Below are 57,122 nucleotides of genomic sequence, written 5' to 3'. Positions count from 1 at the left end.
CGCCGCCCGATCTTCGGCCGAGGCGAGCGGCCCGAGCAGCACCCGCTCGGCCTGGCCCGGCACGAGCCGCACCGAGAGGAACACGACCACGGCGATGCCGAGGAGCGTGACCAGCCCGGTGAGGACTCGGCGAAGTGCCCAGCGTGCCATATTGCGGCCTAGCCCTGCGTCAGTCGAAACTCGGGCAGGCCGCGCAGGAAGTCGCCGTAGCCCTCGCCGGCAAGGATGCTCGCCTGCACCTGGTCGCCACGGAAGCCGATGACGGTGGGTCGCGTCGCGAGCGGGATCATCTCGGCGTAGCCATCGGCGAGGCCGCAGACGTCAGCAAGGGCGGCGGTCCGCTCGTCGCCGTCGGGCAGCTGCTGCGCGGTCGCGATCGCCTCGTTGAGGTCGTCGTGCGACTGCGTAAAGCCGGCGTTGAAGAAGGCGGTGTCGGGGTTCCACCACGACGTCACCATCGACGCGTCGCCATAGCCGGCGAACCAGCCGAGGGCCATCTCAAAGTCGCCCGGTTGGGTCGCGTAGACCCGCTCGGAGTAGGTGCCGTAGTCGAGGGTTTCGAGGTTCACCGTGGCGCCGAGCTGCTCAAGCTGCTGCTGCACGACCTGTCCGACCGCCGAGAGCGACGGGTCGCCGCTGTAGATGAGCAGGGTGAATTCCTGCCCCTCGAAGGCGGTCGCGTCGGCCTCGACGCTGGTGGAAGGCAGCGAATCGACCGAGCACGCGCCAGGCAGATTCGACGGCGTGACCGCGGTGGGCGAGCCCGCGCCGGCGAGGGCGATGTCGGCGATCTGCTGGCGATCAAGCGCCGCGTTCACCTGGTTGCGGAGCTCGTCGTCGACGAACGGCGAATCGGGGTTCACCGAGTTGAGCATGAGGTAGAAGTAGTCGCTCTGTTCCTGGCTCACCGCGGTGACGCTGCCGGTCTGCGAGAGCAGGTTGAGCGCATCCGGGTTCGCGAAGGTGGCGAACTGCGTCGACCCGTCGCGGAGCGCGGCGAGCCGGGTCTGGTCGTCGCTCGAGATGCCGATCTCGACGGTGTCGACACCGAGGTTCTCGGCGTTCCACCACTCGGGGTTGGCCTCGAACGTCCACGACTCATCCTGCCGGTGCTCGGCCATCGTGAAGGGCCCGCTGCCGAGCATCTCGGTCGCCGGGTCGAACTCGCCCGCCTCGAGCTCCTGCATCGGCAGCACGGCGGCGGGGGTGTTCGCGAGGGCCGCGAGCAGCGGGGTGTAGGGCGTCGCGAGCGTGATCGTGACCTCCTGCGCGTCCCCCGACGAGGTGTTCTCGATCGAGTCGATTGGGCCGAGCTGGCTCGACCACACGGCGCCGAGTTCGATGAGGCGGTCGAGCGAGCCGACCACGTCGTCGGCGGTGACGTCGCGGCCGTTCGAGAACGTTGCGCCCTCACGCAGCGTGAACACGTATGTCGTGTCATCGGTCTGCTCCCACGACTCGGCGAGCTCGGGCTGAATCTCGAAGCTCGGCCCCATGGTCACGAGCGATTCGTAGACGAGCCCCTCGATGCTCCAGGAGCGGGCGATCTCGGCCGTCGCCGGGTCGAGGCCGCCCGTTTCGGCGGTGTCGTAGTCGAGCTGGAGGTTGAGCGTGCCGCCGGTGGGCTCGAGGCCGTCGTCGACCTGGGCGACGTAGCCGTCGGCGTCAGCACCAGTGGCATCGCTCGTCGGCGAGGCACCCGAACACGAGGTGATCAGGAGCGACGTCGCGGCGATGCCCGCAATCGCAAAGGGGAGGGTTCGAATTCGCACGGTGGGACCTTTCGTGTCACTTTGGCTGGCCCGGTCGATGCATCCTTGGTCGACCTGGCGTTGCCGGATCGATCCGGCATGCTCCGAATTTAGGCCATCCCTGCGCGCTCGTCAAACATCCGTCCCGCAGCGAAACGATTCGGCAGTGTTGCGGGTCGATGTGTTAAACAACTCTCATGACCAAGCGGGCAGTGACGATCCAAGACGTGGCGCGATACGCGGGGGTGTCGCGCACAACGGTGTCGGATGCGCTCAACGGCACTGGCCGCGTGTCGGAGGCGACCCGCCTCGCGATCACCGATGCTGCCGCCACGCTTGGCTACCGGCCGAATGTCGCCGCGAAGTCGCTGCGCACGTCGACGACCGGCACCATCGGCATCCACCTGCCCGAGGCCATGACGCGCATCGACTACTACCTGCAGATCATCTTCGGCGCGCTCGAGGCCGCGGCGCTCGCCGACGTCGACGTCACGCTCATCACCTCGCGCCGCCTCGGCGAGAATACGCGCCCGCGAGTCGATGGCGTGGTCGTGATCGACCCGCTCAGCGACGACGCGATTGCCCAGCAGCTGCTCGCGCTCGATGTTCCGATCGTCACGCTCGAGCACGCGGCGGGGCACCGCGCCGACGGCGTCGTCGAGGCCGACCACGAGGGCGCTCTTGTCGAGCTGCTCGACCACCTTCGCGAGCGCGGCGTCACGGCGCCCGCGCTGCTTGCCTCCCCCGCGGTCACCGACTGGGGTGTACGGGTGCAGCGGCGATTCCGCGAATGGTGCGCCGACCACGGCGTGCCCGCGCTCGTGACCGAGCGGCCGTTCGGCTCGCCCTCCTCGGTCTATGCCGAGGCCCTGCGCGACCTGTTCGCGCTGCGGCCCGAGGTCGACGGCGTGATCTGCGGCCCGTCGGCCTCATCGCTCGTCGCCCTCGACGTGCTCGAAGACCTCGGCCGCACCGCCGGCGACGACGTACTCCTCGCCGCGCTCGTCGACAGCCCCTCGCTCGTCTACACCGACCCGCCGATCACGGCGATCAACCTCGAGCCCCGGGCGGCCGGGTCGGAGTGCGTCAACCTGCTCGTCGAACTGTTAAGGGGACGCCGGCCCCGCGATGGCGCCAGCGTCCCCCTGCCCATTTCCGTTGAGTATCGAGCCTCAACCCTCGGGTCGTAACCCTCGGGCTACGAGTTGTCGATCGTCGACGTGACGGTCGTCGTGTCGAAGGTGGCCGGGTCGGCGCCGCCGCGGGCGCCGGTGTCGAGCGCGTTGATCGCCTCGACCTCGGCCGGGGTGAGCTCAAAGTCGAAGACGTTGAAGTTCTCGGCGATGCGGCTCGTCGTAACCGACTTCGGAATCGCAGCGTTGCCGACCTGCAGGTGCCAGCGCAGCACGACCTGGGCCGCGGTCTTGCCGTGGGCCTCGGCCGCGGCGGTGACGGCGGGGTCAGTGAAGATGTCGCGACCGGTCGAGTTCTTCTCGCCGTAGCGGTCGGCGCCGCCGAGCGGCGACCAGGCCTGCGTGACGATGCCGTGCTGTGAGTCGTACTGGCGCACCTCGGGCTGCGCGAAGTACGGGTGCAGCTCGACCTGGTTCAGCGCGGGCGTCAACTCCGACTGCTCGCCGAGGCGGTCGAGCAGCTCGCCGTTGAAGTTGCAGACACCGATGGCGCGGGCGCGACCCGACTCGAGGATGCCCTCGAGGGTCTTCCAGGCCTTGATGGCGCGGTCGAACTCGTCGGGACCGGGCCAGTGCAGCAGGTAGAGGTCGACGTAGTCGGTGCCGAGGCGGCGCAGGCTCGCGTCGAAGCCGGTCTGCGCATCCTCGTAGTCGCTGATCCACAGCTTCGTCGTGACGAAGACGTGGTCGCGGGGCAGGCCCGCGGCCGCGAGACCGGCGCCGACCTCGCGCTCGTTGCCGTAGATCGCCGCGGTGTCGAGCAGGCGGTAGCCGGTGCGCAGCGCCGTCTCGACGGCCTCCTGCGTCTCCTCCGGCTTCGAGCGGAACACGCCGAAGCCGAGGGCGGGCATCTCGATGCCGTTGTTCAGGGTGATGGTGGGTTGCGAAGTCATATCGCTCCTTCCGAGTAGGTCACTAACGGCGCATGACGCGGCGGGCGAGCCAGTTGCCGAGCATCTGGACAATCTGCACGACAATCACGATGACGATCACCGCGGCCCACGTCACGAGCGGGTTGAACTGACGATAGCCGTACTGCAGTGCGAAGTTACCGAGTCCGCTGCCGCCGACGACGCCGGCCATGGCCGACATATCGATGACGGCGACGAAGGCGAAGGTGTAGCCGAGAATCAGCGGGCCGAGGCCCTCGGGAATCACGACAGTGAGCAGCGTGCGCATGCGGCTCGCACCGGAGGCGCGCGCCGCCTCGACGACACCCGGCGGCACCGTCACGAGGCTCTGCTCGACGAGGCGGGCGATGCCGAAGGTCGCGGCGAAGCCCATCGCAAACATCGCCATCGGCTCGCCGATACCGACGCCGATCGTCAGGCGCGCGAGGGGCTGCAGCGCCGCGAGCAAGATGATGAACGGGATGGGCCGGAAGAAGTTCACGAGCAGGTTCAGCACGTTGAACACACCCCGCTGCGCGAGGATGTTGCCCGGTCGCGTCGCGTAGAGGAACACGCCGATGACGAGGCCGAAGATGCCACCGACGAGCATCGCGACGGCGACGAGCATGAGGGTGAGCGCGAGTTGCTCGGGCAGCTGCGGCAGCAGCTCAATGAGGCGATCGAAGTCGGCTTCCTGATGCAGCATGACTACTCACCCGCCCGTTCGTTCGAGGCCGCGGCGTCGGGAATCTCCGTCACCTCGGCGAGTTCGCGCACGCCCGCGATCGCCTCGGCGATCTGCGCATCCGTGCCGTGCAGGGCGAAGGTGAGGTGACCGAACAGGCGGCCCGTGATCTCGTGCATCCCGCCGAACACCAGCTCGGCTTCGACGCCCGCGCGCACGAGCCGACCGAGCACCTCGTGCTGCGATGCGCGTTCGTCGGTCACCGAAATGGTGATGAGCTTGCCCTGGTGGCGGGCCCGAATCGCGTCGAGCTCCTTGCCCTCGGGCACTTGAGGCACGACCGACGACACGAAGTTCTTCGTGGCGGCGTGCTCGGGATTCGAAAACACCCGGTAGAGCTCGCCGTGCTCGACGACCTTGCCGTGCTCCATCACCGCGACGTGGGTGGCGAGGCGCTTGATGACGTCCATCTCGTGCGTGATCACGACGATGGTGATGCCGAGCTCGCGGTTCACGCGCTCGAGCAGGTCGAGCACGTCGGAGGTCGTCTGCGGGTCGAGCGCACTCGTCGACTCGTCGGCGAGCAGGATCTTCGGCGAGGTCGACAGCGCGCGGGCGATGCCGACGCGCTGCTTCTGCCCGCCCGAAAGCTGGTCGGGGTACGCCTTCGCGCGGGCGCCGAGGCCGACGAAGTCGAGCAGCTCGGCGACGCGCTTGTCGCGCGCCTCCTTCTCGATGCCCGCGATCTTCATCGGGAACGCGACGTTGCCCGCCACGTTGCGCGAGTTAAAGAGGTTGAACTGCTGAAAGATCATGCCGATCTCGGTGCGCACCTTCTGCAGCTTGGCCTCAGACAGACCGACGATCTCGTCGCCATCGATCTCGATCGAGCCCGAGCTCGTGGGCTCGAGGGCGTTGATCAGTCGCACGAGCGTCGATTTGCCCGCGCCCGAGTAGCCGATGACGCCGTAGATACTGCCGCGCTCGATATCGAGACTGACGCCGTCGACGGCGCGAACCGGCGCATCCTTTCGCGAGGCCGCGGGATATTCCTTGACGACGTCACGCAAGCGAATCATCGACATGCTTCGTCCTTTCCGTGGCCGACAGGCCGAAACGCGCGTGAGCGCGCACCCCTGAAATTTAGAGGTACGCGCTCACGGTCGCAAGCCTGTGGCTAGCCTTCGGCCTGGATGTCTTCCTCGACCTGGTCGAGCTGCGCCTGCAGGTCTTCCTTCGAGGTGGTGAGCATCTCGGCGGTGCCGCCCGAGTTGTCGAGCACGCCCTGCTGCACGTCTTCGTTGGTCTGGTAGATCTCCACGAGCTTGTTCAGCGTGGGGTTGTCGACATCGTCGGCGCGCGACGCGAAGATGTTCGCGTATGCGAGGGCGGCGGGGTCGCTCGGGTCGTCCTGCGCGATCGCGTCGTCGGCGTCGAGGCCGGCGTCGGCGATGAAGTCGTTGTTGATGATCGCGGCGTCGAAGTCCTGCAGCGAGTTCGCGAGCAGGTCGGCGTTGAGCTCCTCAACCGACACCTTCGAGTTCTCGGTGACGATGTCGTCGAGGGTCGAGAAGGCGTTGCCGCCGTCCTTGAGCTCGATCAGGCCGGCCGACTGCAGCACGAGCAGCGCGCGGGCGCGGTTCGTCTCGTCGTTCGGCACGCCAACGGTGCCACCCTCGGGAATCGCGTCGACCGAGTCGTACTTGTCGGAGTAGAGACCGAGCGGGTAGATCGCGGTCGCGCCGATGACGGCGAGGTCATCGCCCGCCTCGACGTTGTAGTTCGCGAGGTAGAGGATGTGCTGGAACTGGTTGAGGTCAACCTCGCCCGCCGAGAGGGCGGGGTTCGGCTGGTTGTAGTCGGTGAAGTCGACGAGCTCAACCTCGATGCCCTCGGCCGAGGCGGCATCGACGTAGGTCTGCCAGTACTCGTCGGAGGCGCCGACGACGCCGATCTTGACGGTCTGGCCGGCATAGGGGTCGTCGCCCGATGCGGCGGGGCTGTCGCTGCCACCCGCGCAAGCGCTGAGGCTAGCGGCGAGTGCGAGCGCACCGGCGGCGGCAAGCCAGTTACGAAGTCGTGCCATGAGGAGAAGTCCTTTCGGGAGGTCTGCGCAAGAGCCTACTGGCTGGATGTTCGCTGAATGAAGCCCCGTTCACGCGCCGTAATATTTGCGCGCACGAAGTTAGGCTTGCCTAATTTCAAAGTGGGCGGAAGTGCCCTGAGGGAGGAAGCCATGAGCAACATTCAGGTCCTGCACGCCGAATCTGGCCTCGTGCACGCCGAGGTCGCCCGCAGCGAGCGCGTGACTCCGAACATGGTGCGCGTCACCCTCACCGGCGACGACCTGCGTCGCTTCGAGTACCGCGGCTTCGATCAGTGGTTCCGTCTCGCCTTGCCCGTGCACGACGGCGACCGCTTCGACAACCTGCCGAGCAAGTTCGGCATCGGCGGCTACCTCAAGTACCTCACGCTGCGGAAGGGTACGCGCCCGGTTATTCGCAACTACACGGTGCGCGCCTACCGAGAGAGCCCGGTCGAGCTCGACGTCGACTTCGTCGTGCACGAGGGCGCGACCGCCGGCGTCGCCTCCGAGTGGGCCCTCGGCGTGAAGCCGGGCGACCCGATCGCGTTCATCGACCAGGGCTGCGGCTTCAAGGTGAAGGAGAGCGACTGGGTGCTGCTCATCGGCGACGAGAGCGCGCTCCCCGCCATCGCCGGCGTGCTGCGTGATCTGCCGCGTGACACTGTCCGCCACGCCTTCATCGAGCTGTTCGACGACCGCGATCGGCAAGACGTCAGCGCCCCGAGCGGCGTCGAGGTGCACTGGGTAATTCGCGGGGCGAAGGATGCGCCTGGCACGCGCGCGCTGCCCGCGCTGCGCGAGCTCAGGTTCCCCGACGGTCGCGTCAACGCCTTCGCCGTGGGCGAGTCGGCGATCGCGACCGGAGCGCGCCGCCATCTCGTGAACGAGCGCGGGGTCCCGAAGACCGACGTCACCTTCAGTGGCTACTGGAAGGTCGGCCGCGCCGCCGGCTAGCGGAGCTCGTTGAGCGCGAGCCTGCCGGTGACGGACTGCCCCGGGCGCTGCGGCGCTGCGGCGCTGCATCCCAAGCATGCGCAACCGCGGGTGTCGCGCATCTCAGGGTGTGGCGAGCGGCACGGCCTCGGCGTAGCGCGCCGCGGCCGCCGCATCCGTCGCTTCGGTCGTCGCGAGGTCGTAGGCCGCCGCGGCGTCGCGATAGGCGACGAGCTCCTGCGCCGTCTGCTCGGGTGACCAGCCGAGCTCGACCGCGACGATCTCGGCGACCTCTTCCGCGGCGCGACCGGCATGGTCGAAGAACTCGTAGCTCATGCGGGTGCGGCGTTCGAGGAAGTCGTCGAGGTGCAGCGCGCCCTCGTAGCGGGCCGCAAAGATGATCTCGGCGCGGAGGTAGGCCGGGGCCGCCGCCACCGGCACGGCCGCGTCGGCGTTCTCGTCGCAGATCGCTGCGATCGTGTTGATCTCGGCGCCGTAGCGGTGCACGAGGTGCTTCGCGACCGACGGCGCGAGGCCGTGCTTGCGCGCGAGCGCCCGCGCCGTTTCGATCGCGACGCGGCTGCCGACCGCGCCGACAAGCGGCGTCGTGGCCGTGACGCTCGGCGTCGACTTCGCGGCCGCGCCGAGGGCGAAGTCAACCGCATCCTCGGCCATGACCCGGTAGGTCGTGAGCTTGCCGCCCGCGATCGACACGAGCCCCGGCGTCGGCGAGGCGACGGTGTGCTCGCGCGACACCTTGGCCGAGGCCGTGCCGGCCTTCGTGCCCGGCTGCAGGAGTGGCCGCAGGCCCGCCCACGTGCCCACCACATCCGCGCGGCTGATCGGGTGCTCGAGCACCTTGTTCACCTCGGCGAGGACGTAGCCGATGTCGGTGCTGGTCGGCACTGGCAGGGCGCGGTCTTCGTCCCAGGGCGTGTCGGTCGTGCCGATCACCCAGTAGCGCGACCACGGAATCACGAACAGCACGCTCCTGTCGGTTTGCAGAATGAGCCCCGACTTGCCGCTGAGGCGATCGCGCGGAATGACGATGTGGATGCCCTTGGAGGCGAGCACGCGCAGGCCGCCCGCACCGGCGAGTTTCTGGGTTTCTTCGGTCCAGACACCGGTCGCGCTGATGACTTTTTTCGCGCGCGCCGTGAAGTGGCGACCCGTTTCGACGTCGACGAGCTCGGCGCCGACGACCGCGCCCGCGTCGTTTTGCACGAGCTCGGTGACCTGAACGCGCGATGCGGCGTGCGCGCCATGTCCGACGGCGGTGCGCATGAGCGTCGTGACCAGGCGCGCGTCGTCAACCGACGCATCCCAGTACTGAATCGCGCCCACCGCCGCATCCCGACGGAACGAGGGGAAGCGTTTGCGCAGGCCCTTCTTCGTGAAGTGTCGGTGCCACGGCAAGCGTCGGCGGCCCGGGCCGAGCATCGCGAGCAGGTCGTAGAGCATGATGCCGGCGCCGACGTAGGCGCGTTCGATCACGGGCGTCTTCAGGGGGTAGAAGAAAGGAATGGGGCGCACGAGGTGCGGGGCGAGCTTGGTGAGCAGGAGATCGCGTTCGGTGAGCGCTTCGTGCACCAGCTTGAAGTCGAGCATCTGCAGGTAGCGCAGGCCGCCGTGGAGCAGCTTGCTCGAGCGGCTCGAGGTGCCTGACGCCCAGTCTTGCTCCTCGACAATGCCCGTTGTGAGGCCGCGGCTCGCGGCGTCGAGGGCGATGCCGGCGCCGGTCACTCCCCCGCCGATGACGAGAATGTCGAGCTCGTCGCCGCTCGCACCGGAGGTGCTCAGCGCCTCGATAGCATCGCGTCGCGAGGCCGGGTTCATCCGGTAACCGGTCATCAACGAATCTCCTTCGCCGTCGTCTATTGATCAAACGACGGATGTGGGCCTCGGCGCAAGCCAAGCTGTTCCCAGCCGCGCGTTGCAAACTCTGGCTGAACCCCTCGAGAGAAAGCACGATCATGCCCGATATCTCCGCGATCCTCAATGAACTTCCCGTCAACGACCTCGCCCAGAAAGTCGGTGCATCGCCCGATGACGTGCAGCGTGCACTCGGCGATCTGCTGCCCACACTTGTCGGCGGCATGCAGGCGAACGCACATGCGCCGTCGGGTGCTGCCTCACTCGCCTCGGCCCTCGAGCAGCACGTCAACGGCGCCCAGTCGGTCGACGACGTCGACGAGGCCGACGGCGAGAAGATCGCCGCGCACGTCTTCGGCGGCGAGCAGGATGCGGTGGTGGCGAAGGTCGCCCAGCACTCCGGCAACGATAAAGGCCTCATTCAGAAGCTGCTGCCGCTCGTCGCGCCCCTCGTGATGGCGTGGCTCGCGAGCCGCTTCACGAAGAGCAACGACGCGAAGAAGGAGGCCTCGACCGAGCCTTCCGGCGGTGGCCTCGGCGACATCCTCGGCCAAGTGCTCGGTGGCGACTCGGCTTCGTCGAGTGGTGGGCTTGGCGGCATCCTCGACTCGCTCGGCGGGCTGCTTGGGGGCGGACGGAAGTAGGCGCGCGTCGTAGGTCACCGCCACGATTGGGTGGTGTTCTCGACCCTGAATCGCCGACAGCTTCTCCCGCTCAAAGCGTACAAACAAGTACCTCGGCGCCCCCTGCTGCTCGTCCCACCAGTTCTCATGCGAGCGGATGCGGGGAGCGAGTTGATCACGCTGCTTGTGGCAGCCTGAATCGAGCGTCGCAGGCGCAAGGTTCGTCTGCGCCGTGTTGGTGAACTCGCGGTGCCGACCTTCGTTGCCGATTCCACCTCGATGAGACGGCCGGTGGTGACGTCGTAGATATAGTCATCCGCTCGTGTACCCGGGCCAGTGCCGACATCGTAGAAACCCTCTCCGCCCAGCGAGGAGTTGGAACACTTCTTCCGCACCTAAGGCCGTTGCGCGTGCGCGGAAATACGGGGGGCGAGCTTCGCGTCACAGCCCGTCACAGTGGCTCGGATGGAGACACGTGCCGCGAACGGGCTGACGGCGGGGGCGCGACGCCGATGATGCATCCAACGCACATGACGATGCCGGTTGGAAGCATCGCCACACCGTAAGGACTGAGCGAAGTGAACAGCGGGACGACAAAAAGAGCCGTGGCCCGCTTGATCGCGAGCCACGGCTCAGATGTCGAGGTGACGTGGAGCCTAGGAGATTCGAACTCCTGACATCCTGCTTGCAAAGCAGGCGCTCTACCAACTGAGCTAAGGCCCCGGATGTGTTGGGATGATCAACAACACCGGTGGGGCTACAAGGACTTGAACCTTGGACCTCTTCGTTATCAGCGAAGCGCTCTAACCGCCTGAGCTATAGCCCCGTTTGCTCGTGAAACCCTCAACGAGTTCTCGGCACGAACAACGACATTACCACAAACCTAGTTGTTCGTGAAACCCATCACGATGCCACCCGTGAGGCGGCACGCGAGGTTGAACAGCAGGGTGCTGACGGACGCGAGAGCGGTCAATACGACCACCTGAAGCACCGCAATAATCACCGAGAACCCGAGCACGCCACCGAAGTTGACGAAGGTCTCGACGGTGACCTGCTCGCTGCCGGTTACGTCATTGAGCAGGTTGTTGATCGACTCCATCACGCCGGTGTTCGCAAGCACGGTCCACGCGAGCACGGCGGCGACGATGGTGACAATGCCGAGGCAGAGGGTCAGCAGGAAGGTGAGCTTCACGACCGACCAAACGTCGACCTGCATGAGGCGCAGGCGGACCTGCTTCTTCGAGGTGCGGCGTTCGGACTTCTTGGCCAGCTTGTCTGCGACTGAGGTCATGATGTCCGATCCTACTGCTCGTCGGATTCAGGCGCCGCATTGGTGTCTGAATCATCCGCGGCAGCCACGGCATCCGACTCAGCCACAACATCCGTCTGCGCCTCGTCGGTCTCGCCGTCAGCATCCTCAGCGTCCGGGTCGAGCCCGAGGTCCCGCTCGGTGTTGCGCGCCATGCCGAGGATGTGGTCACCGGCACCGTGGCGAGCGAACACAACGCCCATGGTGTCGCGGCCCTTCGCGGGAACTTCCGACACATTCGAGCGCACGACCTTGCCCGAGTTGAGGATGACGAGCACCTCATCATTCTCGTGCACGAGCATCGCGCCCGCGAGGTGACCGCGGTCATCCGACTGCTTCATCACCTTGATGCCGAGGCCGCCACGGCCCTGAATGCGGTAGTCGTTCACCGCCGTGCGCTTCGCATAGCCACCCTCGGTGATCGTGAACACGAAGAGCTCTTCGTCGGTGCCGACCGCCGCATTGATGAGGTAGTCGCTGCCACGGAACGACATGCCCTTCACACCCGAAGTATCACGACCCATCGGGCGCAGCTGCTCGTCATCGGCGATGAAGTGCAGCGACTGGCCCTCGTGCGAGAACAGGAAGATGTGGTCGCCGTGCTTGATCGTCATGGCCGAGACGAGCTCGTCACCATCGCGGAGCTTGATCGCGATGATGCCCGCCTGGCGGTTCGTGTCGTAGAGCGAGAGATCGCTCTTCTTGATGAGACCGTTGCGCGTCGCGAGCACGAGGTAGTCGTCTTCCTCGTAGTTGCTCAGGTCAAGAATCTGCGCGACCTGCTCGTCAGGCTGCAGCGGCAACAGGTTCGCGATGTGCTGGCCCTTCGAGTCGCGGCCGGCCTCGAGCAACTCATAGCACTTCGTGCGGTACACGCGACCGAAGGTCGTAAAGAACAGCAGCCAGTGGTGCGTCGTGGTGACGAAGAAGTGCTCCACCACGTCATCTGCCTTGAGCTGCGCGCCGCGCACACCCTTGCCGCCACGGCGCTGCGAGCGATAGTTATCGCTGCGCGTGCGCTTGATGTAGCCGTCGCGAGTGACGGTGACGACCATTTCCTCGACCGGGATGAGGTCTTCGTCGGTCACATCGCCGTTGAATCCACGGATGATCTCGGTGCGGCGGTCATCGCCGTAACGGCGCACGATCTCACCGAGCTCGTCGGAGATGATCTGGCGCTGCTGCTCGGGCGAAGCCAGGATGCCCTTGTACTCGAGAATCATCTTCTCGAGGCGCTCGGCCTCGTCAGTGATCTTCTGGCGCTCGAGTGCGGCGAGACGACGCAGCTGGAGGTTGAGGATCGCCGACGCCTGAATCTCGTCGACGTCGAGCAGCTCCATCAGGCCAGTGCGCGCGACCTCGACGGTCGCCGAGCGGCGGATGAGCGCGATGACCTCGTCGAGCGCGTCGAGCGCCTTGAGGTAACCACGCAACACGTGTACTTCTTCTTCGGCCTTACGCAGGCGGTACTCGGTGCGGCGCACGATGACCTCGACCTGGTGCGCCACCCAGTGGTGGATGAACCCGTCGAGCGAGAGCGTGCGGGGCGCACCATCGACGATCGCGAGCATGTTCGCGCCGAAGGTGTCCTGCAGCTGCGTGTGCTTGTAGAGGTTGTTGAGCACGACCTTGGCCACGGCGTCGCGCTTGAGCACGATAACGAGGCGCTGCCCGGTGTGGCCCGAAGTCTCGTCGCGAATGTCGGCGATGCCCTGCAGCTTGCCCTCGCGCACCATCTCGGCCATGCGGTTGGCGAGGTTGTCGGGGTTCACCTGGTACGGCAGCTCGGTGACGACGAGGCAGGTGCGGTTGCCGATCTCCTCGACACTGACGACCGCGCGCATCGTGATCGAGCCGCGACCGGTGCGGTACGCCTCCTGGATGCCCTTGGTGCCGAGAATCTGGGCGCCGGTCGGGAAGTCGGGGCCGGGGATGCGCTCCATGAGGGCCTCGAGCAACTCCTCGCGCGTGGCATCGGGATGCTCGAGCGCCCAGAGTGCGCCGTCAGCGACCTCGCGCAGGTTGTGCGGCGGAATCTTCGTCGCCATACCGACGGCGATACCCTCGGAGCCGTTGACGAGGAGGTTCGGGAAGCGCGCGGGGAGCACGGTCGGCTCCTGCGTCTGCCCGTCGTAGTTGTCCATGAAGTCGACGGTGTCTTCTTCAATGTCACGCACCATCTCGAGCGCGAGCGGCGCCATCTTCGTCTCGGTGTAACGGGGCGCCGCGGCACCGTCGTTACCGGCCGAGCCGAAGTTGCCCTGACCCTGCGCGAGCGGGTAGCGCAGCGACCACGGCTGCACGAGACGCACGAGGGTGTCGTAAATCGCCGAGTCACCGTGCGGGTGGTACTGACCCATCACATCGCCGACGACGCGGGCGCACTTCGAGAACGACTTGTCGGGGCGGTAGCCGCCGTCGTACATGCCGTAAATCACGCGGCGGTGCACCGGCTTCAGGCCGTCGCGCACCTCGGGCAGCGCGCGGCCCACGATCACGCTCATCGCGTAGTCGAGGTACGAGCGCTGCATCTCGAGCTGGAGGTCGACCTTCTCGACGTTGCCGCCGGCGATCGGAGACTCGTTAGTGGTATTGGTTTCGTCAGCCATTCGTTCTTACTTCGCTGCCTAGATCTGTGATGTGCGCCAGGCGCTTAGATGTCGAGGAAGCGCACGTCGTGCGCGTTGCGCTGGATGAACGTGCGTCGCGACTCGACGTCCTCGCCCATGAGCGTCGAGAACACCTCGTCGGCGGCCTCCGCGTCGGCCATCGTGACCTGGCGCAGGGTGCGCGTCTCGGGGTTCATCGTCGTGTCCCAGAGCTCGTTGTAGTTCATCTCGCCGAGACCCTTGTAGCGCTGAATCGCGTTGTCCTTCGGCAGGCGGCGGCCACCGGCGCGACCCTGCTCGATCAGCGCATCCCGCTCTTCGTCGGAGTACGCGTACTCGTGTGCCGCGTTCGTCCACTTGAGGCGGTAGAGCGGCGGCGAGGCGAGGTAGACGAAGCCGGCGTCGATCAGCGGCTGCATGAAGCGGAACAGCACCGTGAGCAGCAGCGTGGTGATGTGCTGGCCGTCGACATCAGCGTCGGCCATGAGAATCACCTTGTGATACCGCGCTTTGTCGACGTCGAAGTCGTCGCCAATACCGGTACCGAACGCCGTGATCATCGACTGAATCTCGGTGTTCTGCAGCGCGCGGTCGAGGCGCGCCTTCTCGACGTTGAGCACCTTGCCGCGCAGCGGCAGGATCGCCTGCGTGCGCGGGTTGCGGCCCTGGACCGCCGAGCCACCGGCCGAGTCACCCTCGACCATGAAGATCTCGGACTCGTCGGGGTTGCGCGAGGTGCAGTCGCGCAGCTTGCCGGGCATGCCGCTCGACTCGAGCAAGCCCTTGCGGCGGGTCTGCTCGCGCGCGCGACGTGCGGCGAGGCGGGCAGCGGATGCCTGGGTCGCCTTGCGAATGACCTCGCGGGCCTGCTGCGGGTTGCGATCGAGCCACTCCTGCAGCCCCTGGTTCATGACACGCTGCACGTACGACTTCGCCTCGGTGTTGCCGAGCTTCATCTTCGTCTGGCCCTCAAACTGCGGTTCGCCGAGCTTCACCGAAATGATCGCCGCGAGGCCCTCGCGCACATCCTCACCGGAGAGGTTTTCGTCCTTCTCTTTGAGGAGGCCCTTGTCGCGGGCATAGCGGTTCATCGCCGTGGTGAGCGCAGCGCGGAAGCCCTCGAGGTGCGTGCCGCCCTCGCGGGTGTTGATCGTGTTCGCGAACGAGTGCACCGACTCGCTGTACGCCTCGGTCCACTGCATCGCGATCTCAACCGAGATAGTCGCCTCGGTGTCTTCCTCGACCATGTCGATGATCTCGGGGTGCACCGCTTCGACCTTTTTGCGCTTCACGAGGTGTTCGACGTAGTCGACGAGGCCGCGGTCGTACTTGAAGACCTGCTTGCGCTGCTTGTGCTCGCTCTCGACCGGCGTGGTCTCGGCCTCGGGCTCGCCCACCTGCTCGTCGGGGGCCTGCACGACCGCTTCTTCAGCACGGTCAGCGTCGCTCGGCTCGAGCACTTCGTGCACCTGGGTCATGCCCTCGTTCAACGTCGCCGGGTCGCGCTCATCAGTGAGCGTGATGCGCAGGCCGCGGTTGAGGAACGCCATCTGCTGGAAACGCGTACGCAGCGTCTCCCAGTCAAACTCGGTCGTCTCGAAAATCTCGCCGTTCGGGTAGAACGTGATGCGGGTGCCGGTGACGTCGGTCTCGGCGCCCTGCTGAATAGCACCCTGCGGCACGCCGTTCGCAAATTCCATGTGCCACTCGTGGCCGTCGCGCGACACGTCGGCGATGAAGCGCGTCGAGAGCGCGTTCACGACCGACGAGCCCACACCGTGCAGACCGCCCGAGACGGCGTAGCCGCCGCCACCGAATTTGCCGCCGGCGTGCAGCTTCGTGAGCACAACCTCGAGCGTCGAAACGCCCTCGACGGGGTGCGTCTCGACCGGAATACCGCGGCCGTTGTCGATGACCGTGACGCCGCCGTCGGCGCGAAGCGTCACCTGAATGTCGTCGCAGTAGCCCGCGAGCGACTCATCAACCGAGTTGTCGACGATCTCGTACACCAGGTGGTGCAGGCCGTCGGGGCCCGTGGAGCCGATGTACATACCCGGACGCTTCCGCACCGCCTCGAGACCTTCGAGAACCTGGATCTGACCAGCTCCATAGTCGTGTTCGACGCGGCCGGTCGTGGATCCGTGCTGGTTTGCCCCAGTATCCGTCATTCGGACTCCTCAGTTTTTACTTCGCAGACGTTCCATTCTAGCAAGGGATTGCCAGATTCGCCGTTATTTGGCGATCTGCGGGCTTTTCCCCCCACGCTCGTGGTTCCCTACCCATAGGTGTCTCGAGGCCCTCGACCCGGCACAGAACGATTTCCGTGTCGCCAGGACGGTGCCCCGGGGTTCAAAAACTTGATGTCGGTGAGCTCGACCTCGGGCACGGCGGCTCGGATGCGCCCAAGCAGTTCGCCGCGGATCGACCGCAGTTGCGTGGCCCAGGCTGTCGAGTCGCACTGCACGAGCAGAACTCCCTCGTCGACGAAGAGCGGTTTAGTGTGCGCGGCGGTGCGCTGACCTGCGAAAGTCTCCCACTCGTCGATGAGCCGAGCCTGGGCGAGCGGCGTCTGCCAGTCGAATTGCGCGAACAGCTGGCTCAGCACCGCGCCGGTCGACTGCGGGTCGCGCTTCGGGCCGAAGGGAAGCTGCTCGGCCTGCGCATCCTTCGACTCGGACGTCGACGATCCCCGGCCACGCAGCAGGCGACGGGGAATCTTGTGGCCGCCAAAGACTTCCTTGCAGCGCAGCCAGACGAGCGTCGATTCACTGAACTCAGGCATCGACGCCACCGCTCACGATCGTGCCGGCTTCGATGCGAATCGTGTCGTGCCGCAGCGCCTCGGGCAGATCGGTGACGACGGCACAGGTAATGAGCACCTGCTCGAAGTCGTGCACCGCGTTCGCGAGGCGCGAGCGACGCGCACCGTCGAGTTCGGCAAACACGTCGTCAAGAATCAGCACGGGGTCGCCGGTCTTCGATTCCTCACGGATGAGCTGGGCCGCCGCGAGCTTGAGCGCGAGCGCAAACGACCACGATTCACCGTGGCTCGCGGTGATGCGCGCCGGCAACCCGTTAAGCCAAAACGTTGCATCGTCGCGATGCGGGCCCACGAGCGTGACCCCGCGGTCGAGCTCGCGCGGGCGCGCATCCGTCAGCCGCGTGCGAAAGCGCTCGGCAATGTCGTCGACCGTGAGCACCGCACCGATCTCTTCGCCCTCGCCGTCGCCATCCATGGGGCGGCCGGTGTCGGCAAGCGCACTGACCCGCATCGAAATGCTCGCGCCGTGGTCGGCGTCGACAAGGGTCGCGTAGGCCCTGGCGAGGTGGGGGCGCAGCCGGTCAACGAGCGCGAGCCGCTGGGCGACAATTCTCGTGCCGAGGTCGACAAGCTGGTCGTCCCAAATGTCAAGCGTCGTGAGCTGCTCGGCGCCGAGGCGCTGCTGCCGTGCGGTCTTGAGCAGCGAATTGCGTTGCCGCAGCACACGTTCGTACTTCGAAATCGTCTCGCCGAAGCGGGGCGAGTGGGTGATGAGCAGCTGGTCAAGCAGTTCGCGGCGCTGGCTCGGGTCGCCGCGCACGAGTGACAAATCTTCGGGCGCGAACACGACGGTGGTGAAGAACCGAGCGAGCTCGCGGGTCTTCACCGCGTGCCCGCGCACGCGGGGCTTGTTGCTGCCCGACTTCGCGATCTCGACGTCGATGCTGAGCTCGCGTTCGCCGTGGCGCAGCTCGGCCCGCACGATGCCGCCCTCTTCGCCAAAGCGCACGAGCGCCGCATCCGACGACACCCGGTGCGACTTCAGCGTGCCGAGGTAGGCAATCGCCTCGACCAGATTCGTCTTGCCCTGGCCGTTCGCGCCCTCGAACACCTGGATGCCCGGGTGCAGATCGAGTTCGGCGGAGCGGTAATTGCGAAAATTCCGCAGGCTCAGGTGGGTGACGTGCACGACGCGCCGTTAGCGCATGAGCAGGTTCGGCTGCAGCAGGTAGCGGAAGGTGTCGGTTGCGGCAGCCTCGTCAAGCGAAGTCTGGCCGGTGAGCAGCACGGGGCCGGGCTTGTTCGGGTTGTCGTTGTTGGTGAAGGCAATCTTCACAAACGCCGAGTGGATGGCGCCGACACCCTCGAGCAGGAACTGCGGCTTGAGCGAAACGACAATGTCGTCGCCCTGCAGGTTGATGCTGAGTTCCTCGGCGCCGGCGGCCTGCTCGGCGCCAACCGCGTCGAGCTTGAGCCCCTCGTCCGAGAAGCTGAAGCGCAGTGCCTGCTCGCGTTCGAGTACGAGCTGCATACGACGAACCGCGTCGATGACATCGCTGCCCTGCAGCACTGCGAAGTGTGGGGTTTCGGCCGGGAAGAGTCGCGACACGGCGGGGAAGTTGCCTTTGATGAGCAGCGACGTGACGGTGCGACCATCGGCGGTGAACGCGATGAGCTGGCGGTCGCCCTCGCTCACGAGCGTGATGACAACTTCGTCGGCGTGGGCAAACGACTTGCCGACCTCGCCGAGCGTGCGGGAGGGAACAAGTGCCTGGTCACCCTCGGAAAAGTTGCTCTGCCATTCGATTTCCCGCACCGCGACGCGGTAGCGGTCGGTGGCGACGAGCTGCAGCTGCGTCGGCGAGAACGTGAGGTGCACACCGGTGATGACCGGGGCGACATCTTCGCGGGATGCGGCGACAACGACCTGGCTGATGGCCTCCGAGAAGTCCGTGCCCGAGACGACGCCCGAAGTGCCTTCGATGGTCGGCAGTGCCGGGAATTCCTCAATCGGCATCGTTGGCAGCGTGAAGTTCGTGCGACCACAGGTGATCGTGATGCCGCGGTCGTCGCGCTCGACCTGCACCGGCGCATCCGGCAGGCGGCTGGCGATATCGGCGAGGAGGCGACCCTGCACGAGGACGGCGCCGGACTCGTCGACCGTCGCATCAATCGCCGTGCGGCTTGAAACTTCGTAGTCGAAGGTCGAGAGCTGCAGGGTGCTGCCGCTGGTCTCGAGCACGACACCGCTGAGGATCGGCAAAGTGGGTCGCTGCGGGAGGAGCTTGACGACAAACGACACGGCGTCGCTGAACATGTCGCGATTGACTTCAAACTTCACTGGCGATTCCTCCATGGCTCGGCGGGGATTCAATGCTAGCGGGTTGGTCTTGCTTCTCGCTGCTCAGGGCATCCTCGCTGCCGCACGGCCCGAACAACAAAATGTCACGAGCGGATTTTTCTAGGTAGAGAGATCTGTCTTCTCACTCTTAACAGCTGTGGAGAATGTGGATAACTCTGTGGTCAACTGATTTCCGTAGGGAACTACATCGCTGAAAGTTGTGATTCTCGAGTGGATGAAAAGTGGAAGGCATCCCCAGATTTTTGCGTCCTGATGCGGAACTCCACAGGCTCGTCCGCCGCGTGCACAGTTTGTCCACTGTCTTCGCCGCTGATTCCACAAGTTATCCACAGATCGTGGAAATTGCATTCTCCACTGCTTATCCACCCACTATTCACGGGCTTGTCCACAGAGTTATCCACAGGCTATGGAAACGACGATGCGCTCGATCTGCGGTGACCGCGATCGAGCGCATGGGCGATGAAGCTAGCGGGTGCTGGGCTGGCGAATCCTTGACGTGAGTTCGGTGACCTGGTTGAAGATCGAACGGTCTTCGGTCATGAGTTTCGTGATCTTGCGGTGCGCATACATCACGGTGGTGTGGTCGCGGCCGCCGAAGAGCTGACCGATCTTCGGCAGCGAGAGGTTCGTCATCTCGCGGCAGAGGTACATGGCGATCTGCCGGCTCGTGGCGATCGCCTGCGAGCGGCTCGAGCCGTAGAGGTCCTCCACGGTGAGGTGGAAGTAGTCGGCCGTCTCGCGAATGATGTCCTGCGGCGAGATGACGTTCGGCTCTTGGTTCGTGATGAGGTCCTTGAGCACCGTCGTCACGAGGTTGAGGTCGATCGCCTGCTGGTTCAAGTTCGCGAAGGCGGTGACGCGAATCAGCGTGCCCTCAAGTTCGCGGATCGAGCTCGTCACGTGCACCGCGATGAACTCGAGCACCTCGTTCGACAGCTCGAGCTGGTCGGCCTCGGCCTTCTTCCGCAGAATCGCGATGCGCGTTTCGAGGTCGGGCGACTGCACATCGGTGATCAGGCCCCACTCGAAGCGCGAGCGCATCCGATCTTCAAAGCCAGTCAGCTGCTTCGGCGGCACGTCCGAGGTGATGACCACCTGCTTGTTGTGCTCGTGCAGCGTGTTGAACGTATGGAAGAAGGTCTCCATCGTCGAGTCCTTGCCCTGCAAGAACTGGATGTCGTCGATGAGCAGGATGTCGTTGTTGCGGTAGCGCTGGTGAAACTCCGCCGAGCGGTTCATCGAGATCGAGTTGATGAAGTCGTTCGTGAATTCCTCACTCGACACGTACCGCACCTTGATGCCTGGATACATGTCCTGCGCATAGTGGCCGATGGCGTGGAGGAGGTGAGTCTTGCCGAGACCCGAGTCACCGTAGATAAAGAGGGGGTTGTACGCACGGGCCGGAGTCTCGGCGACTGCCACGGCGGCGGCGTGGGCGAAGCGGTTCGACCCGCCAATGATGAAGTTCTCGAAGATGTACTTCGGATTGAGGCGCGAGTCGCCGTCTGGCTGGGTCGCGTTGGGGTCGTGATACGGCGCCGCGGCCTCGATCCCGTGGGTCAGCGCAGGCGTCGGCTCGGCCTGTGGATAACCGGTGGAAAAACTCGAGAAGCGGTCCTCGTAGGTGGCCGTTCGCTGCATCGCGGTGGCCTGTTCCATCGGCGCCTCGGCAGGGAGCGGGGTTTCGTAGACCGTGGTGTCGGCCGGCGGAGTCGGCTCCGAGTTCGGATTGACGACGATCGCGAAGTTGCGGACACCCTGGGCTGCCGGCGTCGCGGCGATCGCCTCGAGTAGGTACGCGCGCCCACGTTGTTCGATCTGCGAGCGGGTGAGGTCGTTCGGCACCTCGAGATAAATTGTGCCGTCCATCACGCCTTTTGCTTGCACCAGGCCGAAGTAGCCGCGCATTGACTGCGGCATGTCGAGGTTGCCTCGAAGCGTCGTGAAGAGGTCTGTCCAGACTTCCGTCACAGCTTGCGTCACGTGCGACTTCCTTCCGGTATTCGATCTCGACAACTTCATGGCTCACAGAACAGCGGGCATGCTCGCGCACGACCGCCCTTCTGTGCGCACCGTGCCACCCTGCACATCGATCGTCCCGCACGGGGATCCCATTTGCAAAGTTATCCACAGCCTGTGTGGAAAACTGTGAGTTATGAGGCCCGTGCGCAATCGTGCGCGACAGATACGCCACTCTAGACCACGATTGGCCACCGATGCGAGCCGGGACTGCCAGGATATTGCCATCTCCGGCGAGTCGGCCCAGTCAAACCTGGTCAGCGTGGTAGCTCGCCTACAGACGCGCTCATGTGAACCTTGACCTGAGGCTTGAATGTGGCGTAATCTGATCCAGTTATGCCCGCATCCGGGCCTTGTTTCGCTGCCCAACAGCCTAGGGCCTCGATCAGGAGATTTTTTTATGTCGAAGCGTACTTTCCAGCCCAACAACCGCCGTCGTGCCAAGAAGCACGGCTTCCGTGCGCGCATGCGCACCCGCGCCGGCCGTGCCATCGTCGCGGCACGTCGCTCGAAGGGCCGCAAGGTCCTCTCGGCGTAGTTCCCGGTGCTCGCTCGGCAGAATAAAGTCACCAGCGGAGCCGACTACCGTCGTATCTCCCGCCGTGGCCGTCGAGCTGGCGCATCCGGACTTATCGCGATTGGCGAAGCCAACCGCGACGCTGCCTCACCCACCCGCTTTGGTTTCATCATCACCAAGCGGGTGGGTGTTGCCGTTGTACGCAACCACACGCGACGTCGGCTCAAGGGCATCGCGCGCGAACTGCTCGTCTTGGTTCCCACCGGAGCATCGTTTGTGATTCGCGTTTTTCCGGAGGCTGCGAGCTTCAGCTACGAACAACTGCGCGCCGAAACGCGACGCGCCGTGTTGGATGCGACCGAGAAGCTCGGTCTAGTTGCGGCTGACGTCACTGAGGACGCCGAATTCTGCAGTTGCGCTGACAGCGCCGACTGATCGGCGGTCATCAATGCGACGAGTCCTGCACAACATTGCACTCATCCCTCGCAACCTTGGGATCGTGCTGCTCCTGCTCTACCGGCGCTTCATCTCGCCCATCTACGGCGATGTCTGCCGGTACTACCCAACGTGTTCCGCGTATGGTTTAGAAGCAGTGCAGGTGTATGGCCTGGTGCGAGGAAGCTGGATGGCGGCTCGTCGGATCATGCGATGCCACCCGTGGGCCAAGCCGGACTTTGATTACGTCCCAGAGCCCAAACGACCCTTCCCGATTCGACGCACCAAGTTTGGGTTCGTCGTGTCTGATTTGCAAATGAAAGGCGAAGACGCTCGATGAACATCTTCGACATTATTATCTGGCCGTTGCGGTGGGTGATTGAGCTCATCCTCGTCGGTGCGCACACCGCGTGGACAGCTCTCGGCCTGCCGAACGACAGCGGCTGGACTTGGGTGCTGTCGATCCTGATCATCGTGCTCGTCGTTCGCTCGGCGATGATCCCGCTCATGGTGCGGCAGATCAAGTCGATGCGCGGCATGATGGAGCTGCAGCCTGAACTCAAGAAGATTCAGGACAAGTACAAGGGCAAGCGCGACCAGTTCTCGCAGCAGGCGATGCAGCAAGAGACTATGGCGCTCTACAAGAAGCACGGGTCGAGCCCGCTGTCGAGCTGCTGGCCGATGCTCATCCAGATGCCAATCTTTTTCTCGCTGTACCGCGTGCTCAACACGGCGAACCACAGTGAGGCCGGCGTTGGCCTCATGAGCCAAGATCACGCCGTGCTGCTCGCGAACTCTGAGCTCTTCGGGGCGCCGTTGAGCTCGATCCTGTCGCAGGCCGACGGCAACATGAACGTCATCGTTGTCGCCATCGTGCTCATCGTGCTCATGGTGAGCACCCAGTTCTTCACCCAGCGCCAGATCACATCGCAGAACATCTCGGAGGCCGCGAAGGCGTCGCCGATGTTCCGCCAGCAGCAGATGCTCATGTACCTGTTGCCGCTCGTCATGGCGGTTTCGGGCATCATGTTCCCCATCGGTCTCATGGTCTACTGGTTCCTCTCGAACATCTGGACCACCGGCCAGCAGTGGTGGACCATCCGGAACATGCCGACCCCCGGCTCGGATGCGTACAAGAAGCGCGTCGAGCGGCTCAAGGAAAAGGGCAAGTGGGAAAACCACCCCGACAACCCTGCGAACCGCATCGTGCGCGACGGCAAGACGCAGCGTCAACTCGAGCTTGAGGCGCAGGAGAATGGCGGCCAGCGACAGCAGCCGGTGTCGAAGAACCGCAAGAAGAAAAAGAAGAAGTAGGCAGTAGCTATACGGTGCACGGGTATCGAGCCGCGAGGTTCGGTGCCCGTTTGCACATGTACGGGCGGACGTACGTTTACCGGTAATCTGGGGTGCTGAGAGAAGGAATGCAATGAGCGCCAATGACATGACTGACCACGAAGTCGTTGAAGACGAGCGTGTCGAAGCCGTCACGGTTGACGAAGACGTGACCGACGAAGACGCCACCGACGAGCATGCCGTCGATGAGGATGCGAGCGACGAGGGCGATCGCGACGAGGGCGACATCGCCGCGGACTTCATCGAAGAGCTGCTCGACATCGCCGACATCGATGGCGACCTCGACATCGACGTGTCCGGGGGTCGCACCTACATCTCGGTGAACGCCGACGGCGAGAGCAACCTCGACCGTATTGCTTCGCCGGAGGTGGTGGATGCGCTGCAGCAAGTAACCCGCCTCGCGGTGCAGGCCGAGACCGGTGAGTTCTCACGATTGATTCTGGATGTGGGTGGCTCGCGGGATGCGCGCCGCAACGAACTGCAGAGCCTGGTCGATCGCGCGATTGCACGAATCGAAGACGGTGCAGCTTCTGCTGCCCTTCCGCCGATGTCGTCCTACGAACGCAAGATCGTGCACGACATCGCATCGGAGCGCGGTTACAACTCCGAGAGTGAAGGCGAGGGTCGCAAGCGCCACACGGTGTTGCGGGCGAGCTAAGGTCCTCAGGTTTTCGAGACGCGGGTCGTCGACGCTGGTCGGCGGCCCGCGTTCTTGTGTTCCGAGTGATTTTTCTGCTGTATTGATTGCTATCGATATTGATTCCCCGCGTCGCCCAGGAGCGTTCGTTCGGTGCAGTGGATGCGGAGGATGTCGCTCGTGCGAACTCCGCGACCTGCCCGGGATCCCCTTGTTGGCGCGGAAGTCGAGGTACGGTGTCGTTGTGATCTGTGGAGACCGAGAACCAAAGACGGGGCGACATCCATGTAATTACGCTGGTGCCATTCTGGCGACCTCGGTTTTGGGTCGATGTTGCCCCGTTTTGTTCGTCAGATGCGCCGGTCTAGATCGGATGCGCGGGCTCGGTTGTTTCACGTGAAACCAGCATTCGTGCCGCACCACAGACACCGCTTCGAGGGTGTACGCGGAACGCGTTCGGGCGGCGCATTGATGAACGAGTTGAGAACAGCAGAAGGTGTTCATGATTTCGTGGGCCTTCCTTCCTGCCGGCGGGGCACACCCGCTTGCGCGGCAATGGCCTACACGCATGGGTCTCCTGAAAGGTGGAGTCCTTGTGGAGTCCGCTTCAAGAGGCAGTCGGTTTCGCGTGGAACGGGGATCGTTCAGCTCGGCTGACCCACTCTCCTGCGGGTGGCCTCAGCGACGCAGCTGGGGTGCGCGCCCTGCGCGAGGTGTACCCCTTGCCCATCGTGTCCGGGCAGATGCTGAGGGGGTGTGAAGCCAGGCCGCCGCTCGTTTGAAACACGCGTTGTTCCACGTGAAACGAGGGTCGACCGTACTGCGGATCAGCTCCACTGTGAGTGATGAGGCATTCCACTCTGGGCCCCTCTTCTGCCAGGGCAAGCCTCGCCTGACGCAGCAGGTTGTCAACTACGGTGTCGGGGCGATTGACTGCCCTCCGAGTGAGGAAGCGGCCTGGTCTCATGGGATTGGACTGGTGTACCGCGCCGACGAGCGACATCCCGACGGGTCAACTAGCTTCGCACTCGTGGTCGCAGCCTCAAGGTAGGGACGGACTCTGACTGCTGCAGCGGGCCACAAGCTGCTGTGGCGGGTCACGGGTTTACTCTCCCTTCTGAGTTCTGGCTTGGTTTCACATGGAACAGAGGCATATCCAGGCCGTAGGTCGATGCACAAGCGCAACAGTGACCGGCAGAAATGCTGATCTAACTCACGCGAGGGCCGAGATTCTTGCTCATGAGGGCGGCCGCAAGTGGTTATGGGTGTCAAATGCCTGCTCTGCGCTCGGCCTGCTGGTTTGCCGGCACGTAGATGCCGGTACATCCGCGGTGCCGATTGACAGTGTGGTGCGTGCGGACGTGGGAACACTGTGCTTCTGGCTTCGTGTGACAGGCGAATTTCGGCTGATGCAGCCAGGTCCTAGCGGCGGTGGTGGCTCACCCGGCGGCTCTCGATGCGAAGCACACGCTTGGTTTCACGTGGAACGGGTATCTGTCGGCTCTGGTGGTCGACGCTGAGTGAGTGCGGAGGCCGCGCTTTCTCGTGTTTCCTGTTTTGAGTGAAGGCAATTTGTGTCCGATTGGGCAGGCTTTGAGTCATGGTGCCGGTCGCGTGTCTGCTCTGCGTTCGAAGCACTGGCTTGGTTTCACGTGGAACGGGTACCTGTCGGCTCTGCTGGTCGACTCCGAGTGAGTGCGGAGCCCGCGCGTTCTTGTGTTCCGTGTTCTGGTGAAGGCAACTTGTGTCTGATGGGGCAAGTTTCGAGTCGTGGTGGTTGTCACATGGCTCATCTTGGTCGGAAGCAGTGGCTTGGTTTCACGTGGAACGGGTGTCCGTCAACACCGCTGGTCGACGTTGAGTGAGTGCGGAGCCCGCGCGTTTTGTGTTCCGTGTCATGGTGAGGACACCTTATGTTTGATGCGGCAGACTTCGAGTCATGGTGACGGTTACAGGGCTCCTCTGGGCTCGAAGCACTCGCTTGGTTTCACGTGAAACGCGCCTCGTTCTGTGTGGCAATTGACTCTGGTGTGCGCGGGGAAGCGGGCAAATGTGCTCCCCGCTTCATGCGAGAGGCAATCTATGAGTGATGCGGCCGGTGAGAAGCTGCGGTGCCGGGCCACTCGACTGGTCTCGGTTCGGAGGACTGCTTAGTTTCACGTGGAATAGGACTGTCGCATCGACAATGTGGACCATCGCGCTTCCGAAGGGCAAGTGGTGTTGGCGGTGATCATTGGGCGACTCATGGAACCCTCCACGTCTAGCTCATATGGTCCTGGGGTTTGCGGTTGACGCATGCGGGCGCGCTTCCCTCTGCTGTTGCTGTTGCTGTTGCTGTCTGTGATGGCGGTTTGGGGTGTCCCGTTTCACGTGAAACAGCGAGTTCTGCGCGCGATTCAACGGCAGGTCGGCGGACTTGGTCCACCCCCCGCGAGGAACTCGGCGCTTCTGCAGACTTAGATTGCATCGGCTGGGAGCTCCTGCACAGTCAGAAGCCAGTAGATTCTGAGAGATCGTCGTTCGGGTGATGCACTCCTTTCCGGCGGTAAGGACGGTTTCACGTGAAACATGGTTCGTAGCCGCAGTGGCGGCATCGATACTCAAAGCGAGAGAAGGCTTTGCTGGCTGGCCTAGGCAATTGCCGTTCCGGAGGAAGGCTCGTGTATCGGCGATTACACGGGGTCTCGGATACTCAGCGGCATGGGCTTACGCAGCGAGAGCGGGGGTTTGGTTTCACGTGAAACATGAGACCACTGCCCTGGGATCGAACTGGGGCGTGGCGATAGCAATGCCGTGTGGCGGAAGACTGCGCTAAGGATGGCTACGTGAGCAATCCTGCGGGTCTGGAAGCCTGCGGAAGTTGGCTTCCTCAACTCCCGATACACCCTTCTGTCTTCATGCGAATCCACGCCGACTGCGTAAATGCGAGCTTTGGTATGTGCGCGCAGAGTTGCGTTTGGTTCCACGTGAAACATGCAGTTGGCCTCTGAGTGACCGATTGTCTCTGCGACCGATGGACATTTATGGGCGAGCACATCAATCAAGCGAGACTTCCGAGTGTCAGCTCCTCTCCTTATCAGCGCCGGAACACAGAGGCAGCTGGTAGGGCCGCGATGTGGGCAGTGGACTTTGCTCGAGAACCCATTTGGGTGCCCCGCTACTGTTCCCGTGTCGACAAGGACGTCTCAACTACTCCGGTTGCACGATGGAATATCGGGCCGCGCGATTGGTTTCACGTGAAACACCGCAATGCACATTTGTAGTTGGCTGAAGTGCGAAGAGATGTGAGCCACCTCGAGGTCTGCGGCCAGCTCGCTCACCATCTTTGTTCATTTGCAGCTCACCCCGACAGCCGGTCTCGAGATGGCGCTTGTCTACTCCTCGACAAGCGATCCACCATTTGCAGCTGCAGCCCGCGCCAACGTTGCAGCTGCGGCTGAGCTGCACGACTGATGTGAGTCCGCGAGCATGTCAGTCGTTGTTGGAGGTTCGTTCCGAGGCTCCTGTTTCCCGTGAAGAGCAGGTGGCCTGATGGGTTGGTCCCTGCGCTGTTGTTGGGCTGGTCCGCGGGCGGTCTCTCTATTTCCATGGAAGAGGCGCGCGTTGTTTCAGGTCGCAGCTGATGCACTTTCGAGAGCGAAGGATGTCCTATCGGTTTGGCAGGGTGAGGAATTGCGCGTGCTGAGGTCCCACGGTTTCACGTGAAACGAAGCTCGCAGTGTGTGCGCCAGGCGAGGTGGGGTTTGCACGCGGTCGGAGCCCCGTGCTCGCGACGAGACCGAGTCGTCCCCCTACAGGAGGGTGACAGCAGATGGGAGCGCGAGACGTGCCCTAGTTCGTCAGTGGTCCTGTGACGCAGTGGAAGCTAATACGCGAGGCGAGCCCGGGTGTACTCATTTAGGCCGTCGCCTCCCGCTCCTCTCGTTTCACGTGAAACCAGCGGTGGCCATTCACCGCATCTCACTACGGGCTCGTGGACGACGCGCTGAGCAGCTCGGCGTCGTTGTTGAGCGCGCGGCAACGGTGTTGAGCGAGTGCGGGCTATTGCAGTGCGTGCGGTTGAGGCGCAGGCTCAGAGTTCCGCATGAAGTCAGTCAGGAGAGTACGACACCAGAGCGTCCCCAGACAAGGGTGAACGCATTCAGGTGAGACTTCCTATGGCAGTGTCCATCGGGTTGCCGGCAATTCAGTTTGGACGCCGATGCTGCCGTTTCACGTGCAACGAGGTGTGCGGCTTCGGTGCAGTCGAAAAGAGCTCGTTTCGCGTGAGAACACCGGTACCGATGGCCGTGGGTGCGGCGCCTCTGGCTGACACGTGGCTAACCGCCCTGGACTGGCTGTCAGGTGTGTCGCTGTCCGGTTTCACGTGAAACGCGACCTCCGTGTTCGTCGGCATGCACTACGCGGAGGCCCTGGCGCACGGAGCTGCACGTGTGGCGGTAGCAGCGGATGCGAACAGGAGTGAGAGTGAGAGCACGCGCAGCAGTAGCGGCGCGATAGGTTCGGGCGCCCTGAGCGGAATCCACCCTCGAATCCTCGCGAAGCGACGCAGTTTCACGTGAAACGGACGCAGACCACCGTAGAGCGACGTCGACAGGCACGAAACGCCCTGAAGGTCACCGCAGATCGGAGCAAGTTTCTGGGCATTGATCAGGGAAAAGAGCTGATAAGGACGCGAAAACACCAGGTCAAGGCACGATTACCCACCTCCCCGCGCTAGCGGCCGGGATCTACGTTTCACGTGAAACAATTGAGGTTCGACGAAAGGACTCCCCATGAGCGATGCGGCGGCAATTCCCGAGCCCGTGACCCAGGTACAGCTTGGCGACGAGACGGTCGAGGTCGAACCCCGCCCCGCTGTCGCGGCGGAGATCTTCGGAGACCGACTCCACCTCGCGCAGGCCTACGCGAACGCCCTCGCTAACGACGGCGAGACCCTGGGCCTCCTCGGCCCGCTCGAGTACCCGCGCCTCTGGACGCGTCACATCGTGAACTCGGCGCTCATTGCCCCGCTCCTCTCGGGCAGCGTCGGCGACGTGGGCTCGGGAGCCGGCCTTCCGGGCATCCCGCTCGCCATTGCTCGACCTGACGTGCAGTTCACCCTCATCGAGCCCATGGAGCGCCGGCACACCTGGCTGCTCGAACAAGTCGAGGCGCTCGGCCTCGACAACGTCACGCCGTTGCGCGCCCGCGCGGAAGAAGTCGCCGACACGCACACCTTCGACCAGGTCACCGCCCGCGCGGTCGCGGCGCTGAGCAAGCTCATTCCGATCACCGCACCCCTCGTGCGCTACGAGGGCGAGCTCGTGCTGCTCAAGGGACGCTCGGCCGAGGCGGAGATCCAGAAGGCGGCGAAGCAGATCCGTCGCTTCCAGCTCGAGGACATCCGCGTCGAAGAGGTCGGCACTGACCTCGACACCGAATCGACACGCGTCGTGCGTGCAACTGTCGCGTAGCAAAGTTCTCCACAGGGGACGAGTTCTCCACAACTCCGAGAGCGCTCCCCGCCGATGCAGCTTCGGTGGGCGACAATGGAGCGTCCGAGACCGCGACTTCCGGTCGATTCAAGGCGAAGGGACCACACCTCTATGAGCGACGCGTTCGAGTCACCGATTGCGCGGCAGATTGCGGTGCTCACCGCGAAGAAGCGAGCACTCAAGACGGTCAAGACCCCTCGTCCGGCAACAACCCGCATCTTCACGGTCTCGAATCAGAAGGGCGGCGTCGGCAAGACGACCACCACCGTGAACATCGCCGCGGCACTCGCGCAGGCCGGCCTCAAGGTGCTCGTTATCGACATCGACCCGCAGGGCAACGCATCGACGGCGCTCAATGTAGATCGCCAGGGTGACGTAGCGGGCACGTACGAGGTGCTCATCGACGCCGTTCCGCTTGCTGACGTGGTGCAGACCTCGCCCGACATCGCCGGGCTCGAATGCTGCCCCGCGACCCTGAATCTCGCGGGTGCCGAGATCGAACTCGTCGACGTCGAGCAGCGCGAGACACGCCTCCGCGAGGCCCTCACGACGTACCTCGGCGAGCGGGAAGCCGCATCCGACCCCCTCGACTACGTGTTCATCGACTGCCCGCCCTCGCTCGGCCTGCTCACTATGAACGCGTTCGCGGCGGCGAAGGAAGTCCTCATCCCGATCCAGGGCGAGTACTACGCCCTCGAGGGGCTCAGCCAGCTGCTCAACTCAATCAACCGCCTGCGCGAGTACCTCAACCCGAACCTGCAGGTCAGCGCGATCCTCATGACGATGTTCGACCGCCGCACGAACCTCTCCCGCGAGGTCGCCGACGAGGTGCGCCAGCACTTCCCCGAGCAGACCCTCTCGACGGTCATCCCGCGCTCGGTGCGAATCTCCGAGGCCCCCAGCTACAGCCAAACCATCATCACCTACGACCCCGAAGGCACCGGCGCGGTTGCATACCGTGAGGCCGCCAACGAGCTCGCGAACCAAGGAGCACACCGCTAATGGCATCCAAGAAGCGCACCGGCCTTGGCCGCGGCCTGAGCGCGCTCATCCCGAGCGGCTCGTCCACCGAAGATCGAGACATCGACGTCTTCTTCGACGGTTCGGCACCCTCGGGACGCCGCCAGGCAACCGCCACGCTCGAAGCCGAACCACAGGCCGCCGAGGAAGCTCCCGCCAAGGCACCGGCAAAGACTCCAGCCAAAACACCCGCGAAGACGGCCACGAAGACCCCGAGCAAGGCCAAGAGCACCGCTGCAGCAGAAAGCGCATCGAAGACCGCCGATGCTGCGAACAATGCATCGAAGACTATCGATGCAGAGCCCGAGGCCACGACTGAGGATGTGGCGCCCGAGGAGCAGCTCGCCGTCGCCACAGAGATTGCCGACGCCGCAGACGCCGCCGCGGCCGAGGAGAACGCAGCCACCGTATCCGCCGACGCCGACGACGCGCCAGGCGACGACGCAACCGAGCCCGAGCTCATCCCGGTGCCCGGCGCGACCCTGCGCACGCTCGACCCGATGCGCATCGTGCCGAACCTGCGCCAGCCGCGCCACGAGTTCGACCAGGATGCGCTCGACGAGCTGATCATCTCGGTACGCGAGTTCGGCGTGCTCCAGCCCATCGTGGTGCGCCCGCTGCCCGCAGACGACCCCCGCGCGGCCGACGGCGACTACGAGCTCATCATGGGTGAGCGTCGTCTGCGCGCGACCAAGGCGTCGGGCCGCACCGAGGTGCCCGCCATCGTGCGCGACACCGACGACGAAGACATGCTGCGCGACGCGCTGCTCGAGAACCTGCACCGCGCCGAGCTCAACCCGCTTGAAGAGGCCTCGGCCTACCGCCAGCTGCTCGACGACTTCGGCTGCACGCAGGACGAGCTCGCCGAGCGCATCGGCCGCTCGCGCCCGCGCATCTCGAACACGCTGCGTCTGCTCAACCTGCCCGTCGACGTGCAGCGTCGCGTCGCCGCCGGCGTGCTGAGCGCCGGCCACGCCCGCGCCGTGCTGTCGGTGGGGGAGCCCGCCGCCATGACGCAGCTCGCCGACCGCATCGTCAACGAGCAGCTCTCGGTGCGCGAGTCCGAGACCGCGGCCGCGACGCTCGCGACCCGCGCCGGCCGCAGCAACCGATCGACCACGAAGCAGGATGCACCGGGCAGCGACTCGCTCAGCGCCCATCTCGAAGAGGTGAGCGAGCGCCTCGGCGACCGCTTCAACACCCGCGTGAAGGTCGTGCTGCGCAAGACCAAGGGCACGATCACCATCGACTTCGCGTCGATGGCCGACCTCAACCGCATCCTCGAAGACCTCGACGAGGCCGACGAGAGCTAACGGCGAGAGCGGCGAGCCGGGCCGACGAGACCTACGCCTCGGCGCCTTCGGTCTCGTCAGCGTCGGCCTCGGCACCAGCGTCGGCCGCAGCATCCGCCGCGTCAGGTTCAGCAACAACCGACTTGTTCGAGGTGCGCGCCCCGCGCCGGGCCGCGTGCTCGGCGAGCTTCGCGTATACCTCGGGCGCGGCCAGCTCGGCCGCCTCGAGCGCGAGCGGCACGAGCGAGGTCTCGGTCATGCCGGGAATCGGGTCGGCCTCGAGGAACCAGGGCGTACCCTCCTCATCGACGATGAAGTCGACGCGCGCGAGGTCGGCAAGGCCGATCGTGTCGTACGCGAGCAGGGCCTGCTCAGCGACCCGCTTGGCGACGTCGTCGGTGAGCCGGGCCGGCGCGAAATAGGTCGTCTCACCGGCGTTGTAGCGCGCCGCGTAGTCGTAGACGCCGCTCGCGGGCACGACCTCGACGGCGGGCACAGTGAAGGGGCCGTCGCCGTAGTCGAGCACGCCCACGGTCACCTCGACGCCGCGCACGCGCTTCTCAATGAGCACCGAGTCGCCGTAGGTGAACGCGGTCACGAGGGCCCGGCCGAACTCCGAGATGTTCTCGACGAATGAGACGCCCTGCGCCGAGCCGCCCTCGGTGGGCTTCACGACGGCGGGGAAGTCGATGCCGCGCGCGATCGCCTGAATCACGCTTGTGGCGCCGAGCTCGCGGAAGGTGTCGTTCGGCAGCACGATCGACTGCGGCGTCGCCATGCCGGCGCGCTTCACGAGCGCCTTCGCGGTCGCCTTGTTCCATGCGAGCTTCGCCGCGGTGGGGCGCGAGCCAACGTACGGCAGGCCGGTCGCGCGCAGCAGCGAGTAGAGCGCGCCGTTCTCGCCCGAGGCGCCGTGCAGCACGGGCCACACCACATCGACGTCGTCGCGGTGCTCGAGCAGCCACGGCAGCAGCTGCTGGTCGGGCTCGCGAACGGTCACCTTCGCGCCGGCGCGAGTGAGCGCATCCGCCACCCGCCGCCCGGAGCGCAGCGAAACGTCACGCTCGTGCGAGATTCCGCCCGAGAGGATCACAACGTGTTGTCCCTTGATGGTCATCCGGATGCTCCTTGCCGGTTCGGAGGTCTGGGCTGGCTACTGGAGGTTCGGCGGGGCCGACGAGAAGCGCGTTTCGATCTCGCCTGCGCCGGTCACGTCGCCGAACGTCTCGAGCAGCTCGAGTTCGTTGTTGATGACGTTCGCGAGGCGGCGCACGCCGAGGCGGATGCGCTCGGGCTCGGGCAGACAGAACGAGAGGCGCATCTTGTCGTGGCCGCGCCCGTCCGCGTAGAAGCCCGAGCCGGGTGTGTACGCGACGAGCTCGGTCGTGGCGCGCGGCAGCATCTGCTTCGAGTCGAGCCCCGGGGGCAGCTGCACCCAGGTGAAGAAGCCGCCCGCGGGCACGGTCCAGCTCAGCTGCGGCAGGTACTCCTCGAGCGCGCGCAGCATGGCATCGCGCCGCTCGCGGTAGATGCCGCGGTACGTGTCGATCTGCCCGCGCCAGTCGGCGGTCTCGAGGTACTCGGTGACGAGCCACTGGTTGAACGTCGAGGGCGAGAGAATCGACGACTCGACGGCGAGGATGAGCTTCTCGCGAATACCGTGCGGCGCGAGGACGTAGCCGACGCGCACACCGGGCGAGAGGATCTTCGAGAACGAGCCCATGTAGAGCACGTGCTCGGCATCGAGCGAGCGCAGCGCGTTCGGCGCGGGCTCCTCGAAGTAGAGCAGGCCGTAGGGGTTGTCCTCGAGAATCAGCACATCTTCGCGGATGCACAGGTCGAGAATCTCGCGACGTCGCGACATCGGCATGGTCACGCCGGTCGGGTTGTTGTAGTTCGGCACCGTGTAGAGGAACTTGACCTGCTTGCCCTCGGCGCGCGCCGCGTGAATCGCCTCGGTGAGCGCGGCGGGGTCGAGCCCATCCGCATCCATCTCGACGTGGCGCACATCGGCCTCGTACGACTTGAACGTGCCGAGCGCGCCGACGTAGGTCGGCGACTCGACGAGAATCACGTCGCCCGGATCAATGAACAGCTTCGTGATGAGGTCGATCGCGTGCTGCGAGCCGGTGGTGGTGACGACGTCGTCGGCGCTTGCGTCGGTGATGCCCTCGATCGCCATGAGGTCGAGGATGCGCTCGCGCAGCTGGGGGATGCCCTGGCCGCCGCCGTACTGCAGCGCCTCGGGGCCGTGCTCCCGCAGCATCCGGTCAAAGGCCGAGCGGATGAGGTCTTCGGGCAGGCCCGCGACGTAGGGCGAGCCGCCGGCGAGCGATACCACCTCGGGCCGCGACGCCACGGCGAACAGGGCGCGCACCTCGCTCACGGTGAGCCCGGCCGTGCGGCGGGCATAGTTCGAGTACCAGGGGTCGAGATTTCGGCCGCTCGAGGGTGTGGGCTGCTGTTCTGACACGTCGATCCTTCTGCGATAGGTCGAAAGGCCATCCTACGCCCGAGCGAACTTCGCCCCCACGCAGCCGAGCCGCGTGGGGGCGAAGGAACTCAATGAGCCACGAACTAGTCGAGCAGACCCTCAAACTTCTTCTCGAGGGCGCCACGCGGCTGCGCGCCGAGCGTCTCGGCCTTGACCTCGCCGCCCTGGAACACCTTGATCGCGGGGATCGAGGTGACCTGGTACTTCATTGCGAGGTCCATCTCGGCGTCGATGTCGACCTTGACGAGCTTGACGTTCGGGTGTGCTTCGGCCAGCTGGTCGAGCACGGGCGCGACCTGGCGGCACGGGCCGCACCAGGCAGCCCAGAAGTCGACGATGACGGTCTGCTCGGACTCGAGCACCTCGGCGTCGAACGTGGCGGTGGTGACATCAGTAGCCATGACAGCTCCTTCGAATTGTGGGGGATTAGTTGGTGGCCTCGGCCGGCTCAGCCTCGACGCGGGCAAGCAGTTCGGCGGGCAGGCCGGCGATGTACGCCTCGGCGTCGAGCGCGGCCGTGCAGCCCGAGCCCGCCGCAGTGATGGCCTGGCGGTAGTGGTCGTCGATGACGTCGCCCGCGGCGAAGACGCCGGGCACCGAGGTGCGCGAGCTGCGGCCATCCACGGCGATTACGCCCTTGTCGGTGAGCTCGAGCTTGCCTTTGACGAGGTCGGTGCGCGGGTCGTTGCCGATCGCGACGAACACGCCCGTGACGTCGAGCAGCGATTCCTCGCCGGTCTGCGTGTCGCGCAGCTTGAGGCCCGACACGGTCTGCTCACCGACGAACTCCTCGACCGTCTTGAACGGCAGCCAGTCGATCTTTTCGTTCTGGCGCGCGCGCTCGAGCATGATGTTCGAGGCGCGGAAGTTGTCGGAGCGGTGGATGATCGTGACGCGGTCGGCGAAGCGGGTGAGGAACGTCGCCTCTTCCATCGCCGAGTCGCCGCCGCCGATGACGGCGATGTGCTGCTCCTTGAAGAACGCGCCGTCGCAGGTGGCGCACCACGAGATGCCGCGGCCGGCGAGGCGGTCTTCGCTTTCGAGGCCGAGGCGGCGGTACGCCGAGCCGGTCGAGAAGATGACGGCGAGCGCCTCGAAGTCGCCCGAGTAGGCGGTCTTGATGTGCTTCACGTCACCCTCGAGGTCGACCTCGGTGACATCGTCGTAGACGAGCTCGGTGCCGAAGCGCTCGGCTTGTTCCTGCAGCTTCGCCATGAGGTCGGGACCCAGGATGCCCTCGGGGAACCCGGGGAAGTTCTCGACGTCGGTGGTGTTCATCAGTTCGCCGCCGACCTCAACGGCCGAGGTGAACATGACGGGCTTGAGACCCGCGCGGGCGACATAGATCGCCGCGGTGTAACCGGCGGGGCCGGATCCGATAATGGCAACGTTACGCGTGCTCATAGGTGCTCCTGATTGGTGAGAAAACTTCGGCTTCGCGCCTGTAGCCAACAACGCCTGGCGGCTGCAACGTATTCCATTCTGCCGCGCGGTGGCACGAGGTGGGCTGAGACGTTAGATGAGCGGTTCGTCGTCGCGCTCGATCCGGCGCTCGTACTCTTCGCGCCGCATCTTGGCCTCATACTGGCGCAGCTCCCGCCGCGAAGGCAGCGAGCGGGTGGAGTTCTGCATCGATGACTGCACGAGCTCAAGCTCGGGGGCGGCCTGTGACGTCGAGGCGACCGAGCCGCTGAGGTCGGTCTGCACTTCGTCGACCAGGGTGCCGTACTCCTGCGCGAAGCGGTCGGCGCCCGCGGCGCGGCGCGCGTGGCGGTGTAGCTCGTTCGAGTGGCGGCCGCGCACGCCGTCGAGGCGGCGGATGAGCGGGCCGGCGAAGGTCTCGAGCTCGGGTAGTCGCAGCAGTAGCGCGAGGCCGAAGTAGACGGTCGCCATTGCGACGCCCGCGACGGCGCAGGTGATGAGCGCCGGCATGAGCCCGGTGCGGGCGAAGCCGCCGGTCGCGTAGCCGCCCATGACCCAGACGAGCAACAGGCCAACGACCGCGGCGGGCACGGCGAGGCCGGCGAATCTGCCGATGGAGGTGGCGACGTTCCGGCCGTCGATCGAGCCGAGGCGCTTGCGCAGCGTGAGTGACTGAATGACAAAGCGGATGCAGGTGATGAACGACTGCACGAGCACGAGCGACACGACGATGTGCTCGACCGGCACGAGCCAGGCGACGAGGCCGATGAGCACGAGCTGCAGCGGCGAGGTATAGGCGTATAGCAGGAACACGCTCTTCGTGTCTTCGAACGCGTAGAAGACGCGCTGCACGTAATAGAGGAGCGAGTAGGCGAGCAGGCCGATGAGGGCCGCCGAGAGCACGAGGGCGAGCGCCTCGAGCCCATCCTCGGTCGAGTCGAAGATGCGCGCGAACGCGGGCGAGATGATGATGAGCGCGACGGCGCAGAACACCATGAATAGCGCGATCGCGCGGGCGCCGCGCGAGAAGTCGTCGACGACCGAGTCGGTGTCTTTCGCCGCCGCCTTGTGACTCAGCGACGTGAACATTGTCGTCGTGAGCGACACCGTGATGATCGAGTGCGGCAGCATGAAGATCATCCACGCGTTCTGCAGCGCGGCGAGCGACGCGGCCGTACCGAACGCGACGTTCGCGCCGAGGGTCTCGATCCAGCCCGTCAGCTGCACGATGATGAGCACGCCGAACGACCAGCCGGCGAGCTTGCCGGCGCGGCCGAGGCCGGTGCCGCGGAAGTGGAAGTCGGGGCGGTACGCGAAGCCCGCCTTCTTCAGGAACAGGAACAGCACGAGCGCCTGCACGACGACGCCGAGGGTCGTGCCGCCGCCGAGCATCGCGATCATGTCGGGGGTCCAGTCCGAGATCTCCCTCGCGCCGGTCGCATCCGCCCCGAACACGACGCTGAACAGCGCGAGCACGCCGATCGCGATGATGTTATTAAGCGCCGGCGCCCACGCGAACGGCGCGAACATGCTGCGGGCGTTGAGGATCTCGGAGAGCACGGCGTAGAGGCCGTAGAAGAACACCTGCGGAATACACCAGTACGCGAACGCGATGACGAGGCCGAGCTGCTCGGGGCTCAGCGTGATGCCGTAGATCCAAGCGAGCACGGGCGCGCCGATCGTGAGAATCAGCGTGAGCCCGGCGAGGCCGGTAATCGCGAGCGTGAGCAGGCGGTTCACGTAGACGCGGCCGCCATCCTCGCGCTTCGTGGCGCGGATGATCTGGGGCACGAGCACGGCGTTGAGCAGGCCACCCGAGATGAGCGCGTAGACGTTCGACGGCAGCGAGTTCGCGTTCGCGAAGGCGTCGGCCGAGGCCGAACCGACCAGACCGATCGTGCCCGCGAGCACGATCGCCTTGATGAATCCGAGTACGCGCGACACGAGCGTGCCGGAGGCGAGGATCAGGCTGGTGCGGCCGAGAGACGTTGCCATGCTGTTGCGGTGCTACCTAGGAGGTCGGGGACGGGTCGTGCTGAGCAACGCTACCGGAGCGCTCGCGGCGGCGACGGCGCAGCATGCGCCAGGTGCCGAAGCCGACGAGCAGCACAACGACGATGATGACGAGCCAAATCGCGACCGTTTCCATGTCGGCGTTCACGTTGACGACGTAGTTGCCGGTGCTCGGCAGCTGCACCGAATCGCCGGCCCAGAGCGTCACCGCGAGGCCGCTCGTGCCGTTCGCGATCGCCTCGACGGGAATCTGGGCGCGCGAGACCGAGTTCGGCTCGACGGTGACGGTCGTGACATCGCCGACGCGCAGGTGGCCGGTCGTCGCGCGGGCGCGCACCTCGACCGTGACGGTGCGGTCGGTCGAGTTCGACACGAACACCGGCACCGACGACTCGTGGCCGATGAGCTGCACCTCGCTGCCCGCCTCCACCGTGACGCCGTTATAGGCGCCGGTCGCGAAGGCGGTGTAACTCGTTACGGTTTCGGGGAAGTCGCCGAGCTCGAAGTGCTGGTTGCTCAGCGCGTTGATGAGATTGACGCGCAACTCTTCACGCACATCCTCGGGGTCTTCGTAGAGGTCGACGAGCGTGAGTCCCGTCTCTTCTTGTTGCTTCAGCTGCTCAAACCGCGCCATCGTCTCGTCGCTGAACGAGCCGGGCGTGGTCTGCACCGCGGGGAGTGCGGCGACATTTGCGCTCGCGGCGGGCGGCGCGGCGACCGTCGCGACCCCGGCGCCGTCGAGCGCGTCGATCACGGCCGCGTAGGCGGTGCCGTTCGTCGCGACGCGCGGCATGGCGACGGTGATCTGGGTGCCGTCGGCGCCGGCGACGAGCGAAAGGGATGCGGTGAGCTCGGCGATCGCGGCGTCGCGCGCCGCGTCGCTCTCGGCTTCGACGGCGGTGGTGAGCAGCCCGCTCAGCGCGCTGCTGATCACGAGCGCTTCGGTGTCGCCGATGCGCTGCTGGGTGCCCGAGGCGGTCGACCACTCGCTGCCTTGCGTGAGCTGGTCGGATTCGACGAGCACCGTGCCGCCGTCACCGGCGAGCGCGGCGGGGTCGGCCGACGTCGTGCCATACGGCCAGACGATGTCGGCGCGTGTCGCCGCGACCTGCTGCAGCTCCTCGGCGTCGGGCGGCGTGGTCGGGTCGTCCTCGGCGGTCGGGGTCGGGGTCGGAGTCGCCGATTCGGATGCGCCGGGCGTCGGCGTCGAGGTCGAGGTCGCGGCCGGCGGGGTGAGCGAGCCGTCGAACTCGTGGTCGTCGGTCGCGAACTCGAAGCTGTCGATCTGCAGCGGCTCGTCGAGGCCCGCCTGCGTCTGCAGCGAGGTGTTCGCGTCGGCGAACTCGAGGGCAAAGCTCGGATTGTCGAGCGACTCGAGTCGCTCGAGCCACGCCGCCGCGCTTGCGGGCGCGTCGACGCCGAGCGCCCGGATTGACGCGAGCACGCGCGGGTCGATCGCGAGGGTCGCCTCGGTGCCCTCGACCGCGTCAAGCAGCAGCGTGAGCTCGCCGTCGGCGGCGGTGAGGGTCTCGAGGTCGCTCGACGAGATGAGCGCTGTCGTGCCGATTGTCGCGGTGACCGGCACGATCGTCGTGAGGGCGACGGGCTCGTCGTCGCTCTCGCCGGGCAGCAGCACGACGCTGCGCCCCTCGGTGGCGTCGCCGTCGCTGCGGTACTGCGCCGCGAGGCCGTGCACCTGCGCTGCGAAGGTCTCGTCGGTCGACACCTCGATGTCGGCCGAGAACTGCATGCTCGTGCTGTCGCCGGCGGCAATCGCGCCGACCGACTCCTGCGCGACCGTGACGTCCGACGCCGGGGCGTCGGGGGCGTAGCTGTCGCCGAGCCACGCATCCCGCTCGGCGGTCGTCGTGATGATCTCGTCGTCGAAAGCGATGTCGAGCTCGCCCGCCGGCAGCTCATCCTCGGTGCCGTTCGTGACCACGACGGTGCCGGTGAGGGTGAGCACGCCGTCGTCGGCAATGTCGTCGGCCACCTGCTCGGCGGTGAGCGGAGTGGTCGACACGTAGGTCGTCACTTCATCGGTGACCTGCTCGCCGAAGTCGGTGGTTGCGGTCGTCGCGGAGGCGCTCGTGGCGCTCGTAACAAGGGGCGCAGCGACGAGCGCGATGGTCGCCAGGGCGCCCGAGCACAATCGTGCGAACGATCGGCTCGAGGGGCCTCGAGCCGCATCGAACATGTCGCAAGTGTACGAGCGAGACCCTGGCGGCTTCGATTCGGCGTGCCGCTGCGGGGCACCTTCCTCGTAAACTGAGTCGGTGCAGCACGTCCAGACCGCCCTCCATCGGCTCTCCGAACTTGCCGAGTCGCGCCCGGTCGCGACCCTCTCGGCGGCGTTCGCCGACGCCGGCGTCGAGCTTGCCCTCGTCGGCGGCCCGGTGCGCGACGCGTTCCTCGGGGTCGCCGTGCACGACCTCGACTTCGCGACGAACGCGCGACCCGAGCGCATCCTCGAAATTGTGCGTCCCATCAGCGAAGCGCACTGGGACATCGGCCGCGAATTCGGCACGATCGGCGCGCGCATTCACGGCGAGCAGGTCGAGATCACCACCTACCGCGCCGACAGCTACGACGGCACCTCGCGCAAGCCGGTCGTCGCGTTCGGCGACTCGCTCGAGGGCGATCTGCTGCGCCGCGACTTCACCGTGAACGCCCTCGCGCTCGCGCTGCCCGAGCTCAAGCTCGTCGACCCGACGGGCGGCCTCGACGACCTCATGGAGGGCGTGCTCCGCACCCCGATCGAGCCCGAGGTGTCGTTCGGTGACGATCCGTTACGGATGCTCAGGGCCGTTCGCTTCACCTCGCAGCTTGGCTTCTACCTCGACCTCCCCGCGCTCGAGGCGGTCGGCGAGCTGCGCCGACGCATCCTCGACATCTCGGCCGAGCGCGTGCGCGACGAACTCGTGAAGCTGCTGTCGACCGCATCCCCTCGCGCCGGCATCGAGCTGCTCGTCGAGAGCGGCCTCGCCGAGCTCGTCCTGCCCGAACTGCCGGCACTGCAGCTTGAGCGCGACGACGCGCACCAGCACAAGGACGTCTTCGACCATTCGATCAAGGTGCTCGAGAACGCGATCGCGCTCGAGCGCGCCGCGCACGAGGGCGACCCCGAGCTGCCCTCACCCGACGTCGTGCTGCGCTTCGCCGCGCTGCTGCACGACATCGGCAAGCCGAAGACCCGCGAGTTCGCGCCCGGCGGCAAGGTGACATTCCACGGCCACGACTGGGTCGGCGCGAAGCTGACGAAGAAGCGGCTCGGCGCGCTGCGCTTCGACAACGAGACCATCAAGCAGGTCGCCCGCCTCGTCGAGCTGCACATGCGGCTCTACAACTACGGTGACGCGGGCTGGACCGACTCGGCCGTGCGCCGCTTCGCGCGCGACGCAGGCCCGCTGCTCGACCGCCTACTGCGCCTCATCCGCGCCGACATCACGACGCGGAACAAGCGGAAGTCGGAGCGCCTGCAGTTCGGCATCGACAGCCTCGAGGCGCGCCTCGGCGAGCTGCGCGAGCAGGAGGCGATCGACGCGATTCGCCCCGACCTCGACGGCGACGAGATCATGCGCATCCTCGACATCGGCCCGTCGCGCACCGTTGGCGAGGCCCGCAACTTCCTGCTCGAGCTGCGGCTCGACGAGGGCCCGCTCGGCGCCGACGAGGCCGAGCGGCGCCTGCGCGCCTGGTGGAGCGAGCGAGAGGCCGAGTAATGACGACGGCGAAGACGCACGTTCGCCGCGGGCTTGCCGTGCGCGAGGCCGTGACGGCATACGGGCTGCTGACGCCCGCGCTGCTCGGCGTGCTCGCGTTCTTGATCGTGCCGATCATCATGCTCGTCGTGCTCTCGTTCGCCGACTGGAACGTCCTCTCGCCGATCAATTTCGTCGGCTTGAAGAACTGGGAGTGGGCGCTCTCGAGCGGCGTCATGTGGCACAGCTTCGGTGTGACGGCCCTGTTCGTCGTGCTCGTCGTGCCCGTGCAGCTCGCGGCCGGTCTGCTGCTCGCCGTGCTGCTCGTGCGCAACCTCCCCGGCTCGGCGGTGCTACGCACCCTGCTCGTGCTGCCGTGGGTGAGCGCGCCCGTCGTGCTCGGCATCGTCTGGCGCTGGCTGCTGCAGTACGGCGGCGTGCTCGACGACACCTTCGGCGCGAACCTCGGCCTGCTGTCCGACGAGCGCTTCGCCCTGCCGACCGTCGCGTTCGTGCAGGCGTGGACGCAGATCGGCTACGTGTCGCTCTTCTTCATGTCGGGCCTGAGCAACATCCCGAACGAGATCCTCGAGGCCGCGCGCATCGACGGCGCGAGCGAGTGGCGCATCTTCTGGCGCATCAAGTTTCCGCTGCTCACCCCGACGACCTTCTTCGTGCTCGTCACGGGCGTCATCGCCGCGTTCCAGACCTTCGACCTCGTCTACACGCTCTCGCCGAGCGGAGGCCCGGGCGGCAGCACCGACCTCATCGCGGCGCGCATCTACCAGCAGGCGGTGCCGCTCTCGAACGTGGGGCAGGCCTCGGTGCTCGCGCTCATCCTGTTCGCACTGCTCGTCGTCGTGACGCTGATTCAGAACGCCTACTTCTCGAGAAAGACCAACTATGAGCGCTGAGGCGAGGCCGGTCGGGGCAAACCGCGGCGCGCGCGTGCTTGGCGCCGTCGGCACCTACGTCGTGCTCATCGGCGCGGCGCTGCTCACGCTCACGCCCTTCCTGCTCGCGATCATGGCGGCGTTCATGGAGCCGCGCCAGCTCGCCTCGCAGGGCGTGAGCCTGCCGATGCCGCCGACGCTCGACAACTTCACGGCGCTCGGCGAGCGGCGCGTCGACTTCGGCGAGGCCGCGCTCGTGACGGTCGGTGTCGTGCTGCTCGTCACCGCGGGCCAGCTGCTGTTCTCGGTGATGGCGGCGTTCGCGTTCGCGCGCCTGCGCTTCCCCGGCCGCAACCTGCTGTTCTGGGTGTTCCTCGCGACGCTCATGGTGCCGCAGGTCGTCACGGTCATTCCCCTCTACTTCATGATGAGCGAGGCGGGCTTCGGCGGCGAGTTCCTCGGCCTCGTGCTGCCGTTCATGTTCGGCTCGCCCTACGCGGTGTTCCTCCTGCGCGAACAGTTCCGGCAGATCCCGCAGGAGCTCATCGACGCGATGCGCATGGACGGCGCGGGCACGTGGAGCATCCTCTTCGGCCTTGTCGTGCCGCTTTCGCGCTCGACGATCGTGACGCTGCTGCTCATCACTGTCGTATCGCACTGGAACAACTTCATGTGGCCGCTCATGATCGGTCAGAACCGCATCCACGTGCTCACCACCGCGACGGCCTCGCTACAGGAGCAGTACTCGAACAACATCACGCTCGTGATGGCGGCGTCGGTGCTCGCGATGCTGCCGCTCATCGTGCTGTTCGTCATCTTCCAGAAGCAGATCGTGCGCTCGATCCGCATCTCGAGCTTCCGCTAGTCGCCGAGCCGCTCGGCGAGCCCCGCCTCGAGGTGGTCGAGCGCGACCCCGATGCGCCGCGCGTGGCCGGTGTTCGGGTGGAAGACCGCGGTGATGTTCGCCTCGGGGGTCGGGATGCTCGGCAGCACCGGCACGAGCTCGCCGCGCGAGATGAGCGGCCGCACCTGCCACTGCGAGCGCAGCATGATGCCGCCGCCCGCGCGGCACCAGTCGGTCGCGACGTCGCCGTCGCTCGTGGTGAGGCGGCCGGTCGCGCGCACGACCCGCTCGCCGTCATCACCGAAGCGCCAGAGTGCGTAGTCGCCCTCGTCCTGTCGCAGCACGATGCAGTCGTGCTCGGCGAGCTCCTCGAGGGTCTCGGGCGCGCCGCGGCGGGCGCGGTAGTCGGGGGATGCGCAGAGCACGCGCCGCTGCCGGTGCAGCAGGCGGCTCGCGAGGTTCGCCGGCGTGCGCGAGCCGACGCGAATACCCAGGTCGAACGCCGCATCCGACATCGTCAGCGGCAGCGACGAGAGCTCGAGCTCGACGGCGAGGTGCGGATGCTCGCCCGCGAGTTCGCGCAGCAACGGCGCGATGTGCGCGCGGCCGAGACCAATGGTCGAGTGCACGGCGAGGGTGCCGCGCAGCCCGGTCACCGACGCGAGGCGCTCCTCGGTCTCACGGATGTCGTGGACAATGCGCGCCGCGCCCTCGGCGACGAGCGCGCCCGCCTCGGTGAGCGTCATGGCGCGGGTGCTGCGGTGCACGAGCTTCGTGCCGAGGCGCGTCTCGAGCGAGGTGAGCCGCTTGCTCACGGCGGTGAGCGAGACGCCCCAATCGCGCGCGACCTGGGTGAGGCTCGTCGCGTGGGCGACGCGGTCGAAGAAGGTCCAGTCGTCAATCGCGGGCAGCGGCACTGTTTCTTTCCTTTTTCGCAAGAATGCGTGGTGAAACTGAGTCTAGGTGGCGCCCTTCTTTCGTTCTACGGTCGATTGCAGTGACCGCAGACCGAGGAGGACTCCCATGACCAAGCGCTATCGCATCGCCGTGATTCCGGGCGACGGCATCGGCAAGGAGGTCGTGCCCGAGGGCATCCGCGTGCTCGAGGCGGCGGCCGAGCGCTTCGGATTCGCCCTCGAGCTCACCGAATTCGACTTCGCGAGCGCCGATTACTACGTCGCGCACGGGCAGATGCTGCCCGACGACTGGTTCGCGCAGCTCAAGGACTTCGACGCCATCTTCTTCGGCGCGGTCGGCTGGCCCGACGTCGTGCCCGACCACGTCTCGCTCTGGGGCAGCCTGCTGCAGTTCCGCCGCGAGTTCGACCAGTACGTCAATCTCCGCCCAGTGAAGCTCATGTCGGGGGTGCCGAGCCCGCTCGCCGACCGCGAGCCCGGCGACGTCGACTTCTACGTCGTGCGCGAGAACACCGAGGGCGAGTATTCGTCGATTGGCGGCAAGATGTTCGAGGGCACCGAGCGCGAGACGGTCATTCAGGAGACCGTCATGACGCGCACGGGCGTCGACCGCATCCTGCGCTTCGCCTTCGAACTCGCGAACCGGCGCGAGCGTCGCCACCTCACCTCGGCGACGAAGAGCAACGGCATCTCGATCACCATGCCGTATTGGGACGAGCGGGTCGAGTGCGTGGCCAATGACTACCCCGAGGTCGACGTCGACAAGTTCCACATCGACATCCTCACCGCGAACTTCGTGCTGCACCCCGACTGGTTCGACGTCGTGGTCGCGAGCAATCTCTTCGGCGACATCCTGTCGGACCTCGGGCCCGCCGTGACTGGCACCATCGGCATCGCCCCGAGCGCGAACATCAACCCCGAGCGCGACTTCCCGAGCCTGTTCGAGCCGGTGCACGGCTCGGCACCGAACATTGCGGGCAAGGGCATCGCGAACCCGATCGGCCAGATCTGGTGCGGTGCGCTCATGCTCGAGCACCTCGGCGAGACGGAGGCGGCCGACGCGATTGTGCGCGCGTTCGAGGGCGTGCTCGCCGACGGTGACCGCCTCACTGCCGACATGGGCGGCTCGGCGAGCACGGCGCAGCTCGGCGCCGCGATCACCGAGCGCCTCGTGGCGCAGTAGGTCCCGGCGTCGGCGTCACGCTTCGTCACCAGTTACGTGAGAACGCACAGAACCCGCGGTCTCGCGCGGATTTTTGCGAGAATGTGCGAGAAGTATGCGCCGTAATAGATCGGCGCGGCTCGATTTTGGGAGACGAACAACATGACCTATCGCCGGATTCTGGCCGGTGCGGCCGCCGTGCTCACGGGAGTGGCGCTGGCTGGCTGCAGCTCGGCCGATGCGGGGAGCGACGGCGACGTCACGCTCACCCTGCGCCTGTGGGATGAAAACGTAGCGACCTCGTACGAGGGCTCGATCGAGGCGTTCGAGGCGGCCAACCCGGGCATCAAGGTAGAGCTCAACGTGGTGCCGTGGGACAACTACTTCAACACGCTGCGCAATGAGGTTGGCAGCGGGGCCGGCGACGACCTGTTCTGGATCAACGGCGCGAGTGTCGGCGACTACATCGACAACGGGAACCTCGTGAACATCACCGAGACCCTCGGCGAAGAAGCGATCTCGGGCTGGGAAGAGTCGGTCGTCAATCAGTACAGCACCGACGGCCAGCTCTGGGGCGTGCCGCAGCTCACCGACGGCGGTTCGGCGTTCTACGTGAACCAGGACCTCCTCGACGAGGCGGGCGTCACAGCGCAGGAGCTCTCGGACGCGAGCTGGAGCCCGAATTCCGACGACGACACGCTGCTGCCGCTGCTGCAGAAGCTGACGATCGATGAGAACGGCAACAACGCCGCCTCAGCCGACTTCGACCCCGACAACGTCGCCACCTACGGCTTCAACGCCGCGGCCGAGCTGCAGAATATCCAGCTCAACTTCATCTACTCGAACGGTGGCACCTACCAGGACGCCGAGGGCAACCTCACGTTTACGAACGAGAAGACGGTTGAGGCGTACCAGTATCTCGTCGACCTCATCAACGAGTACCACGTGGCCCCGCCCGCCGAGGCGACGAACGGCAACGGCGACTACACGCGTGACGAATTCCTCCAGGGCAACATCGCCGTGTTCGAGTCGGGCACCTACAACCTCGCGAACGTGCAGAGCGGCGCCGAGTTCAACTGGTCGATCACCGAGATCGCCGCGGGCCCCGAAGGCAAGGGCACGACTGCCCCCGGCATCATCGTCGCGGGTAACGCGAACTCTGAGCACCCCGAGGAGCAGCAGGCGCTGCTCGAGTGGCTCGGCTCGGCCGAAGGCGCCGAATACATCGGTGCCGAAGGTGCCGCGGTGCCCGCGGTGACCGACGCCCGTGCCGCCTATGACGAGTACTGGGCGGGTCAGGACGTCGACACGACGCCCTTCTTCAGCGTGCTCGAGGGCACCGAGCCCGGCCAGCCCGTGATCGGCGCGAACTTCAACGCGCAGGCCGAGGCCTTCACGCCCATCCTCAACGACGTATTCACCGGCGCGACGCCGGTCGGGGAGGGCCTGCAGGAGGCCGAAGACGCCGCGAACGCAGTGTCGTAACTCAGGCTGTAACGACGGCGGGCGGGTGACCAATTCTGGTCACCCGCCCGCCGTCGTTTGCGCTACAGACCGAGCGAGCTGTCGTAGCTAATGACCTGAGCGAAGACGAACCACGCCCCCGTGAAGATCGGCAAGATCAGGCAGAGGATGAACCCGACGCCGCCGAGAATCAGGCCGGCGATCGCAAGGCCACGGTTGCCCGTGTAGCGCTGGGCCGCGACCCCTGCGATGCCGAAGCCCACCGCGGCGAGTGCGGGCAGCATCCCGAACCAGCCGAGAAATGGCACCCAGCTCACGCCGATGGCGATGATGCCGCAGATGAGGGCGACGAGTCCCATCACGTTGAACTCGCCCGTCGGCTGCGGCGGCAGCGGCCCGGATGCGTAGGCCGGGTAGGGCTGCTGGTACGGCTGCTGCGGTGGCACCGGCTGCGGCTGCGGGGGTTGCTGCGCGTAGGGGTTCGGCTGCTCGTACGGATTCTCGTACGGGTTCTCGGGCGTATTCGTCATACTCGACCTCTCGTGCGCTCGCGGTGTCGCCACCATGCTTCCAGACCGGGGCGGATGCGGCATCGCGCGCACGAATGAATCTGGCACTGGCGCGGCGGCGCCGAGTACGCATAGGATATGGAGGTTGCGTGGCCGAATCCACTGGCCGCAATTCACAGTGCCGGGCAACCGGCGCGATGCAGAACCCTCCTGCTGCAGACCGTCTGCAGCCGTTCGAGACCAAAGGAGGTGGGTTAATCGTGCATCAGTATGAACTCATGGTGATCATTTCGCCAGAAATCGACGAGCGCACCGTCGCCACCAGCCTCGACAAGTTCCTCGCTGTCATCACCAAGGACGGCGGAACCATCGAGAACACCGACATCTGGGGCAAGCGCAAGCTCGCTTACGAGATCGAGAAGAAGTCGGAAGGCATTTACGCCGTCGTGAACTTCACCGCGACCTCGGCAACCGCACAGGAGCTCGACCGCCAGCTGCGCCTTTCCGAGGCCGTGCTGCGCACCAAGGTCCTGCGCGCCGACGAGGCATCGTTCCGTCTCAGCAACGCGAAGTCGGAAGACGTCGCGGCCGAGGCCAAGTAAGTCACACACGTCAAACCCCAACACCGCACGTAACGTAGCGAATCACCGGGACTAGTAGGGAGCGCGAAATGGCAGGCGACACGATCATTACCGTGGTGGGCAACCTCACCGCCGACCCCGAACTGCGCTACACCCCCCAGGGTGTGGCCGTAGCGAACTTCACCATCGCATCGACACCGCGCACGTTCGACCGTCAGTCGAACGAGTGGAAGGACGGCGAGGCGCTGTTCCTGCGAGCATCCGTGTGGCGCGACTACGCCGAGCACGTTGCCTCGAGCCTCAGCAAGGGCCAGCGCGTCATTGCGCAGGGCAAGCTGAAGCAGCGTTCGTACGAAACCCGCGAGGGCGAGAAGCGAACGACCGTTGAGCTCGAGATCGACGAGATCGGTCCCTCGCTGCGGTACGCCACCGCTCAGGTGCAGCGCACCTCGGGTGGGCAGGGCGGCCAGGGCGGCAACTTCGGTGGCGGTCAGCAGCGTTCTGTGCAGCAGAACGAGCGTCCGCAGGCCGAGCAGCCCTGGGGCAACAGCGCGCCGCGCCAGCAGCCGCAGCAGGACTACTCGTCCGGCGGCTCGGGCGGCTGGGCTACGCCGGGCGCCGGTGGTGGGTACGACGAAGAGCCGCCGTTCTAAATCGGCCGCTCTCACCGCACATCTCTTTTTCTTAGATTTCAGAAAGATCATTTCTCATGGCTGGAAAGTCGAGCGGCAACCGCCGCAACGCTCACCGGGGTAAGGGCAAGCCCGTCGCTCCGGCGAAGAGCATCAAGGTCGGCGTCATTGACTACAAGGACGTCAACACGCTCCGCAAGTTCATCTCCGAGCGTGGCAAGATCCGCGCCCGTCGTATCACCGGTGTGTCGGTGCAGGAGCAGCGCCTCATCGCTCGCGCGGTAAAGAACGCCCGCGAGATGGCGCTCCTGCCCTACGCAGGCTCGGGCCGCTAAGGAGTACACGCATGGCTAAGGTAATTCTCACGCAGGAAGTCACCGGGCTCGGCTCGGCTGGCGATGTCGTCGAGGTGAAGAACGGCTACGCCCGTAACTACCTCGTTCCCAAGGGCTACGCCGTGAACTGGACTCGCGGTGGCGAGTCGCAGGTCGCCCAGATCAAGACCGCGCGCGAAACTCGTGCGATCAAGTCGGTCGAGGAGGCCCAGGCGCTCAAGCAGAGCCTCGAGGCCGCCCTCATCCGCGTGCACGTGAAGTCGGGCGCCGAAGGCCGCCTGTTCGGCTCGGTGCGCACCGCCGACGTCGCCGACGCGGTCGAGGCACAGGGCCTCGGCTCGATCGACAAGCGCAAGGTCGTCTTCCCGACGCAGATCAAGCAGGTCGGCACCCACGAGGCCCTCGTTCGTCTCCACGACGACGTGACGGCAACCCTCAAGGTGCAGGTCATCGCTGCCCGCTAGGGCACCCACGTACGAGGCGCCGTGCCGCCAGGGTGGTTTTCCGCCCGGTGGCACGGCGTTTTGTCGTCCCAAAACGCCTCGCGCTCAGGCGTTCCCCACACCACACCTGTGGATACTTTTGCAAGTCGAGAACCTTCAAGTTCGGGTTTAGACGGCTTGTTATCCACAGGTCGTGAACAAACAAAATACCTGGTTGCATCGCTAATCTCACGAGTCAACCCGTGAGTTCTCCACAGTTATCCACACCGTCGTGCACATTCACACGGCGCGTCGTCCACCAACGCTCCACAAGTTATCCACAGGCAACTCGGTGGGTGGTGTTGGGGCACTCTGGGGAGCACTAGGGTGAATCATCGTCGCTGCGTACCGGCACCTCCGTGTCGCAGGCTCGCGATACAACGGCTGTGGAAAGGACGCGAATGACGCTCACGCATCTCGGTACTGAAGGCCGCGAATCGAGCCGGGCGGCGCAGGACGGCCCCCGCACCCCACCGCACGACCTGCTCGCCGAGCAGTCCGCCCTCGGCGGCATGATGCTCTCGAAGGATGCCGTTGCTGACGTCGTCGAGAGCGTTCGCGGCGTCGACTTCTACATCCCGAAGCACGAGATCATCTTCGACGCGCTCCAGACGCTCTACGCGGCTGGCGAGCCCACCGACGTCATCGCGGTGACCGACCAGCTCACAAAGACGGGCGACCTCCAGCGCGCCGGCGGTGCCGACTACCTCCACACGCTCGTCGGCCTCGTGCCGACCGCCGCGAACGCCGGCTATTACGCCGAGATCGTCGCCGAGCGCGCCGTGCTGCGCCGCCTCGTCGAGGCGGGCACCCGCATCGTGCAGATCGGCTATGGCGCCGAGGGCGAGGTTGTCGAGCTCGTCAACCAGGCGCAGGCCGAGATCTACGCCGTCACCGGCGGCGTCGAGACCGAAGACTATGTGCCGCTCAGCGAGGCCCTCAAGGTCGCGCAGGATGACATCGACGCGGCCGCGAACCGCGACGGCGAGCTCACGGGGGTACCCACGGGCTTCCGCGACCTCGACGGCCTCACGAACGGCCTCCACGCGGGCCAGATGATCATCGTCGCCGCCCGACCCGGTATGGGTAAGTCGACGCTCGCGCTCGACTTCTGCCGCTACGCGTCGATCCACGCGAACATGCCGTCCATCTTCTTCTCGCTCGAGATGAGCCGCTCCGAGATCGCCATGCGTCTGCTCTCGGCCGAGGCGAGCGTCAAGCTGCAGCACATGCGCACCGGCAAGGTCTCCGACGAAGATTGGCAGAAGATCGCCCGCACGCAGGGCGACATCGCCGAGGCGCCGCTCTATATTGATGACTCGCCGAACATGACGCTCGTCGAGATCCGCGCGAAGTGCCGCCGCCTCAAGCAGAAGCACGGCCTCAAGCTCATCGTCATCGACTACCTCCAGCTCATGACTTCAGGCAAGCGCGTCGAGTCGCGTCAGCAAGAGGTGTCGGAGTTCTCGCGTGCGCTCAAGCTGCTCGCGAAGGAGCTCGAGGTGCCGGTCATCGCCCTCTCGCAGCTCAACCGAAACTCCGAGCAGCGCGCCGACAAGAAGCCCGCCATCAGTGACCTGCGTGAGTCGGGTTCGCTCGAGCAGGACGCCGACATGGTGATCCTCCTGCACCGCGAGGGCGCCTACGAGAAAGACCACCCCCGCGCTTCCGAGGCCGACTTCATCCTCGCGAAGCACCGTAACGGCCCCACCGACACCGTCACGGTGCTCTTCCAGGGCCACCTCTCGCGCTTCGTCGACTATGCGCCCGGTATGGCCCCGGCGCCGGCGATGGGCTAGTCGCCCACCCGCAGCCGCTCGAGCGCGTCGAGCAGCAGCTCGAGGCCGAGGTCGAAGGATGCCCGCATCGGGAAGTCCTCGGGCCGTCTTCGGCCTGCACCTGCTGCTCGTCGCGACCCTGTTCGTGCGCGGCCGCGCACTGCCGAGCTGGCTGGGCATCCTCGTCGCGCTCGCGGGCGTCGGCTACCTCGTCGACGCGGCGCTCGTCGCCGGACATGGCGAAGCAGCCATCGGGCAGTTCACCCTCGTGGGCGAGGTGGTGCTGCTCGTCTGGCTGCTTGGCTGGGCTGGCGCGCGGCGGCGCCCCAAGACTCGCTCGGGGCGCCGCCGGGAGCCGGTTACAGCTTGATGCGCTCGTGGAAGTTCGTGATGAACTCCGCGCGCTCGGCCGGGGCAGGCTCGAGCATGTGCTGCGCGAAGAAGCTCGTGAGCTCGTCGCGGGCTGAGAGGGGCAGCACGCCGGCGACGTACTGATCGGGGCGGACGATCACGATCGCGCCATCGCGCGATACCTCGCGGTCGCGGTGGATGTCGCGGCCGTGGCCCGTCGCGAAGATCTGGTTGATGTCTTCGAGCCCGAACGGCACCTTGACCGGCTTGAAGGCGTTCGGCACGTCCTTCGGGTCGAACTCGGTGTACTCCTGCTGGTAGATCACCTTCGAGTCGAACACCGCGTCGTCGTCGCCGTCGCCCGGCGTGTAGCGCACGCGCGGCGAGGCCTCGTCGTTCGCCCACCAGTTCGCGAAGTCGGCGACCGGCGTGCCCTCGAGCGCGGGGGAGGCCGAGTCGGCGAACACGTAGATGCGCCAGCGGCCGTCGGCCTCGTGCAGGTGCCCGAGGTGCTGCCAGCGGTTGTCGGCGCGGCGAATCACCTCGGCCGACTTGAAGCGCTTGCCGATGGGGAAGCCGGCGGCGAGCGCCTGGTGCTCGGTGCCGAGCGTGATGATCGACGGCGCGTACTCGGTCATGAAGCCCGCGGGGAACTCCATCGTGTTGACGTAGTAGCGCTCGAGCTCGGCCGGGTCCTCCCACTCGTCGACCGGGCGGGCCATCATCGTCGACCACTCCTTGTCGAAGTCGATGAGGTTCTGCGCGATTTCCTTGCGCTCCGACGCGTAGGTCGACAGCAGCGACTCGGGGGAGCGGCCCTCGAGCACGGCGGCGAGTTTCCAGCCGAGGTTGAAGCCGTCCTGAATCGACACGTTCATGCCCTGGCCGGCCTTCGCCGAGTGGGTGTGGCAGGCGTCGCCCATGATGAACGCGTGCGGCGTGCGGGTGTCGATCTGTTCGGCGGGTACGTCGTCGAAGCCGTTGGTGATGCGGTGGGCGACCTCGTAGACCGACCACCAGGTGACGGCGCGCACGTCGAGTGAGTAGGGGGCGAGGATGCGGTTGGCTCGCTCGATCATTGCCTCGAGCGGGGTAGCGCGCACGGCGCCCGCGTCGTGCTCTTCGACCACGCCGAGGTCGACGTAGAGGCGCGAGAGGTAGCCGCCCTCGCGGGGGATGAGCAGGATGTTGCCGGCATCGTGCGACTGGATCGAGCACTTCACCTGGAAGTCGGGGAAGTCGGTGTTCGCCATGACGTCCATGACGCCCCAGGCGTGCATCGATGCGTCGCCCTCCAGGCGGTGGCCGAGCGCCGAGCGCACCGAGCTGCGGGCGCCGTCGCCGCCGACGAGGTACTTCGCGCGCACCGTGCGCTCCTCGCCCTCTCGCGGGCCGGCCGTGTAGCGCAGGCGCGCGGTGACGGCGTACTCGGCGGTGGGGTCGATCGTGCAGTCGAGGAACTCGATGCCGTAGTCGGGCTCGATGCGGCCGGGCGCGCGCTTCGCGTCGCGGAGGAAGTAGTCGAGGATGCGCGACTGGTTGACGTAGATGTGCGGGAACTCGCTGATGCCGTTCGCGTCGTCGGGGTCGCGCGAGACGCGCTCGATCTTCGAGGGGTCGTCCTTCGACGGCTTCCACCAGCACATCTCGACGTTGCGGTACGCCTCGGCGATGACCTCGTCTGCGAAGCCGAAGGCCTGGAACGTCTCGACCGAGCGGGCCTGGATGCCGTCGGCCTGCCCGACCTCGAGGCGGCCGGGGCGGCGCTCGATCGCGCGCGCGTTGATCGAGGGGAAGCGCGAGAGCTGCGCGGTGACGGCGACCGCGGCGGGGCCGGTGCCGACGATCAGCACGTCCATCTCGTCGGGAAGTTCGGTGGGCCGGTCGACGCCGTACCCGGCGGCGGGGCGGACGCGCGGGTCGCCCGATTCATAGCCTCGGTAGTGGATCTGCATCGGTGGAGCTCCTTTGTGGCGGCATTGCCAATGTGCGGGCTAGTGTCTCGTTATTTGCGACACTGTCGTAAATATAGAATAATGCTATGCAGAGACCGGCCTGGTCGCAAGAGTACGAAGGAGTGCGCCGTGGCGAATGAGGCAAAGACCCAGGGATCCCAGACGCTCGCCCGCGGCCTGCGGGCCCTCGAGATCATCGGCGATTCGCCAACACCCATGACGGTCGCGCGGCTCGCCGAGGCCATCGGCATCCACCGCTCGATGGCGTACCGCCTGCTCGCGACGCTCGAGGCGCACGGCTTCGCGGCGCGCACCGCATCCGGCGAGATCGAGCTCGGCGCCCGGCTCGTCGCCCTCGCCCGCGGGGTCGCCCGCGACCTCCAGGCCGCGGCGGCGCCGGAGCTCGACCGCGTCGCCGACGAACTCCAGCTCACGACGTTCCTCGTCACCCACGACGGCGAGGCAGCGGTGACGCTGCTCAGCGCGCAGCCCCGCGACCTCGACGCGATGGTCGTGCAGCGCCCCGGCAGCCGCCACTCGGTCGACGTTGGCGCCCCCGGCCGGGTCATCCGCTCGCAGCTCGACCCCGTGGCCTTCCCACCAGCTCGCTTCGAGCTGAGCCATGAGGAGGTCATCGACGGCCTCAACTCGATCGCGGTGCCGATCGCGCTGCCGCAGGGGCGGCCGGCCGCGCTCGCGGCGTTGTTCGTCGCGCGCCCGATCGACCAGGAGGCGATCGTCGAACGGCTCGTCACCGCCGCTCGGCACATTGCCGAACGAGTGCGGTGACGAGCCGTTCCCTGGGTGTCGCGGTCTAAGCGACGTCGCGCAGCAGCCCCTTCGCGAGGCGCAGCCGGCGGCGCGCGCGCTTCGCGACGGCCGAGTCGTGGGTCACGACGACGAGGGTGAGCCCCTCGGCGTTGAGCTCCTCGAGCACCTGCAGAATGTCGTCGCGCATGCGCTCGTCGAGGTTGCCGGTGGGCTCGTCGGCGAGCAGCACCCGCGGCTGCTTCGCGATCGCGCGGGCAATCGCGACGCGCTGCTGCTGCCCACCCGAGAGCTCGTCGGGGCGGTGATCGGCCCGGTCGCCGAGGCCGACCCGTTCGAGCGCCTCGGCAACCCGGCGGTCGCGCTCGTCCGACTCGAGATCGAGCGGCTCGAGGCCCATGTCGACGTTCTCGGCCGCGGTGAGGGTCGGAATGAGGTTGAACGACTGGAACACGAAGCCGATCTCGGTCGCGCGCAGCGACTGCAGCTGCGCGTTCGTCGCGTTCGCGAGGTCGATGTCGCCGAGGTAGACGTGCCCGCCGCTCGGGCGGTCGAGCGCGCCGAGCAGCTGCAGCAGCGTCGACTTGCCGCCGCCGGTCGACCCCTGGATGGTGACGAACTCGCCCGCGTCGATCTGCGCATCCACGCCCTTGAGCGGCGTGACGGTGCGGCGCTTCTGCTTGTACTCCTTGCTCACGTTCTCGAGGCGGAATGCGCCGGGCGCCGCGACCGGATCGAACCCGAGCTGCTGTTCTTCGGTGATGGTCATGAGAACTCCTAAGTGATGTGGCGGATGCCCGTTAGCCGACCGCGCGGAGCGATTCGGCGGGGCTGAGACGGGCGGCACGCCAGCCGCCGAAGATGCCCGTGATGACGCCGGCCGCGACCGAGCAGCTGAGGGCGAGCACGAGGACCCAGACGCTGAGCGGGGCCTGCAGCACGATGGTCGTGGCGCTGCTCACCGCCTGGCCGATGGCGTCGGGTGCGCCGCCGCCACCGCCCGGTGCGCCGCCCGCCTCGCCGCCGCCCATGGCGCCCTGCGCCTCGGTGCCGGCGGAGATGGTGGGCGCGATGACGTTGATCGTGAGGATGCCGATGAGGCCGACCGCGAGGCCCGCGACGCCACCGATGAGCGACTGCACCATCGACTCGCCCGCGACCTGGCGCACGATGCGGCCGTTCGACCAGCCGATCGCCTTGAGCGTGCCGAGCTCGCGGGTGCGGCGGGCGATGCCCGAGGTCGTAAAGAGCACGGCGAGGCCGACCGCGACGAGCAGCACGATGATCGAGAGCCACGTGCCGAGGTTGGTGATGAGGTTGGATGCGGTGCTCAGCGAGCCCGACACGGTCGACGCGAGGTCGGACTGCGAGCTGACCGTCGCATCCGGCAGCTCGGTCTCGAGCGTGGTCTGCACGGTCGAGATGTTGTCGGAGGACGTGGTCTGCACGTAGACGGTTGAGACGACGTCGCCGGCGCCCGAGAGATCCTGCGCGACGTCGAGCGGAATGTAGACATTCGACGCGGTGTCGGCATCGGAGTTCGTCGACGAGACGATGCCAACGACCTCGAAGTCCTCGCCGCCGACCTCGAGCGTGTCGCCCACGGCGAGCTCGGCGCTCGTCGCATAGGTGGAGTCGAGCACGGCCACGTTCGTGCCGTTGTCGTCGGGGGTGAGCAGGCGCCCGTCGGTCACCGAGACCGAGCTCATGGGGCCGATCACCGAGGCCGGGTCGATGCCGAGCACGCTGAACGAGTCGACGCCGAACTGGCCGCCGCCGAAGCCGCCACCGCCGCCGCCGTCGGGCGGGGTCATCGAGCCGTCGGTGGTCGTGCCGTCAGTGGTGGTGCCGTCAGTCGTGGTGCTGTCGCTGCTCGACATGTCGGGCAGCTCGCCCGAGAAGGTCGAGTTGGTGAGGCTCAGCGTGCCGGTCGCCTGCGAGACGCCGTCGATGCCGAGCACGGTCTCGAGCGTCGACGCGTCAAGCGTGCCTCGCATCATGTCGGTCTGGAGCTGCGACTGGTCGAGCGTCGTCGAACCGTCGTCGCTCGTCGTCGAATCCTCGCTGCCGAAGTCGAACTGGGGGCCGCCGCCGTCGCTCCCGGGCTCGGCCTGCGCGCCCGTGACGGTGAGGTCGGTGCCGATGCCGTACACGGCCTGGAGGGATTGTGCCTGCGCCGCGCGCACGCCCGACGAGAGCGAGTTCACGACGATGACGAGCGCGACCGCGATCGCGAGGCCGATGCTGACGATGACCGTCTGCTTTTTGCGGCCACGCAGTTCGCGCCGCAGGTATGTCCAAAACATTGGGCTCCTAGGTGGGGGAAGTGACGCCGCCACGCTAGGAACGGGCCCTATGGCACCTCGATGCCGAAGCTATGAGCTTCCAATGAGCGCGAGGCGGCGCCGCGTAAACTCGCAGCAGCAAGGAGGGCGAGGATGCAGGACACCACCCCAGGGGGCCCCGCGCGCACAGCGGGCGCCGGCAGCCGGGCGCTGATCACCATCGCGGTGGTCGTGCTCTCGATGATCGGACTCGTGCTGCTGCAGCAGGTCGCGAACTTCGTCACACCGGTGTTTCTCGGCATCAACCTCGTGCTCGCTGTCGCACCGCTTATGCACTGGCTCATCCGCAAGCGCGTGCCGCGCCTGCTCGCCGTCATCATCGCGGGCGTGTTCGTATACGGACTGCTGCTCGCCTTCGTCGGGCTGCTTGCCTGGTCGGTGATGATGCTCATCCAGGAGCTCCCGAAGTACGGCGCCGAGTTCCAGGGCCTCTACTCGACCCTGCTCGACTGGCTCACGAGCTTCGGCGTCTCGCAGGAGCAGGTCGTCGCGCAGCTGCAGGGCGTGTTCAACCCCTCGGCGATCGTGTCGGTGCTGCAGAGCCTCGCGAGCAACGTCGGCGGCGTGCTCTCACTGCTCGCGACGCTCGTTGTCATGATCTTCTTCCTGCTCTTCGACGCCATGGGCTTCGAGAAGCGATTGGGCAAGATTC

49 protein-coding genes and 2 tRNA genes (2 of these 51 cut by a window edge) are annotated in these 57,122 nt (G+C 66.1%); 24 read left to right on the top strand and 27 right to left on the bottom strand.

Translation table 11 applies throughout. The features are described from left to right. Positions 1-150 carry the beginning of an ABC transporter permease gene (locus tag M3M28_RS12455; protein WP_249386765.1) on the bottom strand. The gene continues 810 nt to the left of window position 1, outside the view, so the window shows 150 of its 960 coding nt (coding positions 1-150); the start codon lies at positions 148-150; its stop codon lies beyond the left edge, outside the window. A gap of 8 nt (positions 151-158) precedes the next feature. Next, on the bottom strand, positions 159-1,772 hold the full coding sequence (locus M3M28_RS12450; protein WP_249386764.1) for an ABC transporter substrate-binding protein: 1,614 nt from the start codon (positions 1,770-1,772) through the stop codon (positions 159-161). A gap of 176 nt (positions 1,773-1,948) precedes the next feature. Between M3M28_RS12450 and M3M28_RS12445 the strand changes: the two genes are divergently transcribed. Then, positions 1,949-2,941 carry a LacI family DNA-binding transcriptional regulator gene (locus tag M3M28_RS12445; RefSeq protein ID WP_249386763.1) on the top strand — a complete coding sequence of 331 codons (993 nt, stop codon included), beginning with the start codon at positions 1,949-1,951 and terminating at the stop codon, positions 2,939-2,941. An 8-nt stretch (positions 2,942-2,949) separates the two neighbouring features. Here the strand turns inward: M3M28_RS12445 and M3M28_RS12440 are convergent, their stop codons facing one another. From M3M28_RS12440 to M3M28_RS12425, 4 genes are all read right to left on the bottom strand, one after another. Beyond that, a complete protein-coding gene (locus M3M28_RS12440) occupies positions 2,950-3,837 on the bottom strand; it encodes an aldo/keto reductase (protein WP_249386762.1) in 888 nt (295 codons plus the stop codon). Between the two features lie 22 nt (positions 3,838-3,859). Beyond that, complete coding sequence (locus tag M3M28_RS12435; RefSeq protein ID WP_249386761.1) at positions 3,860-4,540, bottom strand: methionine ABC transporter permease; 681 nt, start codon at positions 4,538-4,540, stop codon at positions 3,860-3,862. A 2-nt stretch (positions 4,541-4,542) separates the two neighbouring features. Continuing rightward, complete coding sequence (locus tag M3M28_RS12430; protein ID WP_249386760.1) at positions 4,543-5,604, bottom strand: methionine ABC transporter ATP-binding protein; 1,062 nt, start codon at positions 5,602-5,604, stop codon at positions 4,543-4,545. Positions 5,605-5,696: 92 nt separating this feature from the next. Then, a complete protein-coding gene (locus M3M28_RS12425; RefSeq protein WP_249386759.1) occupies positions 5,697-6,605 on the bottom strand; it encodes a MetQ/NlpA family ABC transporter substrate-binding protein in 909 nt (302 codons plus the stop codon). A gap of 150 nt (positions 6,606-6,755) precedes the next feature. Between M3M28_RS12425 and M3M28_RS12420 the strand changes: the two genes are divergently transcribed. Next, complete coding sequence (locus tag M3M28_RS12420) at positions 6,756-7,559, top strand: siderophore-interacting protein (protein ID WP_249386758.1); 804 nt, start codon at positions 6,756-6,758, stop codon at positions 7,557-7,559. Between the two features lie 102 nt (positions 7,560-7,661). On the opposite strand, the gene M3M28_RS12415 is transcribed toward M3M28_RS12420, so the two are convergent. Next, positions 7,662-9,389, bottom strand: a complete 1,728-nt coding sequence (locus M3M28_RS12415) for a glycerol-3-phosphate dehydrogenase/oxidase (RefSeq protein WP_249386757.1) — start codon at positions 9,387-9,389, stop codon at positions 7,662-7,664. Between the two features lie 122 nt (positions 9,390-9,511). On the opposite strand from M3M28_RS12415, the gene M3M28_RS12410 reads away from it, so the two are divergent. Continuing rightward, positions 9,512-10,054: a DUF937 domain-containing protein gene (locus M3M28_RS12410; protein ID WP_249386756.1), complete on the top strand. Its 543-nt coding sequence runs from the start codon at positions 9,512-9,514 to the stop codon at positions 10,052-10,054. A 629-nt stretch (positions 10,055-10,683) separates the two neighbouring features. On the opposite strand, the gene M3M28_RS12405 is transcribed toward M3M28_RS12410, so the two are convergent. The 9 genes from M3M28_RS12405 to dnaA form a co-directional block, all read right to left on the bottom strand. After that, positions 10,684-10,756: transfer RNA gene (locus M3M28_RS12405), tRNA-Ala, on the bottom strand. 29 nt (positions 10,757-10,785) lie between these two features. Next, positions 10,786-10,859, bottom strand: a tRNA-Ile gene (locus M3M28_RS12400). A 57-nt stretch (positions 10,860-10,916) separates the two neighbouring features. Next, positions 10,917-11,324, bottom strand: coding sequence for a DUF3566 domain-containing protein (locus M3M28_RS12395; RefSeq protein ID WP_249386755.1), 408 nt, complete (start codon positions 11,322-11,324; stop codon positions 10,917-10,919). A gap of 11 nt (positions 11,325-11,335) precedes the next feature. Beyond that, positions 11,336-13,951 carry a DNA gyrase subunit A gene (gene gyrA, locus M3M28_RS12390; protein ID WP_249386754.1) on the bottom strand — a complete coding sequence of 872 codons (2,616 nt, stop codon included), beginning with the start codon at positions 13,949-13,951 and terminating at the stop codon, positions 11,336-11,338. A gap of 44 nt (positions 13,952-13,995) precedes the next feature. After that, positions 13,996-16,119 (bottom strand): DNA topoisomerase (ATP-hydrolyzing) subunit B, encoded by a 2,124-nt coding sequence (gyrB, locus tag M3M28_RS12385; protein ID WP_249386753.1) that lies wholly within the window; start codon positions 16,117-16,119, stop codon positions 13,996-13,998. Positions 16,120-16,226: 107 nt separating this feature from the next. Continuing rightward, positions 16,227-16,733 (bottom strand): DciA family protein, encoded by a 507-nt coding sequence (locus M3M28_RS12380; RefSeq protein ID WP_249386752.1) that lies wholly within the window; start codon positions 16,731-16,733, stop codon positions 16,227-16,229. Then, on the bottom strand, positions 16,726-17,901 hold the full coding sequence (gene recF / locus M3M28_RS12375; protein WP_249386751.1) for a DNA replication/repair protein RecF: 1,176 nt from the start codon (positions 17,899-17,901) through the stop codon (positions 16,726-16,728). The genes M3M28_RS12380 and recF overlap by 8 nt, the downstream gene beginning before the upstream one ends. 9 nt (positions 17,902-17,910) lie before the next feature. Next, positions 17,911-19,053, bottom strand: coding sequence for a DNA polymerase III subunit beta (gene dnaN / locus M3M28_RS12370; protein ID WP_249386750.1), 1,143 nt, complete (start codon positions 19,051-19,053; stop codon positions 17,911-17,913). Positions 19,054-19,539: 486 nt separating this feature from the next. Next, positions 19,540-21,096, bottom strand: coding sequence for a chromosomal replication initiator protein DnaA (gene dnaA / locus M3M28_RS12365; protein WP_431193850.1), 1,557 nt, complete (start codon positions 21,094-21,096; stop codon positions 19,540-19,542). A gap of 397 nt (positions 21,097-21,493) precedes the next feature. On the opposite strand from dnaA, the gene rpmH reads away from it, so the two are divergent. The 8 genes from rpmH to M3M28_RS12325 all read left to right on the top strand — a co-directional run bounded on the left by rpmH (position 21,494) and on the right by M3M28_RS12325 (position 31,845). Beyond that, complete coding sequence (gene rpmH, locus M3M28_RS12360; RefSeq protein ID WP_125106538.1) at positions 21,494-21,631, top strand: 50S ribosomal protein L34; 138 nt, start codon at positions 21,494-21,496, stop codon at positions 21,629-21,631. Positions 21,632-21,637: 6 nt separating this feature from the next. After that, on the top strand, positions 21,638-22,045 hold the full coding sequence (locus tag M3M28_RS12355; protein ID WP_249386748.1) for a ribonuclease P protein component: 408 nt from the start codon (positions 21,638-21,640) through the stop codon (positions 22,043-22,045). 13 nt (positions 22,046-22,058) lie between these two features. Beyond that, complete coding sequence (gene yidD / locus M3M28_RS12350; protein WP_125107413.1) at positions 22,059-22,385, top strand: membrane protein insertion efficiency factor YidD; 327 nt, start codon at positions 22,059-22,061, stop codon at positions 22,383-22,385. Next, complete coding sequence (gene yidC / locus M3M28_RS12345; protein WP_249386747.1) at positions 22,382-23,359, top strand: membrane protein insertase YidC; 978 nt, start codon at positions 22,382-22,384, stop codon at positions 23,357-23,359. The genes yidD and yidC overlap by 4 nt, the downstream gene beginning before the upstream one ends. Before the next feature lie 127 nt (positions 23,360-23,486). Then, positions 23,487-24,056: a Jag family protein gene (locus M3M28_RS12340; protein ID WP_249386746.1), complete on the top strand. Its 570-nt coding sequence runs from the start codon at positions 23,487-23,489 to the stop codon at positions 24,054-24,056. Between the two features lie 4,754 nt (positions 24,057-28,810). Next, positions 28,811-29,491: a 16S rRNA (guanine(527)-N(7))-methyltransferase RsmG gene (gene rsmG / locus M3M28_RS12335; RefSeq protein ID WP_249386745.1), complete on the top strand. Its 681-nt coding sequence runs from the start codon at positions 28,811-28,813 to the stop codon at positions 29,489-29,491. A 132-nt stretch (positions 29,492-29,623) separates the two neighbouring features. Next, a complete protein-coding gene (locus tag M3M28_RS12330; protein ID WP_249386744.1) occupies positions 29,624-30,514 on the top strand; it encodes a ParA family protein in 891 nt (296 codons plus the stop codon). Then, complete coding sequence (locus M3M28_RS12325) at positions 30,514-31,845, top strand: ParB/RepB/Spo0J family partition protein (RefSeq protein WP_349305333.1); 1,332 nt, start codon at positions 30,514-30,516, stop codon at positions 31,843-31,845. The genes M3M28_RS12330 and M3M28_RS12325 overlap by 1 nt, the downstream gene beginning before the upstream one ends. Positions 31,846-31,876: 31 nt before the next feature. On the opposite strand, the gene M3M28_RS12320 is transcribed toward M3M28_RS12325, so the two are convergent. From M3M28_RS12320 to M3M28_RS12295, 6 genes are all read right to left on the bottom strand, one after another. After that, on the bottom strand, positions 31,877-32,941 hold the full coding sequence (locus M3M28_RS12320; RefSeq protein WP_249386743.1) for a D-alanine--D-alanine ligase family protein: 1,065 nt from the start codon (positions 32,939-32,941) through the stop codon (positions 31,877-31,879). Positions 32,942-32,977: 36 nt separating this feature from the next. Then, the gene (locus M3M28_RS12315) at positions 32,978-34,297 is read right to left on the bottom strand and encodes an aminotransferase-like domain-containing protein (protein ID WP_249386742.1); all 1,320 of its coding nucleotides are present in this window, start codon (positions 34,295-34,297) and stop codon (positions 32,978-32,980) included. 104 nt (positions 34,298-34,401) lie between these two features. After that, positions 34,402-34,719 carry a thioredoxin gene (trxA, locus tag M3M28_RS12310; protein WP_249386741.1) on the bottom strand — a complete coding sequence of 106 codons (318 nt, stop codon included), beginning with the start codon at positions 34,717-34,719 and terminating at the stop codon, positions 34,402-34,404. Positions 34,720-34,744: 25 nt separating this feature from the next. Then, on the bottom strand, positions 34,745-35,722 hold the full coding sequence (trxB, locus tag M3M28_RS12305) for a thioredoxin-disulfide reductase (RefSeq protein ID WP_249386740.1): 978 nt from the start codon (positions 35,720-35,722) through the stop codon (positions 34,745-34,747). Between the two features lie 111 nt (positions 35,723-35,833). Next, positions 35,834-37,735, bottom strand: coding sequence for a murein biosynthesis integral membrane protein MurJ (gene murJ / locus M3M28_RS12300; RefSeq protein WP_249386739.1), 1,902 nt, complete (start codon positions 37,733-37,735; stop codon positions 35,834-35,836). Positions 37,736-37,751: 16 nt separating this feature from the next. Further along, positions 37,752-39,950: a DUF6049 family protein gene (locus M3M28_RS12295; RefSeq protein WP_249386738.1), complete on the bottom strand. Its 2,199-nt coding sequence runs from the start codon at positions 39,948-39,950 to the stop codon at positions 37,752-37,754. Between the two features lie 79 nt (positions 39,951-40,029). Here M3M28_RS12295 and M3M28_RS12290 point away from each other — a divergent pair, with 79 nt between their 5' ends. The 3 genes from M3M28_RS12290 to M3M28_RS12280 are packed head-to-tail and all read left to right on the top strand — an operon-like array spanning position 40,030 to position 43,212. Beyond that, positions 40,030-41,475: a CCA tRNA nucleotidyltransferase gene (locus tag M3M28_RS12290; RefSeq protein WP_249386737.1), complete on the top strand. Its 1,446-nt coding sequence runs from the start codon at positions 40,030-40,032 to the stop codon at positions 41,473-41,475. Next, complete coding sequence (locus tag M3M28_RS12285; RefSeq protein WP_249386736.1) at positions 41,475-42,368, top strand: carbohydrate ABC transporter permease; 894 nt, start codon at positions 41,475-41,477, stop codon at positions 42,366-42,368. Before M3M28_RS12290 ends, M3M28_RS12285 begins: the two co-directional genes overlap by 1 nt. Continuing rightward, positions 42,358-43,212 (top strand): carbohydrate ABC transporter permease, encoded by an 855-nt coding sequence (locus M3M28_RS12280; protein ID WP_249386735.1) that lies wholly within the window; start codon positions 42,358-42,360, stop codon positions 43,210-43,212. Before M3M28_RS12285 ends, M3M28_RS12280 begins: the two co-directional genes overlap by 11 nt. Here the strand turns inward: M3M28_RS12280 and M3M28_RS12275 are convergent. Then, on the bottom strand, positions 43,209-44,108 hold the full coding sequence (locus tag M3M28_RS12275; RefSeq protein ID WP_249386734.1) for a LysR family transcriptional regulator: 900 nt from the start codon (positions 44,106-44,108) through the stop codon (positions 43,209-43,211). The genes M3M28_RS12280 and M3M28_RS12275 overlap by 4 nt on opposite strands. Before the next feature lie 106 nt (positions 44,109-44,214). On the opposite strand from M3M28_RS12275, the gene M3M28_RS12270 reads away from it, so the two are divergent. Further along, positions 44,215-45,291: a tartrate dehydrogenase gene (locus M3M28_RS12270; protein WP_249386733.1), complete on the top strand. Its 1,077-nt coding sequence runs from the start codon at positions 44,215-44,217 to the stop codon at positions 45,289-45,291. A 141-nt stretch (positions 45,292-45,432) separates the two neighbouring features. Continuing rightward, the gene (locus M3M28_RS12265; protein WP_249386732.1) at positions 45,433-46,755 is read left to right on the top strand and encodes an ABC transporter substrate-binding protein; all 1,323 of its coding nucleotides are present in this window, start codon (positions 45,433-45,435) and stop codon (positions 46,753-46,755) included. Positions 46,756-46,817: 62 nt separating this feature from the next. On the opposite strand, the gene M3M28_RS12260 is transcribed toward M3M28_RS12265, so the two are convergent. Continuing rightward, positions 46,818-47,264 carry a DUF4190 domain-containing protein gene (locus tag M3M28_RS12260; RefSeq protein ID WP_249386731.1) on the bottom strand — a complete coding sequence of 149 codons (447 nt, stop codon included), beginning with the start codon at positions 47,262-47,264 and terminating at the stop codon, positions 46,818-46,820. 257 nt (positions 47,265-47,521) lie between these two features. Here M3M28_RS12260 and rpsF point away from each other — a divergent pair, with 257 nt between their 5' ends. From rpsF to M3M28_RS12230, 6 genes are all read left to right on the top strand, one after another. Then, positions 47,522-47,845, top strand: coding sequence for a 30S ribosomal protein S6 (gene rpsF / locus M3M28_RS12255; RefSeq protein ID WP_249388049.1), 324 nt, complete (start codon positions 47,522-47,524; stop codon positions 47,843-47,845). A 68-nt stretch (positions 47,846-47,913) separates the two neighbouring features. Then, the gene (locus tag M3M28_RS12250) at positions 47,914-48,477 is read left to right on the top strand and encodes a single-stranded DNA-binding protein (RefSeq protein WP_249386730.1); all 564 of its coding nucleotides are present in this window, start codon (positions 47,914-47,916) and stop codon (positions 48,475-48,477) included. Between the two features lie 56 nt (positions 48,478-48,533). Continuing rightward, the gene (gene rpsR / locus M3M28_RS12245; RefSeq protein WP_019618109.1) at positions 48,534-48,791 is read left to right on the top strand and encodes a 30S ribosomal protein S18; all 258 of its coding nucleotides are present in this window, start codon (positions 48,534-48,536) and stop codon (positions 48,789-48,791) included. 11 nt (positions 48,792-48,802) lie between these two features. After that, a complete protein-coding gene (gene rplI, locus M3M28_RS12240) occupies positions 48,803-49,255 on the top strand; it encodes a 50S ribosomal protein L9 (RefSeq protein WP_249386729.1) in 453 nt (150 codons plus the stop codon). Positions 49,256-49,674: 419 nt separating this feature from the next. Continuing rightward, positions 49,675-51,072 (top strand): replicative DNA helicase, encoded by a 1,398-nt coding sequence (dnaB, locus tag M3M28_RS12235; protein ID WP_249386728.1) that lies wholly within the window; start codon positions 49,675-49,677, stop codon positions 51,070-51,072. Between the two features lie 58 nt (positions 51,073-51,130). Next, positions 51,131-51,421 (top strand): DUF4386 family protein, encoded by a 291-nt coding sequence (locus M3M28_RS12230; protein WP_249386727.1) that lies wholly within the window; start codon positions 51,131-51,133, stop codon positions 51,419-51,421. On the opposite strand, the gene M3M28_RS12225 is transcribed toward M3M28_RS12230, so the two are convergent. Continuing rightward, on the bottom strand, positions 51,411-53,357 hold the full coding sequence (locus M3M28_RS12225; protein WP_249386726.1) for an FAD-dependent monooxygenase: 1,947 nt from the start codon (positions 53,355-53,357) through the stop codon (positions 51,411-51,413). The genes M3M28_RS12230 and M3M28_RS12225 overlap by 11 nt on opposite strands. Before the next feature lie 129 nt (positions 53,358-53,486). Here M3M28_RS12225 and M3M28_RS12220 point away from each other — a divergent pair, with 129 nt between their 5' ends. Beyond that, the gene (locus M3M28_RS12220; RefSeq protein WP_249386725.1) at positions 53,487-54,146 is read left to right on the top strand and encodes an IclR family transcriptional regulator; all 660 of its coding nucleotides are present in this window, start codon (positions 53,487-53,489) and stop codon (positions 54,144-54,146) included. Between the two features lie 25 nt (positions 54,147-54,171). Here M3M28_RS12220 and M3M28_RS12215 read toward each other — a convergent pair whose 3' ends face one another. Further along, positions 54,172-54,894, bottom strand: coding sequence for an ABC transporter ATP-binding protein (locus M3M28_RS12215; protein WP_249386724.1), 723 nt, complete (start codon positions 54,892-54,894; stop codon positions 54,172-54,174). Positions 54,895-54,925: 31 nt separating this feature from the next. Next, positions 54,926-56,431 carry an ABC transporter permease gene (locus M3M28_RS12210; RefSeq protein WP_249386723.1) on the bottom strand — a complete coding sequence of 502 codons (1,506 nt, stop codon included), beginning with the start codon at positions 56,429-56,431 and terminating at the stop codon, positions 54,926-54,928. Positions 56,432-56,563: 132 nt separating this feature from the next. Between M3M28_RS12210 and M3M28_RS12205 the strand changes: the two genes are divergently transcribed. Beyond that, positions 56,564-57,122 carry the 5' end (the start) of an AI-2E family transporter gene (locus tag M3M28_RS12205; protein ID WP_249386722.1) on the top strand. 587 nt of this gene lie beyond the right edge of the window, so only the first 559 of its 1,146 coding nucleotides appear in the window; it begins with the start codon at positions 56,564-56,566; the stop codon falls past the right edge of the window.

Origin of the sequence: Gulosibacter sediminis, from assembly GCF_023370115.1 — a bacterium.
Taxonomy (GTDB): domain Bacteria; phylum Actinomycetota; class Actinomycetes; order Actinomycetales; family Microbacteriaceae; genus Gulosibacter; species Gulosibacter sediminis_A.
Note: the sequence above shows the minus strand (reverse complement) of the source record. Positions and strands in the feature narration are given on the sequence as shown.

Bases quoted from the DNA above. Each gene is read 5' to 3' on its own strand.
- M3M28_RS12415 (WP_249386757.1), bottom strand. From the start codon at position 9,389: ATGACCGGTTACCGGATGAACCCGGCCTCGCGACGCGATGCTATCGAG.
- M3M28_RS12280 (WP_249386735.1), top strand. From the start codon at position 42,358: ATGAGCGCTGAGGCGAGGCCGGTCGGGGCAAACCGCGGCGCGCGCGTG.
- M3M28_RS12445 (WP_249386763.1), top strand. From the start codon at position 1,949: ATGACCAAGCGGGCAGTGACGATCCAAGACGTGGCGCGATACGCGGGG.
- rpsF (WP_249388049.1), top strand. From the start codon at position 47,522: ATGGTGATCATTTCGCCAGAAATCGACGAGCGCACCGTCGCCACCAGC.
- M3M28_RS12265 (WP_249386732.1), top strand. From the start codon at position 45,433: ATGACCTATCGCCGGATTCTGGCCGGTGCGGCCGCCGTGCTCACGGGA.
- rpmH (WP_125106538.1), top strand. From the start codon at position 21,494: ATGTCGAAGCGTACTTTCCAGCCCAACAACCGCCGTCGTGCCAAGAAG.
- gyrB (WP_249386753.1), bottom strand. From the start codon at position 16,119: ATGACGGATACTGGGGCAAACCAGCACGGATCCACGACCGGCCGCGTC.
- M3M28_RS12440 (WP_249386762.1), bottom strand. From the start codon at position 3,837: ATGACTTCGCAACCCACCATCACCCTGAACAACGGCATCGAGATGCCC.
- murJ (WP_249386739.1), bottom strand. From the start codon at position 37,735: ATGGCAACGTCTCTCGGCCGCACCAGCCTGATCCTCGCCTCCGGCACG.
- rpsR (WP_019618109.1), top strand. From the start codon at position 48,534: ATGGCTGGAAAGTCGAGCGGCAACCGCCGCAACGCTCACCGGGGTAAG.
- M3M28_RS12320 (WP_249386743.1), bottom strand. From the start codon at position 32,941: ATGACCATCAAGGGACAACACGTTGTGATCCTCTCGGGCGGAATCTCG.
- trxB (WP_249386740.1), bottom strand. From the start codon at position 35,722: ATGAGCACGCGTAACGTTGCCATTATCGGATCCGGCCCCGCCGGTTAC.
- M3M28_RS12395 (WP_249386755.1), bottom strand. From the start codon at position 11,324: ATGACCTCAGTCGCAGACAAGCTGGCCAAGAAGTCCGAACGCCGCACC.
- M3M28_RS12380 (WP_249386752.1), bottom strand. From the start codon at position 16,733: ATGCCTGAGTTCAGTGAATCGACGCTCGTCTGGCTGCGCTGCAAGGAA.
- M3M28_RS12250 (WP_249386730.1), top strand. From the start codon at position 47,914: ATGGCAGGCGACACGATCATTACCGTGGTGGGCAACCTCACCGCCGAC.
- M3M28_RS12270 (WP_249386733.1), top strand. From the start codon at position 44,215: ATGACCAAGCGCTATCGCATCGCCGTGATTCCGGGCGACGGCATCGGC.
- M3M28_RS12420 (WP_249386758.1), top strand. From the start codon at position 6,756: ATGAGCAACATTCAGGTCCTGCACGCCGAATCTGGCCTCGTGCACGCC.
- yidD (WP_125107413.1), top strand. From the start codon at position 22,059: ATGCGACGAGTCCTGCACAACATTGCACTCATCCCTCGCAACCTTGGG.
- M3M28_RS12325 (WP_349305333.1), top strand. From the start codon at position 30,514: ATGGCATCCAAGAAGCGCACCGGCCTTGGCCGCGGCCTGAGCGCGCTC.
- M3M28_RS12435 (WP_249386761.1), bottom strand. From the start codon at position 4,540: ATGCTGCATCAGGAAGCCGACTTCGATCGCCTCATTGAGCTGCTGCCG.
- M3M28_RS12430 (WP_249386760.1), bottom strand. From the start codon at position 5,604: ATGTCGATGATTCGCTTGCGTGACGTCGTCAAGGAATATCCCGCGGCC.
- M3M28_RS12330 (WP_249386744.1), top strand. From the start codon at position 29,624: ATGAGCGACGCGTTCGAGTCACCGATTGCGCGGCAGATTGCGGTGCTC.
- M3M28_RS12260 (WP_249386731.1), bottom strand. From the start codon at position 47,264: ATGACGAATACGCCCGAGAACCCGTACGAGAATCCGTACGAGCAGCCG.
- M3M28_RS12285 (WP_249386736.1), top strand. From the start codon at position 41,475: ATGACGACGGCGAAGACGCACGTTCGCCGCGGGCTTGCCGTGCGCGAG.
- M3M28_RS12230 (WP_249386727.1), top strand. From the start codon at position 51,131: ATGCCCGCATCGGGAAGTCCTCGGGCCGTCTTCGGCCTGCACCTGCTG.
- M3M28_RS12295 (WP_249386738.1), bottom strand. From the start codon at position 39,950: ATGTTCGATGCGGCTCGAGGCCCCTCGAGCCGATCGTTCGCACGATTG.
- M3M28_RS12410 (WP_249386756.1), top strand. From the start codon at position 9,512: ATGCCCGATATCTCCGCGATCCTCAATGAACTTCCCGTCAACGACCTC.
- M3M28_RS12340 (WP_249386746.1), top strand. From the start codon at position 23,487: ATGACTGACCACGAAGTCGTTGAAGACGAGCGTGTCGAAGCCGTCACG.
- M3M28_RS12225 (WP_249386726.1), bottom strand. From the start codon at position 53,357: ATGCAGATCCACTACCGAGGCTATGAATCGGGCGACCCGCGCGTCCGC.
- M3M28_RS12425 (WP_249386759.1), bottom strand. From the start codon at position 6,605: ATGGCACGACTTCGTAACTGGCTTGCCGCCGCCGGTGCGCTCGCACTC.
- M3M28_RS12215 (WP_249386724.1), bottom strand. From the start codon at position 54,894: ATGACCATCACCGAAGAACAGCAGCTCGGGTTCGATCCGGTCGCGGCG.
- dnaA (WP_431193850.1), bottom strand. From the start codon at position 21,096: ATGAAGTTGTCGAGATCGAATACCGGAAGGAAGTCGCACGTGACGCAA.
- rplI (WP_249386729.1), top strand. From the start codon at position 48,803: ATGGCTAAGGTAATTCTCACGCAGGAAGTCACCGGGCTCGGCTCGGCT.
- M3M28_RS12210 (WP_249386723.1), bottom strand. From the start codon at position 56,431: ATGTTTTGGACATACCTGCGGCGCGAACTGCGTGGCCGCAAAAAGCAG.
- trxA (WP_249386741.1), bottom strand. From the start codon at position 34,719: ATGGCTACTGATGTCACCACCGCCACGTTCGACGCCGAGGTGCTCGAG.
- yidC (WP_249386747.1), top strand. From the start codon at position 22,382: ATGAACATCTTCGACATTATTATCTGGCCGTTGCGGTGGGTGATTGAG.
- gyrA (WP_249386754.1), bottom strand. From the start codon at position 13,951: ATGGCTGACGAAACCAATACCACTAACGAGTCTCCGATCGCCGGCGGC.
- rsmG (WP_249386745.1), top strand. From the start codon at position 28,811: ATGAGCGATGCGGCGGCAATTCCCGAGCCCGTGACCCAGGTACAGCTT.
- dnaB (WP_249386728.1), top strand. From the start codon at position 49,675: ATGACGCTCACGCATCTCGGTACTGAAGGCCGCGAATCGAGCCGGGCG.